Origin of the sequence: Mesorhizobium marinum (assembly GCF_040813675.1) — a bacterium.
Taxonomy (GTDB): domain Bacteria; phylum Pseudomonadota; class Alphaproteobacteria; order Rhizobiales; family Rhizobiaceae; genus Mesorhizobium_K; species Mesorhizobium_K marinum.
Window position 1 is genome coordinate 229844 of sequence record NZ_JBFOCI010000001.1, and the last position, 54283, is coordinate 284126.

Here is a 54283-nt window from a genome sequence, read left to right on the forward strand (position 1 = left end):
GGTCGTGGCGGGCGCCCGCCACCGTGACGTGGTACTCCTGCATCGACTGGAGCAGCGCAGACTGTGTACGCGGGCTGGCGCGGTTGATCTCGTCGGCCATCAGCAACTGGGCGAAGATCGGGCCGGGAATGAAGCGGAACGACCGCCTGCCGTGCTCGTCCTGTTCCATCACCTCGGACCCCAGGATGTCGGACGGCATCAGGTCCGGCGTGAACTGGATGCGGCGGGCGTCGAGGCCGAGCACGACGCCGAGCGTCTCGACCAGCTTGGTCTTGGCGAGGCCGGGCACGCCGACCAGCAGCGCATGGCCGCCGGCAAGCAGGGCGACCAGCGCGCGCTCGACAACGCTTTCCTGGCCGAAAATGACCTTTCCGACCCCCTGCCGGACGCGGGAGATGTCCGCCAGCGCCCGCTCGGCCTCGGCGATCATGTCCTGCTCGCTCAACGTGGTCTGCTTGATGATGACGCTCATGCGGAACTCCTAGGGCCGGACCGGGGTCATGTCCGGCATGCCGACGCCGCAGGACACCGCGACTCGCGCCCTGCGGCGCATCTTGACCGAACTTAAATCACCTGACCCGGCTGACAAGCAGAAGAACAGTGACTATTTCGTGACCATGGCCGATCACAAGGAACCCACAGAAGGCAGCGATTCCGCGCCCCTGGCGGCTGCGGCGGACGCGGCCGGGCTGTCCGCCCTGATTTCGCGCGCGGCGCATCCCGATAAGGGGCTGCCGCCGGTCGAAAAGTGGAATCCCGACTTCTGCGGCGACCTCGACATGGAGATCAGGGCCGACGGAACTTGGTTCTATCTCGGCACGCCGATCGGGCGCATGCCGCTGGTGCGGCTGTTCTCGACGGTGCTGCGCAAGGACGCGGACGGAAAGACCTATCTGGTGACGCCCGTCGAGAAGGTCGGGATCAGGGTGGTCGACGCGCCGTTCGTCGCCGTCGAGGCCGACGTGTCGGGCAGCGGCGAAGGCCAGGTCATCACCTTCCGCACGAATGTCGGCGACGTCGTCGAGGTCGGGCCGGCGCATCCGCTGCGTTTCGAGGACGAGGCCGGCACCGGCGGCCTGAAGCCCTATGTGCTGGTGCGCGGCCGCCTGGAGGCGCTGGTGGCGCGGCCGGTGATGTACGAGCTCGTCAACCATGGCGAGGAAATCGAGGTCGACGGGCAGGCAATGTTCGCGGTGCGCTCCAACGGGGCGGTCTATCCGGTGATGCCCTCCGCAACGCTGACGCGGCTCAGCACATGACGGCCGGCGCCAGCGTCTTGCCGTTCTCGGCCGAGGATTTTCGGCGCCGCGCGGCGATCGACCACGGCCCGCACGAGCGTTTCGACTACGGCGACCACAGCTTCAATCCCGGCCATCCACGGGTCACCGGGCCAAGGACGCTGCGCGACGCGGCGGTGCTGATCCCGGTCGTCGACCGCGGCGACGAGGCCAGCGTGATCCTGACCAAGAGGGCCGAGACGCTGTCGAGCCATTCCGGCCAGGTCGCCTTTCCGGGCGGGCGCATCGATCCGACCGACGCGTCGCCGGAGGACGCGGCGCTGCGCGAGGCGCAGGAAGAGATCGGGCTCGACCTGAGCCACGTCGAACTGGTCGGGCGGATGCCGGACTACGTGTCGGGCAGCGGCTATCGCATCGCGCCGGTCCTGTCCGTCGTGCGGCCAGGCTTCAGACTGGCGCTCAACCAGCACGAGGTGGACGCCGCCTTCGAGGTGCCGTTGCGCTTCCTGATGGATCCGGCCAACCACAAGCAGAGCAGTCGCGAGTTCAACAAGCAGATGTGGGTGTTTTACGACATGCCCTATGGCGAGCAGCGTATCTGGGGCGTGACGGCGGGCATTATCCGCACCCTCTACGAAAGGCTCTACCTGTGAGCGGCGCTTCGGTTGCAGGCTCTGCCTGGCTGGAGGACGCGGAGCTGCAGCGTTTGCTGCAGGTGCTCGGCGCCGGCGGCGAGGAGGCGAGGATCGCCGGCGGCGCGGTGCGCAACGCGCTGCTTGGCGAAGCCGTCGCCGACGTCGACATCGCCACCACTACGCACCCCGACGAGACCATGCGTCGCGCCGAACAGGCAGGGTTCAAGGCGGTGCCGACAGGAGCCGAGCACGGAACGATAACGGTGATCGCCGGCGGCAAGGGCCATGAGGTCACGACGCTCAGGGCCGACGTCGAGACGGATGGGCGGCGGGCCAAGGTAGCGTTCGGCCGCGACTGGAAAGCGGACGCCGAACGCCGCGACTTCACGATCAACGCGCTCTATGCCGAGGCGGACGGGTCGGTGATCGACCTGGTCGGCGGACTGGCCGACCTCGAGAGCCGCACGCTTCGCTTCATTGGCGACGCGGAGGCGCGCATCCGCGAAGACTACCTGCGCATCCTCCGCTTCTTCCGCTTCTTTGCCTACTACGGTTCCGGACGGCCGGACGCGGAGGGACTGAAAGCCTGCGCGCGCCTCAAGGACGGGCTGGAGCGGCTATCGGCCGAGCGCGTGTGGAGCGAACTGAAGAAGCTGCTGTCGGCTCCCGATCCGTCGCGCGCGCTCCTGTGGATGCGGCAGGCCGGCGTGCTGACCAAGGCGCTGCCGGAAAGCGAGAAGTGGGGCATCGACGCTATCCACGGCCTGGTGGCGGCGGAGCGTGACCTCGGCTGGCGCCCGGATGCGATGCTGAGGCTGGCGGCGATGGTTCCGCCCGACCCCGACAGGATGCGGGGGCTGGCCGAGCGGCTGAAACTGTCGAACGCCGACGCCGAACGTCTGACGGAATGGGCAATGGCGCCGGCGGCAGTTTCGGCGACGACCGAGCGCGAACTGGCGCGGACGCTCTATCGACGCGGACGCCAGCCAATCGTGGACAGGCTCAGGCTTTCGCTGGCATCGGCGCGGGTGCGGGCCGCCGAGAGCGATGTGGCGCTGATCGAGGCCGGCGGCTATGCGCGCCAGCTGAAGTTCGCCGAAAAATGGGCGGCGCCGGATTTTCCGCTGAAGGGCGCGGACCTCAAGGGGCTCGGCGTTCCGGCAGGCCCCGGAATGGGCAGGCTCCTGAAACAACTCGAGGAAGAGTGGATCGAGGCCGACTTCAGGCCCGGGCGCGACGCGCTGCTCGAGCGCGCCGCAAAGGTCGGTTCAAACGACTAGGCCGCGCTGCGGGCCTTCTCGATGCGCGAGCGGATCGCTTCGATCATGGTTTCGCGAATGATCGTCTCGCCATGCGTCTGGCGCATGTGCTCGGCGGCGCGGCGGATGATTTCGGCCTCGTCCTCATGCCGCGTATGCCAGTCGCAGCCGGGGACGAGCGAGCCACAGAAAAATTCCTTCACGGGTTCCTCCTTCTCTTCCTGTTGCCTGGCGCATCATCATAGCACGGAAGCGGCAAGATGGGGATGGCCGCGGTGGAAGGCCGCTCGCGGCCGCGCCTTCCACCGCAGACCCCGGCATGATCGCTGCAAGACCGGCTCCCGCCCTTCGCGATCATGCCCGGAGTGTCACTTGACGATCACGACCTGGTCGACGGTCCTCGTGGTGCCCTTCATCTCCCAGTTGATCGACACCTTTTCGCCGGCCTTCAGGCCGGGATCCTTGAAGACCTTCGGCAGCATGTAGACCGTGCCGTCGGTCAGAGTCAGCGACTGTGCCTTGGCGTCATAGGCCTTGATGGTGCCCGTCGCGTGCTGCTGGGTGGCGGCGAAGGACAGGGCGGAGGTGGCGAGAAGGGCAGCGGCGGCTGCCGGGACAAGAAGCTTGCGCATGGCAGGCTCTCCTGGATTGGCGGGACGCCGGTCCGATCGCTCGAAACCGGTTTGTGTCCCGCGTCGGTGCGGGCCGTCCGGACACGTCGCGTCGCGGTCTTGGGGGCAAGTCCGCCGGCGTGTTCCGGCCCGGGCCTAGAGATAGTCGTCCCGCAGCCGGTGGCCATTAGACGAAAAAGAAAGTCCGGGACGCGCCCGCCGACACAATCGCGATCGAATTCGCGGCTTTGCGGCACGAATTTGGCGGGCCGGATTGCGGCTATGCGCCGCAAGGCGGTCACTGCTTCTTGGGCTTCTTCGGCTTGAACTTCTTGGGCTTCTGTCCCGGCCGATCCTTCGGCGCTGCGGCGGGGCGCGCCGGGGCGTGCGCGTATGGACCCTTGCGATGCGGCTTCTTGGGACGGAAACCCGCCGGCCGTTCCGGCTGTCCGCCGTCTTCCGAACGCTGGATGACGACACCCTTTTCGACCGGCCCGCGGCCGACGGCGGCGGCGAAGGCGTCGGCCCGGTCGGCGGCGATCTCGAAGCGCGACTCCGTGTCGAGGATGCGGATCGAGCCGATCTCTCGCCGGGTGACGTTGCCCGCCTTGCAGATCAGCGGCAGGAGCCAGCGCGGCTCGGCGCGATGCTTGCGGCCGAGCGAGACGGTGAACCACGCGCCGTTCTCGAAGCGCGCGTCGGGGCGCTCGCCCTTCGACGCATCGAAGGCCGGGGGTGCGGCTTCCGACAGTTCCTCGGCCGCGGGCCGAGAGGCGAGCTGCTGGCGCAGATAGGCAAGCGCGACCTGTTCGGGGCCGTGCGCCGCCAGCAGGTCGCGGACGAACTCGGCTTCCTCCTCAACCGGCGCCTGGCTGAGCGCGGGGTCGGCCATGATGCGCTCGCGGTTGCGCGCGTCGATCTCGGCCGGTCCGGGGGCGGGCTGGGACACGGCCGCGAGCTTTGCCAGCTTCAGCAGGCGGGCGGCGCTGCCGCGCCGGTGGTAGGGCACGATCAGCGCGCAGACGCCCTTGCGCCCGGCGCGGCCGGTGCGGCCCGAGCGGTGCAGCAGCGTCTCGGGGTTCGACGGCAGGTCGGCATGGATGACGAGGTCGAGGCTCGGCAGGTCGATGCCGCGCGCGGCGACGTCGGTGGCGACGCAGACGCGGGCGCGCCCGTCGCGCATCGCCTGCAGCGCGTTCGAGCGTTCGGCCTGGCTGAGCTCGCCGGACAGCGCGACGACGGAAAAGCCGCGATTGCCGAGCCTTGCGGCAAGATGCTTCACGGCCTCCCGGGTTGCGCAGAACACCATCGTGCTGGTCGCATCGAAATAGAGCAGCGTGTTGATGATGGCATTCTCGCGCTCGGCCGGCGCGACAAGGATGGTGCGGTATTCGATGTCGTCGTGCTGGCGGCTTTCGCCGGCGGCGGTGATGCGCAGCGCGTCGCGCTGGAAACGCTTGGCGAGTTCCGCGATCTGCCGCGGTACGGTCGCCGAGAACATCAGCGTGCGGCGCTCCTGCGGTGCGGCGGCGAGGATGAACTCGAGATCCTCGCGAAACCCGAGGTCGAGCATCTCGTCGGCCTCGTCGAGGACGACGGCGCCGAGCTCCGAAATATCGAGTGAACCGCGCGTGATATGGTCGCGCAGGCGGCCGGGCGTGCCGACGACAATATGCGCGCCGTCGTCAAGCGCGCGCCGTTCCTTGCGCATGTCCATGCCGCCGACGCAGGAACCGATGCGGGCGCCGGCGTCGCGGTAGAGCCATTCCAGCTCGCGGCGCACCTGGATGGCCAGTTCGCGCGTCGGCGCGATGACGAGGCCGCGCGGCGCGCCGGGCGGACCGAAACGCTCCGCCTCGCCAAGCAGCGTCGGTGCGATGGCGATGCCGAAGGCGACCGTCTTGCCGGAGCCGGTCTGCGCGGAGACGAGGAGGTCGGCGCCATCGGCCTCCGGGGCCAGCACGGCCGCCTGCACGGCGGTCAGCGTGTCATAACCACGCGCCGCAAGCGCCCCGGCCAGCGCCGGAACCATGTTTGCTGAGATCGTCACGGGAGTTCTTTCTTTGGGTCGGTCGGGCGGCCGCAATGCATGGATGCCGCGCCTCGATGCTGCGCATCCCCTAGACGCTGGCGTCTGGCGCGTCAATGCAAGCGGCCTCCGTCAGGCCCCGCGTGCTTGCGGCGGCCTGGACGAGATCAGGGCCATTTCACCGTCGGGGGCAGGCTGGAGAGGATAGACAGGACATTGCCGCCGGTCTTCAGCCCGAAGATGGTGCCGCGGTCATAGAGCAGGTTGAACTCCGCGTAGCGGCCGCGCCGCACCAGTTGTTCTTCGCGATCGGCTTCGGTCCATGGCTGGTCGAAATTGCGGCGCACCAGGGCGTCGTAGATGTCGAGGAAGCTCAGCCCGGTGTCCTGCACGAAGGCGAAGTCGGCGTCCCAGCCGCCCTTTTCGTCGGCCGAGTGCTGCCAGTCGAAGAAAGTTCCGCCAATGCCGCGCGGTTCGTTGCGGTGCGGCAGGAAGAAGTACTCGTCGCACCAGGCCTTCAGCCGCGCATAGTCGGCGACGGCGGGGTGGCGCTCGCAGCTTGTGCGCATGGCCGCATGGAAGGCGACGCTGTCGGCATCCTCCTGGGTGCGGCGGCGATCGAGGACCGGCGTCAGGTCGGCGCCGCCGCCGAACCACCAGCGCGATGTCACCACCATGCGCGTGTTCATGTGCACGGCCGGCACGTTGGGATTCCAGGGATGCACGATCAGCGAGATGCCCGACGCCCAGAAGCGCGGATCTTCCTCGGCGCCGGGGATCTGCTTGCGGAACTCGGGCGAGAACTCGCCATGCACCGTCGAGGTGTGGACGCCGGCCTTCTCGAAGACGCGGCCGTGCAGGATCGACATGGTTCCGCCGCCGCCCTTGCCTTCGTCGCGCAGCCACGGGGTGCGCTCGAAGCGGCCGGCCGCGCCGGCGGACTGTCGGAGCGTCACGTCGTCCTCGATCTTCTCGAAACCGGTGCAGATGCGGTCGCGCAGCGTCTCGAACCAAAGGCGCGCGCGCTCCTTGCGCTCTTCGATGTCTGCCGGCAGTCCGGCGGCGATTTCGGGTCGGCGTTCCATGGGCGCTCCAGAAGGTTCTGACGAGGACCGGTCCTTTTCGGAGGATGCCTAGGGCGTTTTGGTCGGCCGGTCGATGCGCCACATCGACACTGCGACCAGCCTGCCGCCTGCCGCAGGGGAAATCCGGTGCTTCTCCTCGGCGTCGAAAGCCTCTAGTCTGGCCGATGGAAGGGTCAAGGAATCGGTGCATGCGCACACCCGCCAGACCGCCCCTGGACGGCCTGCGGAAGCGACTTGAACGCTCCCGCGCCGAAAACGGTTCGAAATCGCGCGACGGCTTCCTGCGCGAGACCTTCGTATTGCCGCGCAATGCCGCCCGCGACAAGGCGCGGGAATGGTTCGACCGCTGGCCGAAGCAGGCCTATTGGACCGAGATCGAGAGTTGGTTCGAGCGGCCGGGCGACGTGATCGAGTTCACGATCCGCAGGCTGCCGGTGGCGGACTAGCCTGCCCGCGGCGCCAGCCGCCTGGCGCCTGACCCCTGTTCGCCGAGCCTGTCGCCGGGGTTGCGCAGCGGGCACCTGTCGATCGACATGCAGCCGCAGCCGATGCAGTCGGTCAGGCCGTCGCGCAGGTCGGTCAGTTGCCGGATCCGGCGGTCGAGGTCGTCGCGCCAGGCGGTCGACAGCGCCGCCCAGTCTTGGCGCGTCGGCGTGCGCCCGTCGGGCAGCGAATCGAGCGCCGCGGCGATGGCGGCTAGCGGGATGCCGACCTCTTGCGCGATGCGGATCACGGCGATGCGGCGCAGCACGTCGCGGCCGTAGCGGCGCTGGTTGCCGACGGTGCGGTTCGAACGGATCAGGCCACGCCGCTCGTAAAAATGCAGCGTGGAGACCGCAACGCCCGCGCGCCGCGCGACTTCGCCGACCGTCAGTTCCTTTTGCATGGCCGCTTGACCTCAAGTTTGGTTGAGGTCGTAGCAGCTGTCTCCGGGACGTGCAAACCGGGAGAGAGCCATGCCGATATCCGACCGAGAATTCGCCATTCCGACGCCGAGGTCTGCCAGGCTCCAGGCCCTGTGCGACGTCGTCGCGGGCGCCGGCAGCCTAGCCGAGTTGGCGCGCTGCCTCGCCGGCGGCCATGGCGGCGGACAGTGCGAGGTTGAGGCTGCGGCCGCCGCCCGGCATCGGGATGAGCAGGCGCCGATCTGCCCGGTCGTGGACATGCGCCGGCACGCCGGCCGATTCGCGGCCGAAGAGGAGCACGTCACCGTCCGCATAGGCGAAATCCGTGTAGGGCAGGGCGGCCGTCGTCGAGAACAGAACCAGCCGCCGCGCCTCGCCGCGCCGCCATTGCTCGAAGCGGTCGAAGTCGAGATGCCGGGTGAGCGCCGCCATTTCGAGATAATCCATGCCGGCGCGCCTGAGGTTGCGGTCGGAGAGGTCGAAGCCGGCAGGCTCGATGATGTCGACGCCGACGCCGAGGCAGGCGGCCAGCCGCAGGATGGCACCGGTGTTGCCGGCGATGTCGGGCTGGTAGAGCGCGATGCGGAAGTTCGCCACGGGGCTCACCGGGTGCGAGTTGCATGATGGCCACAGTCGTCAGGAGAGCGATGCGGCGCGGCCATTCGGAGTGGCTTTCGCTGCGGAATGCGGCTATAGGGGCGGCGTTGTCAACTCGAACCAGCGGAGGCGGATATGGAATTCATGATGACCGTAGATATCCACCGCCCCATTCGATGGGGTTTCGCCTGAGGGCGGAATCGGTTCGACGCTTTAGACACTTCCAAAAAGCCGATCGCGGATTCCGCCGGAAACCTTTCCCGGTTCTCCAAGGATTCTTGCGATGTTTTTCAGGTCCCACCGCGGACGCCGTGATCCGCACTTCTTGCCGATAAGAGACTACGAAGACCCGATCAGGCTGGACGATACGCGTCTTGACGCGTGGGCGACGGCGCTCGGTGACCCGCGCACGCCGCGCTACCGCCCGCGGTCGCGGTCGCATCCGGGCAGGCTGCCGGATGTTGACTTCGCCCGCGCGGTGCAGCGCCCCGGGATGTTCGCACGGCTGGCCGGGCTGGTTGCCGAGCGCTTGCGCGGTGACGCCGGGCAGGCGGAGGCCGCCGTCCCGGCCAGCGAAAGCACGCCACTCGGCGAATCCGGTCGAAAGCCTTATGTATGGGTTCTCGACCAGGAAGCGGATCTGGCCAGACCCCGTGAGCCCGACGGCTCGCAAGACACGAGCCGCGCGGCCTGAGCGTCGCGCGGCGTATCGATACCGAATTCCTTGAAAGAGCATTGCATGTTCCGCTGGTTTGAAAATCGCCTCGATCCGTTCCCGGCCATGGAGCCGGTGGAGCCGCCGAAGACGCTGGTCGCATTCTGCATCCACTACACGCGGGGGACGTGGCCCTACATCGCGGCCGCCGGGCTGCTGATCTCGGCGATCGCCATCGCCGAGGTCTGGATGTTCGGCTTCCTGGGCTCGATCGTCGACTGGCTGTCGGCGCAGAACCGCGAGACGTTCCTCCAGACGGAGTTCTGGAAGCTGGCGGGCATGGCGCTGGTCGTCGTGGTGGTGCTGCCCGGCATGGCCCTGCTGCAGTCGCTGTTCCATCAGCAGACCCTGATGGGCAACTATCCCATGCGCATCCGCTGGGACGTGCATCGCTACCTGCTCAAGCAGTCGATGACCTTCTACCAGGACGAGTTCGCCGGCCGCATCGCCACCAAGCTGATGCAGACGGCGCTCGCCGTGCGCGAATGCGTGATCAAGCTGATCGACGTCCTGAACTACGTGATCGTCTACTTCATCGGCATGCTCTTCATCGTCGGTTCGTCGGACTGGCGGCTGGCCGCGCCGCTCGTCGCCTGGCTGATCTGCTACGTGCTCCTGCTCCGCTACTACATTCCCCGCCTCGGCAGGGTTGCCGAGCAGCAGGCTGACGCGCGTTCGATGATGACGGGCCGCGTCGTCGACAGCTACACCAACATCCAGACGGTCAAGCTGTTCAGCCATGCGCGGCGTGAGGCGACCTATGCGCGGGAAGGCATGGGCGAGTTCCTGCAGACGGTCCATCGCTCTATGCGACTGGTCACCACGCTCTACGGCCTGCTTTACCTGATGAACTCGCTGCTCCTGTTCGCGGTCAGCGCGATGTCGATCTGGCTGTGGCTCGGCGATGCGGTCAGCATCGGCGCGGTTGCCGTTGTCATCGGCCTGGTGCTCCGGCTCTGGGGCATGTCGCAGTGGATCATGTGGGAGATGTCGGCGCTGTTCGAGAACATCGGCACCGTGCAGGACGGCATCGGCTCGATCTCGCTGCCGCGACTGGTCGAGGACCGGCCGGACGCCAAGGAGATCGTCGTCGGCGACGGCGCGATCGAGTACCGCAACATCGGCTTCCACTACGGCAAGGGCAAGGGCGTCATAGAGGACCTCTCGCTGACCATCCGGCCGGGCGAGAAGGTCGGCATCGTCGGCCGCTCGGGCGCGGGAAAATCCACGCTGGTCAACCTGCTGCTGCGCTTCTATGACCTCGAGAAGGGGGCGATCCTGATCGACGGCCAGGATATCGGCTCGGTGACGCAGGACAGCCTGCGCGCGCATATCGGCATGGTGACCCAGGACACCTCGCTGCTCCACCGGTCGGTGCGCGAGAACATCCTCTACGGCCGGCCCGACGCGAGCGAGGAGATGATGCTCGAAGCCGCCAAGCGGGCCGAGGCGGTCGAGTTCATCGCGGGACTGACCGACCCCAAGGGCCGGAAGGGGTTCGACGCGCATGTCGGCGAACGCGGCGTGAAGCTGTCCGGCGGACAGCGCCAGCGGATCGCCATCGCGCGCGTCATGCTGAAGGACGCGCCCATCCTGATCCTCGACGAGGCGACCTCGGCGCTGGATTCCGAGGTCGAGGCGGCCATCCAGGAGAATCTCTACCGGCTGATGCAGGACAAGACCGTCATCGCCATCGCCCACCGCCTGTCGACCATCGCGGCGATGGACCGGCTGGTCGTCATGGACGGTGGCCGTGTCGTCGAGGACGGCACGCACGACGAATTGATCGCGCAGGGTGGCCTCTATGCGCAGCTCTGGAGCCGGCAGTCGGGCGGCTTCCTGCTCGACGATGCGGCGGCGGAACCGCAACCGGCCGAGGACATTGCCGCGGAATGACGCTAGGCTTTTGCCAAGTCACCCCCCTCTGCCCTGCCGGGCATCTCCCCCTCAAGGGGGGAGATTGGCAGCTTCGACGTCATCGCTCCTTCCGCAACATTGGCGATTGGCGAAAGTTAGCGCGACAGGAAATCTCCCCCCATGAGGGGGAGATGTCCGGTAGGCCAGAGGGAGGTATCAGACACGAAAACGCCGGCAGGCATCGCGCATGACCGAACGCGATTTCCGGGAAAGGCTGTGGGGCCGGTTCGAAGGCGCGATCGACGCCTTCCACGATACCGACCGCGAGGTGCTGCCGGATACCGCCTGGCAGTTCATCCTCTACTTCGCCCGGCAGGCGAAGGGGCCGTTCCTGCTGCTGTTGACGGTCGGCGGGCTCGCCGGCGCCGTCGATGCCGCGCTCTACTGGTCGGTCGGCTGGCTGATCGACCTGCTGGACTCGTCGAGCCCGCAGACGCTGTTCGCCGAGCACTGGCCGGAACTGCTCGGCCTGCTGGCGCTGCTTCTGGTCGTGCGCACGGCGGTGATGATCGGCTCGACCATTGTCGAGCAGCAGGTCATCGTCCCCGGCTTCTATTCGATGGTGCGCTGGCAATCCTTCCGGCGCGTCATCGAGCAGCCCTACGCCTTCTACCAGAACGATTTCGCCGGCCGGATCGCCACCAAGATCATGCAGGGCGGCGAAGCGGTCGGCGACTTCATCGTCAACGTGCTGCAGACGATGTGGGCGTTCCTGACCTTCATGGTGCTCGCCATCACCATCCTGGCGTCGGTCGATCCATGGATGGGACTGGTCGTGGCGGCGTGGTTCCTGGGCTATGTCGGCATCATCTGGTTCCTGCTGCCGGAAATGCGCAGGGCCGGCCGCGCCACCGCCGACGAACGGTCGGTGTTCAACGGACGGCTGGTCGACGCCTTCACCAACATCATGTCGGTAAAGCTTTTCGACAGCGGACGGCGCGAGCACGCCTATGTGCGCGACGGCCTGGAGAGCTTCCTGGCGGCCGTGGTGCGGCTGACGCGGGCAGTGTCGACGGTGCGCTCGGCGATCGCCTTGCTGAACGGCATCATGATGAGCGCCGTGGCGGCGATCTGCATCATGAAGTGGACCGGCGGCGGTATCTCCACCGGCGCGATCGCCGCGTCGCTCGCGCTGGTGTTCCGGCTCAACCAGATGTCCGGCTGGATGATGTTCAACATCAACGGCCTGGTGCGCAACTACGCCACCGTGCAGGACGCCACTCGAACCATCTCGGTCAGGCCGGCGATCCGCGACGCCGAGGGGGCCGAGGTGATGGCGCGCGCGTCCGGCGACATAAGGCTGGAGAACGTCGGCTTCCACTACGGCAAGGGCGAGGGGGTCATCGAAGGTCTCAACCTGCACATCCGGCCCGGCGAGCGGGTCGCGCTGATCGGGCCTTCGGGCGCCGGCAAGACGACCGTCGTCAACCTGATCCTCCGGCTGTTCGACGTCGAAAGCGGGCGAATCCTGATCGACGGGCAGGACGTGCGTTCGGTGACCCAGGCGTCGCTGCGGGCGCAGTTCGGCGTCGTCAGCCAGGATGCGGTGCTGATGCACCGGGCGATCAGCGAGAACATCGGCTACGGCAAGCCGGGCGCGACGCAGGCGGAGATCGAGGATGCCGCGCTGAGGGCGTCCGCACACGATTTCATCATGGACGTCGCCGATCCGCGGGGGCGCACCGGCTATGAGGCCCAGGTCGGCGAACGCGGCGTCAAGCTGTCGGGCGGCCAGCGGCAGCGAATCGCCATCGCGCGCATGATGCTGAAGGACGCGCCCATCCTGATCCTCGACGAAGCCACGTCGGCGCTGGATTCGGAGGTGGAGGCGGCGATCCAGGACAACCTCTACCGCCTGATGGAAGGAAAGACGGTGATCGCCATCGCGCACCGGCTGTCGACAATCGCCGCGCTCGACCGACTGATCGTGCTCGACGAGGGCCGGATCGTCGAGGAGGGCACGCATGAGACCCTGCTTGCCCGCGGCGGGCTTTATGCGCAATTGTGGAAAAGGCAGTCGGGCGGCTTCCTGGGCGACCGGCTGGCCGCCGAATAGAGCGGGAAAAGCGCTTGTCGCAACGCATGTCGTCCATGTGGCCCGGCCTGCCGGCCGATTCGGGGCTCGACCTGCTCGGCCACGAGATCATGGCCGAGAAGGCCGCGGCGCTCGGCAAGGCGGGAGAGAAGGCGAGGGCGGCGCTGGTCGCGCTCAAGGATGGGCCGGGCGAAGGCGATGACCAGGAAGCGCTCCTTTTGGCGGCGGCGGACGCGGTACAGGCCTACTTCATCCAGCGCGAACTCTGCGGCTTTCGGCGGCATGAAGCGATAATCCGCGAGTACGCGATTCCCAAAGCGGTGCTGGTCCGCCTCGGGGCCCGGCCCCGCGCCGGCGGCTGAGCGGCCGGAGACGGCCGCATTCCCTGGCCGGACGCGCCGACGGACCTTGCCGAAAGCGCCTGAATCGTCGGCTTTGGCGATGCTCCGCGACAATCTGCCCTGCCCCTTGGCAGCGACTGGACAAAAACGACCGTCACGCATAAACCAAACCACGAAATTGCCGGAGGATCTCGCTAGCTCGTTGCCATGCGCAGTCGGGCCGGCGTGTGGTGAGCGAGGGGAACTGCTCTACCGCCGGCGATCATGAGACGAAAGGACGGAGTCCCGTGAGCGCGACCGACACCCACGATCCCACACGCCGCGATTTCCTGTATGTCGCCACCGGCATGGCTGGCGCCGTCGGCGCCGCGGCCGTCGCGTGGCCGTTCATCGACCAGATGCGCCCCGACGCCTCGACGCTGGCGCTGGCCTCTGTCGAGGTGGACGTTTCGCAGGTCAGCCCCGGCATGTCGCTGACGGTCAAGTGGCGCGGCCGTCCCGTCTTCATCCGCAATCGCACGCCGGAGGAAATCGAGGCGGCCAAGAGCGTTCCGCTCGCCGAGCTGAAGGACCCGGTCGCCCGCAACGCGAACCTGCCTTCCGACGCGCCGGCGACCGACAGCGACCGCGCTGCCGGCGAGGGCAAGGAAAACTGGCTGGTGATGGTCGGCGTCTGCACCCATCTGGGCTGCGTGCCGCTCGGCCAGGCAGGCGATTTCGGCGGCTGGTTCTGCCCGTGCCACGGCTCACACTACGACACGGCCGGCCGCATCCGCAAAGGCCCGGCGCCGGAGAACCTTGCCGTGCCGAATTTCGCATTCATATCCGACACCCGCGTCAGGATCGGTTGAGGGGACAAATCCAATGAGCGGTGGACACTCGACCTATTCGCCCAAGACCGGCATCGAGCGCTGGTTCGACGCACGCATGCCGCTGCCGCGGCTGATGCATGATTCCTTCGTTTCCTACCCGGTTCCGCGCAACCTGAACTACGCCTACGCATTCGGCGGTATCCTCGCCCTCATGCTGGCGTCGCAGATCCTGACCGGAATCGTGCTGGCGATGCACTATGTCTCGGACACCGGGCTGGCGTTCCAGTCGGTCGAGAAGATCATGCGCGACGTCAACTCCGGCTGGCTGCTGCGCTACCTGCACTCCAACGGCGCGTCGATGTTCTTCATCGCGGTCTACATCCACATCTTCCGCGGCCTCTACTACGGCTCCTACAAGGCTCCGCGCGAGTTGCTGTGGATCCTCGGCTGCATCATCTACCTCCTGATGATGGCGACCGGCTTCATGGGTTACGTGCTGCCGTGGGGCCAGATGAGCTTCTGGGGCGCCACCGTCATCACCGGCTTCTTCACCGCCATTCCGCTGGTCGGCGACTGGATCCAGCAGCTGCTGCTCGGCGGCTTCGCGGTCGACAACCCGACCCTGAACCGCTTCTTCGCGCTGCACTACCTGCTGCCGTTCATGATCGCCGGCGTCGTCATCCTGCACATCTGGGCGCTGCACGTCGTCGGCCAGACCAACCCGACCGGCATCGAGGTCAAGTCGAAGACCGACACGCTCGCCTTCACGCCTTACGCCACGGTCAAGGACGGGCTGGCGATGGTGGTCTTCCTGATCATGTTCGCCTGGTTCGTGTTCTACATCCCGAACTATCTCGGCCACGCCGACAACTACATCGTCGCCGATCCGCTGAAGACGCCGGCCCACATCGTTCCGGAATGGTACTTCCTGCCGTTCTACGCGATCCTGCGCGCCGTGACCTTCAACATCGGGCCGATCGATTCCAAGCTCGGTGGCGTGCTGGCCATGTTCGGCGCGATCGTGATGCTGTTCCTCGTGCCCTGGCTCGACACCTCGAAGGTGCGCTCGGCGGTCTACCGCCCCTGGTACAGGATCTTCTTCTGGATATTCGCGGCGAACGCCATCTTCCTGGGCTGGCTCGGCTCCAAGCCGGCCGAGGGCTGGTACATCCCGGCGATGCAGATTTCGACGCTGATCTACTTTGCCTTCTTCATCGTTGTGATGCCGCTGCTCGGCCTGATCGAGAAGCCGCGTCGCCTGCCGAACTCGATCACCGAGGCCGTGCTGGCGAAGAGCAAGGGCGGGGCCGGGCATCCCGAAGGCGCGACCGCCGCGCCGGCGGACAAAGGCTGAGCGGACCGGAAAGCGTGAGAGGGATATTTCCGATGAACAGGATTCTCAGCGTTCTGGCCGCCGCGGGCCTGGTGATGAGTGGCGCGATCGGCATCGCAGCGGCAGCCGGCGAGGGCGGCCATAGCGAGGCCGAGCCGACACACTTCCCCATCCTGCCGCCGGTCGAGGAGGAATGGTCCTTCGCAGGCCCGTTCGGTACCTATGACCGCGCACAACTGCAGCGCGGCCTGAAGGTCTACAAGGAAGTCTGCTCGGCCTGCCACTCGATGCAGCTCGTTGCGTTCCGCACGCTCCATGACCTCGGCTATTCCGAGGCCCAGGTGAAGGCGTTCGCGGCCGAATACACGGTCCAGGACGGCCCCAATGCCGATGGCGAGATGTTCGAGCGCCCGGCCATCCCGTCGGACTACTTCCCGTCGCCGTTCGCCAACCACGAGGCAGCCGCCGCCGCCAACAACGGCGCCGCTCCGCCGGACTTCTCGCTGATCGCCAAGGCGCGCGGCGTAACCCGCGGCTTCCCGACCTTCGTGTACGACATCTTCACGCAGTACGCAGAGGGTGGCCCCGACTACATCCATTCGCTGCTGACCGGATACGGCAAGGAGCCGCCGGCCGGCATGCAGATCGCCGAGGGCACGCACTACAACCCCTACTTCATCGGTGGCAAGTCGCTGGCCATGGCCGCTCCGCTGTCCGACGACCAGGTGACCTACGACGACGGCAGCCCGCAGACCGTCGATCAGTATTCGCGCGACGTCTCCGCCTTCCTGATGTGGGCTGCCGAGCCGCACCTGGAGAGCCGCAAGAAGACCGGCTTCAGCGTCATGGTCTTCCTGATCCTCTTCGGCGGCCTGGTCTATGCGACCAAGCGCAAGGTCTGGTCGAACGTCGCTCACTGAGCGGGACGGCCATCGAATTGAGAAAGGGCGCGGCATGCGCCCTTTTCTTTTGCCGCCTGTGCCGGCAAAACTAGGGGGCGCTGGGGCCGATCCGATGAAAACCACCCTCGAAGACACGCTGCTCGCGTCGATCCGGACCATTCCGGACTACCCGAAGCCGGGCATCCTGTTCCGCGACATCACCACGCTGCTCGGCAATGCGCGCGCCTTCCGGCGGGCGATCGACGAGCTGGTGCATCCCTATGTCGGCCTGAAGGTCGACAAGATCGCCGGGATCGAGGCGCGGGGCTTCATCCTGGGAGGTGCGATCGCGCACCAGCTTTCGGCCGGCTTCGTTCCGATCCGCAAGAAGGGCAAGCTGCCGCACGAGACGGTGCGCGTCGCCTACAGCCTGGAATACGGGCTGGACGAGATGGAGATGCACAAGGACGCGGTGGCGCCGGGCGAGAAGGTCATCCTCGTCGACGACCTGATCGCCACCGGCGGCACGGCAGAAGGCGCCGTGAAGCTGCTCAGCCAGATGGGCGCGGACATCGTCGCGGCGTGCTTCGTGATCGACCTGCCGGATCTCGGCGGGCGCAGGAAGCTTGAAAATCTCGGCGTTGACGTGCGGACGCTGATCGCCTTCGAGGGGCACTGAGGGCCGCAGGACGCGGGTTCGGTTGCCGCGCCCCAGAGTGCGGCCGGCTGCCTCAATCCACCTTGACCAGCACTGCGCTGTCGAACTCGATGACCTTGTCGCCCTTGGAATCGATACCTTCGGCACGCACGGTAAGCACCCGCCAGCCCGGCCGGGAGGCGATGGCGCGGTGCGACAGGGCGGTCCGGCTGTAGGCGATGGTTTCGCCGGCGTAGACGGGCTTCAGCCATTTCAGGCCGGTGATCCCCGGCGACGGCCCGAACTCGGGGGCGGGGCCTTCGCCGGCCCATGCCTTGCCGGGCGTGGCCAGGTTGCGCTTCATCCACGCGGCGGCGGTATGCCAGCCGGAAGCGCAAAGGCCGCCAAAAACGCTGTTCTTGGCAGCCTGCTCGTCCAGGTGGAAGGGCTGCGGGTCGTATTTTCTGGCGAAGGCCTTGATGCCGTCGGCGTCGAAGGTGTGGGCGCCGAGCGGAACGGCGACGCCGATCTCGAAGAATGCGTCGAGCGCGGGATCGTGCGTCATGCCGCTGCCCCGCGCTTGAGGAACATGCCGGTGTTTTCCAGCTCGAGGACGGTCTCGCCGCGCTGGTTGATCAGTTCGGAGCGCATCGTCACGAGGCCGAGGGTCGGTCTCGACTTGGAAAGGCGGGTCGCGACGATGGTGGCCTGGCCGCTCAGCCGGTCGCCGGCGAGCACCGGCTTCTTCCACCGGATGTGATCGACGCCCGGTGCGCCCTGCGAGGTCGAGTCGAGCAGGATCGCGTCGCAGAGCAGCCGCATGAACATCGAGCAGGTGTGCCAGCCCGACGCCGACAGGCCGCCGAGGATGCTGGCCTGCCCGGCTGACTCGTCGAGGTGCATCGGCTGCGGATCGAACTCGCTTGCGAAATCGACGATCTCGGCTGCGGTGACGTCCTTGGCGCCGAGGTCGATCGTGACGCCTTCGGCGAAATCCTCGAAGGCCCATTTCCTGGCAATTGCCGGAGCGATCTTGTCCATCGGCATCCTGTTCAAGCTTGTACGATAATTTGAACCGGCTTCACGGGCGACGCAAGGGCGACAGCCGCCGCCGTCGCCTGTCAGGTGTTGAACTTGAACAGCATCACGTCGCCGTCCTGGACGATGTATTCCTTGCCTTCGTCGCGCGCCTTGCCGGCCTCCTTGGCCGCCACCTCGCCGCCGAGCGTGACGAAATCGTCATAGGCGATGGTCTGGGCGCGGATGAAGCCGCGCTCGAAGTCGGTGTGGATGACGCCGGCAGCACCCGGAGCCTTGGTGCCCTTGCTGATCGTCCAGGCCCGCGTCTCCTTAGGCCCGGCGGTGAAATAGGTGATCAGGTTGAGCAGTTCGTAGCCGGCGCGGATCAGCTTGTCCAAGCCCGGCTCGTCCAGACCCATGGATGCCAGGAACTCCAGTTCCTCGTCGTCCGGAAGCTGTGCGACCTCGGCCTCGATCGCCGCCGAGATGACGACGGTGCGCGCGCCCTGCGCCTCGGCCATCTTCTCGACGGCCTTCGTATGGTCGTTGCCGGTTGCGGCGTCCTTCTCTGCGACGTTGCAGACATAGAGGACGGGATGCGCGGTCAGCAGGTTGAGGCCCTGCAGGATGCGCAGGTCCTCGATTGCGATACCCTTCAGCATGACGCGCGCCGGCTTGCCGTCCTGCAGCAGCGCCAGCGCCTGCTCCATTACCGGCAGCACCGTCATGGACTCCTTGTCCTTCGCCTGCGCGCGCTTGCGCACGTTGACGATGCGGCGCTCCAGGCTCTCGAGGTCGGACAGCATCAGCTCGGTCTCGACCGTATCGGCGTCGGCGACCGGGTCGATGCGGCCCTCGACATGGGTGATGTCGTCATCCTCGAAGCAGCGCAGCACATGCACGATGGCGTCGACCTCGCGGATGTTGGCGAGGAACTGGTTGCCGAGCCCTTCGCCCTTGGAGGCGCCGCGCACGAGGCCGGCGATGTCGACGAAGGAGATGCGGGTCGGGATGATCTCCTTGGATCCGGCGATCCCGGCGATCTTCTTCAGGCGGGGGTCGGGCACCGCAACCTCGCCGGTGTTCGGCTCGATGGTGCAGAAGGGATAGTTGGCGGCCTGCGCGGCAGCCGTGCGCGTCAGCGCGTTGAAGAGGGTCGACTTGCCGACGTTCGGCAGGCCGACGATGCCGCATTTGAAGCCCATGGTGGTGCAGTCCTATCGGGAGATCAGAATTTGCTCAGGGCTATGGGCGAAAGGATCGACGATCGTCAAGGTGTCGATGCGCTGCCCGTCCTGCAAATCCTCGGAGAGGAAGTGCGTGCAGCCAAGCTGGATCGCGGATGCGAGCAGCAGGCAGTCCCACCAGGAATAGCCGTAGCGGAGGTGAATCGCCCGCGCCGCCGCAACTGTTTCGCTGTCGATCGGCGCCGATCCCCAAACCAGGATATCGTCAACCAGACTGAAGACGATGTCCGGGCTGATGTCGCGACGCTTCCGAAGGACGACGTCTGCAAATTCGTTGGCGACTTGCAGATTTGTCTTGCCAAGGCGCCGCGCGCCAAGAGCGACTAGCCATGACCGGCAAGCCGCCTGCTTCTCCGGCAGCCGGACGTCATGGGCGTAGAAGTAGATGTTGGTGTCAACGAATACCACTCTGCCAGCCCCGCAGGTTGCGTTCCTCGGCTCTGGGCATCCGGCCATCGCCAGAAATATTCAAGGGGGGACCTGCCAGAAAACGCTCGATAGCATCTAGTTGCACGTTGCGGTCGGGGGCATGGCCGCGAGCGTCACCCGCAATCTTCTCCCGCGCCGCTTCCGCCAGGAACTTGGAAACGCTCTTGCCAGCCTTTGCCGCTGCAACCCTGGTCAGGTGCGCCAGTTCATCGTCCATCGAGATCGTGACGTTTTTCATATCCAGCTCCACGAAAACACGAACTTCGTGTTTTCGTGATTTAACCCCCGAAGGTCGCAGTTTCAAGATTGCGATGGGGGTCGACGATATGCGCGCGACCTTTGCGCCGGCGGAGCCCTGCCGGCGACGTTTCCACTACCTTCGCGTTGGACGGGCCGGCCGTCAGTTCTTGTCGCCGCCGAGAAGCTTCTTCAGCATGGCGGCCATGGGGCCGGTTTCGGGGAGCTTGACCTGGGGCTTTTGCGGCCTGGCCTGGCGGATGTGGCTCTGCTGTGGCCTGGCCTTGGGCTGCTTCGGCGGCGGACGGTCGTCCTCGCCGGTCGGCTGCAGCCTGTCCCGCAAAGCAAGCGTCACCTTGTTCATGAAGCCGTTCTCGTCGCCCCCGGCTACCAGGGCGGCATGGTCCGCGATGCTGTCGAGCAGGACATCCAGCCATTCGCGGTCGGCCTTGGCGAAGTCGCCGAGCACATGCCCGTGCACCATTTCCCTGGCCCCGGGATGGCCGACGCCGATGCGCACGCGGCGGTAGTCCTTGCCGATATGCTGGTCGAGCGAGCGGATGCCGTTGTGGCCCGCAGAGCCGCCGCCAGTCTTGACCCTGACCTTGCCGGCCGGCAGTTCGATCTCGTCGTAGAAGACGGTCACAGCCGAGGGATCGAGCTTGTAAAAGCGCAGCGCCTCGCCGACCGACTGGCCGGACAGGTTCATGAAGGTCTGCGGCTTGACCAGCAGCACCTTCTCGCCGCCGATCCTGCCCTCGGCGATCTCGGCCTGGAACTTTCGCGTCCAGGGCGAAAAGGAATGGCGGCGGGCAATCGCGTCCGCCGCCATGAAACCGACATTGTGCCGGTTGTTCGCGTATTTCGCGCCAGGATTGCCGAGACCTGCAAAAAGCAGCATCGATCCGGTCCTCCGGGGCGCGAAATCCTTACTTCTCTTCGGCTTCCGCCTTGTCCTCGGCCTCTTCGGCCTCGGCCGTCTCGGTCGTTTCCGGCTTCATCGCCGCCGAACCGGCGATCGTCGCGATGGTGAAGTCGCGGTCGGCGATGACCGGCTTGACGCCGGCCGGCAGCTTGACTGCCGAGATGTGGATCGAATCGCCGATTTCGGCGCCGGCGAGATCGACGGTGATGAACTCCGGGATCGCATTGGCCGGGCAGTGGAACTCGACCTCGTGGCGCACGATGTTCAGGACACCGCCGCGCTTGATGCCGGGCGACTTCTCCTCGTTGATGAAGTGCACGGGAACGTCGACGTTCACCTCGGTGTTCTTGCCGACGCGCAGGAAGTCGACATGCATCGGGAAGTCGCGGACCGGGTCGAGCTGATAGTCCTTCGGCAGGACCTGGATCTTCTTGCCGCCGACGTCGATCGTGGCGACCGTGGTCAGGAACCCGCCGCCGTGGATCTTGTAGAAGATGTCCTTGTAGGACAGGGCGATGGCCAGGGGAGGCTGCTTGTCGCCGTAGATGACTGCAGGCACTTTACCGTCGCGGCGAACTGCACGGGCGGACCCCTTACCGACCTGTTCGCGCGCTTCGGCCTTGAGCTCGTACGTATCGTGGCTCATGGCTTTTCCTTTCGCGTTGCTGGAGCATTTCCGTCGCCGCCGGAGCGGTCTGCCGAAAATGTCGAAAGCCGCGAATTCGCGGCCCTCGTCCGCGTTGCCTCCAAGGGTGTCTACGCGGGTGGCGGTCCTATAGCGGAAGGTGGCGAACGGCGCAAGACGGGCGATTCGCGTCCTGGCAGCCTGCAAAAGCGGCTGTGGCCGCTCGCATCCGCCGCCAGCCTTGTCTATCACGCCGGAAGTCTTGAGGTCACGGTCCGGCGCAGCGGATGCACGAACTTGTTCCGGTCAATCTGTCGGCGGGCAGCCTCGCGGTGCTTGCGGTCACCGCGCTGGTGGCCGGATGCGCACGGGGATTCTCGGGATTTGGCGGCGCTCTCATCTTCGTGCCGATCGCCAGCTCGATCATCGGGCCGAAGCTGGCCGTGCCGCTGCTGCTGATCGTCGACCTCGTGCTGACGCCGGCCCTCATCCCCAAGGCATGGCGCAACGCGGACCGCGCCAATGTCGGTTTGATGGCGGCGGGCGCGGCGCTCGGCGTCCCGGTGGGCACCTACCTGCTGACCCATGTCGACGGCATCGTCATCCGCTGGGCGATCGTCGGTATCGTCGTCGCACTGCTTGCGCTCTTGATGTCGGGATGGCGCTATCACGGTCGCCCGCATGCCGGTCTGACCGGCGCGGTCGGGCTCCTGTCGGGCCTGTTCTCCGGTGCGGCCCAGGTCGGCGGCCCGCCGGTCGTCGCCTACTGGCTGGGCGCGGCCATCTCGCCGCAGACGGTCCGCGCCAACATCGTGCTCTATTTCGCGATTTCGAGCGTGCTGTCGGTCGCGGCCTACCTGACGGCGGGAATTATCACGCCGGAATCGGTAACGCTGTCTATGATCATCGGCCCCTCGTTCGGCTTCGGACTGTTCGCCGGGGCGCGCCTGTTCAGCCGCGCCAACGAGGCCGTTTTCAGGCGCACCTGCTACAGCCTGATCGCCGCGGCCGCCATCATCAGCCTGCCGGTCCTGGACGGCGTCCTTCGGTGATTGAAGCAGCGCGCGCTTTCAAATAGAATTCGCAAGTCGGGGGCATGGTGGACTCCCCGTGAGGCCGGATGGCCCAAGTTCCGCCTTCGCAGGACTGTGCGGAGGAAAGCCATGCCCAGGATGATCTCATCGCAAGAATTGATCCGCCTCGTCGGCGCCGAAAAATGCCCGCTGATCGTTGACGTGCGCCGAGACACGGTCTTCGCCGAGGCGCCGACACGAATCGCGGCCAGCCTCTGGCGCGACCACACGAAAGTCGATCAATGGCTGCCCCTGTTGCCCGGGGGACGCCGGATCGTCGTCTATTGCGCCCACGGGCACAAAGTCAGCGAGATCGCGCTGGCGAGGCTGCGCGCCGCCGGCGCGGATGCGCTGATGCTCGAAGGCGGGATCGATGCATGGGAGGAGGCGGGTGGTGCTGGCGCGAACCGCGCCCGGACTGGACCCGGCAACGCAGCGCCCGAGCGAATGGGTGACGCGGACGCGGCCGAAAATCGACCGCATCGCCTGCCCCTGGCTGATCCGGCGTTTCATCGATCCGCTCGCGGTCGTTCATTTCGTCGCGGCGGAATGGGTCGGGGACGTCGCAGACGAGATCGGCGCCATCCCCTTCGACATCGCGGGCGTTGACTATTCGCACCGCGCCGACGAATGCACCTTCGACACGCTGCTGTCGGAGTTCCGCCTGACGGATCCCGCTCTCCTGCACCTTGCCCGCATCGTGCGGGGAGCCGACACGGCGCGGCTTGATCTTGAGCCGCAGGCCGCGGGACTTCTTGCCCTGTCGCTTGGCCTTTCGGCCGTCGAGGACGACGATCACGCACAACTGGAGAAGGGGATGATCGTGTACGACGGGCTCTACGGCTGGTGTCGGCATGCGAGAGACGAGACGCACAACTGGCCGGCAAGGGCGGCGTGAGATGAACACCAACCTGGAGGGGCCGGCCCCCTCGTTCTCCGAAACGACGCGCGCCTTCGGCCGCATCGGCCTGCTGTCTTTCGGCGGGCCGGCCGGCCAGATCGCGCTGATGCACCGTATCCTGGTCGACGAGAAGCGGTGGCTGGACGAGAAGCGTTTCCTGCATGCGCTGAACTACTGCATGCTCCTGCCGGGGCCGGAAGCCATGCAACTCGCCACCTATGTCGGCTGGCTGCTGCATGGGGTGCGCGGTGGACTCGTGGCCGGGCTGCTTTTCGTTCTGCCGGGTGCGGCCATCATCGTGCTGCTGTCGGCTCTCTACGCCATGCTTGGCCACGTGCCGGTGATTCAGGGACTGCTGTTCGGCCTGAAGGCGGCGGTGCTGGCGGTGGTCCTGGAAGCGTTGATCCGGGTCGCCAGGCGGGCGATCGGCAGCCTGGCCATGGCGCTCATGGCGGTGGCCGCGTTCGTTGCGATCGCCTTCCTGAAGCTGCCGTTTCCCCTGGTGATCGGCGCGGCGGCCCTCGCCGGTGCGCTTGGCCATTTGTCCGGCGGGACCGGAGCAGGGGAGGCGAGACGAATAGACGATGTGGCGGCAATGCCCGAGTGGACCCAGCCGAGCGCGGTGCGTTTCGTGTCGACGCTCGCGGTCTGGCTGGCGATCTGGTTCGGCCCGCTGGTTGCGATCCTGCTGGTTTTTGGCAGGGGCCATGTGTTCGCCGCCGAGGCGGAGTTCTTCTCCAAGATGGCGACAGTCACTTTCGGCGGGGCCTATGCCGTGCTCGCCTATGTCGCCCAGCAGGCGGTCGAGATCCACGGCTGGTTGAAGCCGGACGAGATGCTGACGGGCCTCGGCCTCGCCGAGACGACCCCCGGTCCGCTGATCCTGGTGCTGGTGTTCGTCGGCTTTCTCGGTGGCGCGCGCCTGTCCGGCTGGGAGCCGCTGGCCGGTGGGATGATGGGCGCAGGGGTGACGCTATGGTTCACCTTCGTGCCGTGCTTCCTGTGGATTTTCGTCGGCGCGCCCTATGTCGAGACGCTGCGCGGCGTGCGCTGGCTGGCCGGCGCGCTGGCTGCGGTGACTGCCGCCGTCGTCGGCGTCATCGCAAGCCTGGGGCTCTGGTTTGCAATGCATGTGCTGTTCGCCGGCGTCGGCGATGTCGTGCTTGGTCCGCTGCATCTGCCGATGCCCCGGTTGGCGACGCTTGACGCCGCCGCGGCGCTGATCGCCTTCGGCGCGGGCGTCGCGCTGATCCGCTACAAGGCGAACATGATCGCGGTACTTGTCGTGGCGGCGCTCGCCGGTGTCGCGTGGACGCTGGTCTAGCGCTTCGCCGGCGCGGTCAGTCGAAGAGGCTGGAGACCGATTCTTCGGTCGCGGTCCGCGAGATCGCCTCGCCGATCAGGTCGGCGATGGACACGACGCGGATGTTGGCGGCGGCATCGACGCTGGAGGTCGGCTGGATCGAGTCGGTGATGACCAGTTCCTGCAGCTTGGAGCCGGCGATCCTGGCGACAGCGCCGCCCGACAGTACGCCGTGGGTGATGTAGGCGGTGACGCTGGTCGCGCCGTTGGCAAGCAGGGCGTCGGCCGCGTTGCACAGCGTGCCGCCCGAATCCACGATGTCGTCGATCAGCAGGCAGTCCTTGCCGCGCACGTCGCCGATGATGTTCATCACTTCGGACTCGCCGGGACGCTCGCGCCGCTTGTCGACGATGGAGAGCTGGGCGTCGATGCGCTTGGCGAGCGCGCGCGCCCGCACCACGCCGCCGACGTCGGGCGAGACCACCATGACGTTGGCCAGCTGCTTGTACTTCGCCTTCACGTCGCGGGCCATGACCGGGATCGAGAACAGGTTGTCGGTCGGGATGTCGAAGAAGCCCTGGATCTGGCCGGCGTGGAGATCGAGGGTGAGCACGCGGTCGGCTCCGGCCCGGGCGATCATATTGGCGACCAGCTTGGCCGAGATCGGCGTGCGGCCCGAGGCGCGACGGTCCTGCCGGGCATAGCCGAAATAGGGAATGACCGCCGTGATGCGCCGCGCCGAGGAGCGCATGAACGCATCGATCATGATCAAGAGTTCCATCAGGTGGTCGTTCGTCGGATAGGACGTGGACTGCAGGATGAAGACATCCTCGCCGCGCACGTTCTCCTGGATCTCGACGAAGATTTCCTGGTCCGCGAACCGTCTGACGCTTGCCTTTCCGATCGGGATATTGAGGTAGCGCGCTACTGCCTCGGCCAGCACCCGGTTGGAATTGCCCGCGAAAAGTTTCATGAAGCGTCTCGGCGGTGTTGCCTGGATGATGATCGGGCTTTTAGCGCCAAGCGCCGGCATTGCAAGCGCCAGACAGCAATTAACCCAAAGATTCGACGCCTGCCGCCGTCATCCGGTGCTGCTTGCGAGCCACGAAGTCAGTTGGTCGACCGTCGAATCCGCAATTGCCTGCATGGTTGCCGGCGGCACCGAGGCCCAGCCCTCGCCCTTGCCGGCCGGCGCTTTCTGCTGGCCGTTGATGCGATGGAGCCTGTTTCCGGCCGTGTCGTAGACGTCCCAGACGTAGATGACCGTGGTGCGGCCGCCCTCGGTCAGCGTCGAGAAGTAGCCCTTCAGAACATGGGTGGTCGACGGGTCGGCATTGCCGGCAAGCCTGATGCCGCGCGCCCGCGCGCGCTGGGCAAGCCGCTCGGTCAGCGGCGTGGCGGCGTCGACGGTGGCGCCGACGATCGGGTCGAAGCGCAAGCGGGTGCGCTGGGCGATGCCGGGGTTGAGCGGCGCGCCGGCGCCGGTCGACGCGGTCTGCACGGCCAGGCCGGCCTGCGTTTCCGACTGCAGATCACCCGGCGCGGGCGGCGAGGCAGCGATGGCCGAGGGTTCGAGCACGTCCTGGGTGCTCGAGCAGGCCGTTGCGGCAATCGCGGCAAGCAGCGATCCAGCCAGGAAAGGCAGTCGCTTCATGCCCCGGTCTCCCTCCAACGCGATACTAGACTTTGCTCAGTCAACGAGTTCCCCGAACCGCTCGGCGCTTTCGGGTCCGATGCTTAGCTGACAAATACGTGCAACATCGTCACCGCACGATCAAGTCGAGATCATGGCGCGACAGCGGTTTCGGCTGCGAATCGGTTGTCAGATAGGTGCGCCCCAGCGTCATCGCGGTCTCGGTTTCGGAGTCCATGATGATCATGTGGGCAAACAGCGTCATGCTGGGGGCGATCGGCTCGGGATTGCCCTGGTAGAACATCGGCATGTCCATCCACGCCGGCGCGAAGCGGGCGCCGAGCGAGTAGCCGCAGGCGTTCAGCCGGTGCTTGGTCAGCCCGTGCGCCTCCATGGTGCGGGCGTGGGCGTCGAAGACGTCGCCGAATGTGTTGCCCGGGGTCATCGCCTTCTCGACGGCGACGATGGCGTCCCTGGCCGCCTCGAACAGTTCGAGATGCCGCTTGGACGGCTTGCCGGTCAGGACCGTGCGCATCATGGCGGCATGGTAGTGGTGGAAGACGCCGGCCCATTCCAGCGTGAGCTGGTCGTTCTTGGTGAGCTTGCGGCGACCGGCCTTGTAGCGGCAGAGCAGGGCGTCCGGACCGGAGCCGATGATGAACTCGTTGGCGGGATAGTCGCCGCCGCCGGCGAAGATGGCGCCCTGCATGGCCGCCAGGATCGCCGCCTCGTCGCCGCCCTGCTTGATCAGCGGAAGGGCGGCGTCCAGCGCGTCGTCCGCCAGTTCGGCGGCCCGCTCCGCCTTCTTGACCTCGGCGGGGCTCTTGAACAGCCTGAGGCGGCCGACCATGCCGGACGCGTCGGCGATCTGCCCGAAGGTCTGGAGCTGTTCGTCGAGGCGGCGGCCGTTGAGCGCGGTCAGCCCATGCGTGTCGTACTCTATGCCGATGCGCTTGCCGAGCAGATCGAGGTCGTTGAGGAGGTTGCGCAGGTCGACGGCGGGGTTGGCGCCGTCGCGATCCGTCCAGACCACGATGTTCTCGATGATCGACGTGTGGCGGGCCTGGCGCAGGTCGGCCGAACGGGTGAGCAGAACCATCGAGCCGTCGGACTTCACCACCAACGACTGAAAAAAGCAGAAGCCGAACGTGTCGTAGCCGGTGAGCCAGTACATGCTATCCTGTGCGAACAGCAGAACGGCGTCGAGCTTCTTCTCGGCCATCTCGATCAGCAGCCGGTCGCGCCGGGCGTCGAATTCGGATCGTTCAAAATGCAGGGCCATCAAATCTGCTCCAGGACAATCGCGGAGATGTGCCGGCCATAATCCGATTCGGAGCGATGCGTGGCCCGGCGGTATGAATAGAAGAGATCTTCGTCGGCGTAGGTGCATCGGCCGAGCATGGCGGCCGCCACGCCCGCCGCGGCCAGGCGGTCGACCGTGTAGGCGTTCAGGTTGAACATGGCATGGCCGGGGTTTCTGGACGGCGTGAAGTAGCCGCTGTTGGCGGGATTGGCGGCGACGAAGCGGTCGACGAACTCGGGGCCGACCTCGTAGTTGACGGCGCTGATCGAGGGGCCGAGCACAGCGATAATATTGTCGCGGCGCGCGCCGAGCGTCACCATCGTCGCGATGGTGTTCTCGAGAACGCCGGTGAACGCGCCCTTCCAGCCGGCATGCGCCGCGCCGACGACGCGCGCCTCGGGGTCGGCGAACAGCACGGGGCCGCAATCGGCCGAGGAGGCGCCGACGGCGATGCCCGGCCGGTCGGTGACGATGGCGTCGACCTTCGGCCGGTCGCCCGGGAACGGCTCGCGCGCCACGATGACGTCAGGTGAATGCACCTGGTGGGCCGTCAGCAGGCGGTCGGCGGAGACGCCCATCCACTCGGCGATGCGGCGACGATTCTCGCGCACCAGTTCCTGGTCGTCGGCCGATCCGGAGCCCGTGTTCAGCCCGCGGTACAGGCCCTCCGACACGCCACCCACCCTGGTGAAGAAGCCGTGCCTGATGCCCGCCGGGGCGATCGCGTCGAGCAGCGGGGAACGGAGCGGATCCGGTCGTGTTCTCGTCAGCATGGCCGTCTTGTGCGTTTCGGAAAGGGGTTTCGTCAATACAGGAGCCACCTCCGCGAAACCGGGCGGAGAGTGGGCCAGCGGTCTGGCCAAGTCAACTCGCGCCGGGGAAGGGCGGGGCGTCGACCCCGGTCGGAAGCACGGCGAGCACCTTGAACAAATCCCCCATCTGGTCCGGTCCGGCGAGGCGCTCGACCTCGGATGCGATCTTTTCGCGCGCGGTTTCATCTGCGGCCTGTCCGAGCCGCCCGGCGCGCTCCAGCAGGCCCATGCCGAGCAGGAACTCCGCCTGTGTAGACATCTCGGCCTGCAACCCATGCGCTTGCGCGACGCGGGCCAGTGCCGCGAAGTCGACATGCGAGGTGAGGTCGGCCTGCCCGGGATCGCCGAACACGTCGGCCCCACGATGCCGGCGGACGGCCTGGAAGGTGTCGCCGAAACCGGGCGCGAGATGCCCGTAGTCGAAGAAGATGCCGGCGCCGCCCCGCCGCGCGATGCGGGCCCCGATCATCGCCATCATCGCCTCGCGCACGGGCGCGATCTCGAAGACGGTTCCGTCCGGCTTGCTCGCAGCCCCCGGCGGCAACGCGTCGGCGGCGAGTGTCGCCGTGCCGATCCCGAAGATGAACCCGCCATTGTCGCCGAGCCCGATCGCGCGCTCCAGCCATCTGCCGTCGCGCTTGACGAACTGGCGCAGCGGCAGAGCGTCGAAGATCTCGTTGCCGACGATGAACAGGGGGGCGTCGGGCAGGCTGTCGAGCGTATCGTGCCAGGTGAAGTCGGGGCCGGCGCCGGCAAGCGTCGCGCGCTGCACGGCCGCAAGACGCGGGCTGGCCTCGACCAGCGCAAAGCCCGCTCCCGCGCAGAGGTCGGGCGCGATGCGGCGCAGCGTGCGGGCCATGTCCTTCATCAGGGTGCCGCGCCCCGGCCCGACCTCGGCGACCGTCGCCTCGGGCGGACAGCCGGCGGCGCGCCAGGCTTCGCTAAGCCACACGGCGACCAGTTCGCCGAACATCTGGCTGACTTCCGGCGCCGTGACGAAATCGCCGGCGGCGCCGAAGGGTTCGCGATTCGTGTAGTAGCCGTCCTCGGGATCGAACAGGCAGATCGCCATGTAGTCCGCGACCGAGAGTGGCCCGGCAGCGCGGATCTGTCCGGCGATCCGCTCGGCTAGGCTGTTCATGCCCTGGCGGACTGCGCCGTCTGCGACCTCGAGCGCAGGATGGCCCAGAGGCCGAACAGCACCATCGGCGCCGACAGCACCATGCCCATCGTCAGCCAGCCGCCGGCGAGATAGCCGATATGGGCGTCGGGCTCGCGGAAGAACTCGACGAAAATGCGCGACATGCCGTAGCCGGCAAGGAAGGTGCCGGAGACGCAGCCGGGATTCTTCAGCCTCAGGAAGGTGTGCGTCAGCAATCGCATCGCCAGGAACAGGACGAGCCCTTCGAGCGCGGCTTCATAGAGCTGGCTGGGGTGGCGGGCGAATTCACCAGCGATGCACTGGCCGCCTCCCAACTCTCGAAGACGATCGTTGCAGAAGATGACGCCTGACGGGGCGTCGGTAGGCCTTCCCCAAAGCTCGGCGTTGATGAAATTGGTGACACGGACAAGGCCCAGTCCCACCGGCACGCCGGCGGAGATGACGTCGAACAGCGTCCAGATGCCGATCCCGCGCGAACGGGCGAACAGGATCATGGCGATCGTCACGCCGGCGAAACCGCCATGGAACGACATGCCGCCCTGCCAGACGGCGAAGATGTCGAGTGGATTGGCGAGGTAGCGGGCGAAGTCGTAGAACAGGATGTAGCCGACGCGGCCGCCGAGCACGACGCCGATTGCGGCCCAGACGAGGAAGTCGTCGATGTCCTCCGGCCGCATCGGCTTGACGCCCTCGGGCCACAGCCGCGGGTTGGTGACGAGGCGCCGGCCGTACCACCAGGCAAACAGGATGCCGACGACGTAGCCGACGCCGTACCAGTGGATGGCGAGGGGGCCGATCTGGACGATGACCGGGTCGATGTCGGGGAACGGCAAAGCCGCAAGCGGCAGCATCATGAGGTCGATCACTGGAGGTACTCCGCTCGTCAGTCGGCGCGGACCATGCTGCAGGGGCATGGCGGGGTCAAGGCGGGCGGATCGCCGCGCCGCCAAGGCTTGCATTCCGGCCTTCGCGCCACTAGGTCAAGCGAAGGCGCCACGAGATCCGCCCAGGAGATTTGCGATGTCGACCGGACCCAACCGCATCCTCGACGAATTCGCCAAGCTGTTGACCGACACCGCCGGCGCGGCCCAGGGCGTGCGCCGGGAAGTCGAGACGGCGTTCAGGGCGCAGGCCGAAAAGATGCTGAACTCCATGGATGTCGTGCAGCGCGAGGAGTTCGAGGCGGCGCGTGACATGGCGGTGAAGGCGCGGGCCGAAAACAAGGCGCTTGCCGCAAGGGTAGCCGAGCTTGAGGCGAAAATCGCGGCTCTGACTGGCTCCGCCGGAGGCGATACCAGTCCGGAAACGGCGTCCAAGCCGCGCGCAAAAAAATAATTTCTTAAACTTTTCCACAAAGCCCGATCGGCGAAAAGCGATTGTTCCTGAATCGCTTACCGGGGGTGCGTGAATCTTTGCCGAGAGCGGTTTCCACACCCGCGTAGGGCCTTGCCTCAAAAAGGGGCTGGTCACGCGACTCTGCATCAATAGACTGAATTTGTTGCATGATTCGAAGCCGGGTCATGCAGTGGGGTGTGGGGTCCGGCAGAAGGCCCGTCGTGTGTCCTGCCGTCTGAGTTCGATTACGAAATTGTTCGTCGTGTGCCCTTTGCGCGGAGCGCGTCGGGTGCTCCCGGAACGACAGGAAGATTTACATGGAACTGATCGAACTCGATATCGCCCGCGAGATCCATCCGGTGGATGTGATCGAGCAGGTGGCGCACAGCAACGACTGGGCCTTCGAGCGAACCGGTGACGATGAAATCTCGATCTCGGTCGCCGGTGGCTGGACGGACTACCACGTCTCCTTTTCCTGGATGGAGGATTTCGAGGCGCTTCACCTCGCCTGCGCCTTCGACATCAAGGTGCCGGAGACCCGTACGCTCGAGGTGATGCGGCTGCTTTCGCTCATCAACGAGCAGATGCTGTTTGGCCATTTCGACCTCTGGGAGCAGGAAGGCGCGATAATGTTCCGCCAGTCGCTGCTGCTGGCGGGCGGAGCGGAGCCGACCAGCGCACAGGTCGAGGTGCTGCTGTCCTCGGCGCTGGAGGCCTGCGAATGCTACTTCCAGTCGTTCCAGTTCGTCGTGTGGTCCGGCACGTCGGCCAAGGACGCGCTTTCAAGCGTGCTCTTCGAAACGCACGGCAACGCCTGACGCGACGATGCGTGCAACTGGCGAGCGGAAGGCGGAGATCAGCTTCGCGGACTTCGACCGGGTCGACATCCGCGCCGGCACGATCATCGAGGCCGAGCCGTTTCCCGAGGCGCGCAAGCCGGCGCTCAAGCTGAAGATCGATTTTGGCGCGCCGATCGGCGTGAAGAAGTCCTCGGCGCAGATCACCAAATACTACACGCCCGAGACGCTGGTCGGCCGGCAGGTGTTCGCGGTGGTCAATTTCGCGCCGCGCCAGATCGGCCCGTTCATGTCGGAGGTGCTGACGCTGGGCTTCCCCGACGAGCAAGGCGACGTCGTGCTGGGCGCCATCGAGCGCAAGGTGCCGGACGGCGGCGGGCTGTTTTAGGCGGCTTTCGCTGCCACGGCGGACGCCCGCGCGGCGCAGATGTTGTCCATGTACATCTCCGCGCACGCAGTCCAGGTGTAGCGCAAGGCGCGCTCCCGGGCCGCGGCGCGGTCGACGTCGAGCGCAGTCAGCGCCGCCTGCCGCAAATCTTCCGAGACGATGCCGCCGAAACCGTCGCCGACGATGTCGATCGGGCCGGTCACCGGGAAGCCGGCGACCGGGGTGCCGCTCGCCAGCGCTTCGATGATGACGTTGCCGAATGTGTCGGTGCGGCTCGGAAACACGAAGACATCCGCCGACGCATAGAGGCGGGCAAGTTCGTTATTGGGCCTGTGGCCGAGGAAATGCGCGTCCGGATATTTTGCTTTGAGACGTTCGAGTTCAGGACCCTCGCCGACGACCAGCTTGCTTCCCGGAAGGTCCAGGTCGAGGAAGGCGGGCAGGTTCTTCTCCACCGCGACGCGGCCGACGCACAGGAAGATCGGGCGTGGAAAGTCGAGGTCGTCGCGCTTGTCGGGGCTGAAATGCTCGACATCGACGCCGCGCGTCCACGGCTGCAGCTTGTCGAAGCCGCGCGTCTCGAGGTCGCGCGCCATCGACGGCGTCGCCACCATCGTGCCGTTGCCGGAATTGTGGAAGTTCCGCAGCCAGCGGTAGGTCCAGTCCTGCGGGATGGGCAAGCGGGCGGCCACATATTCGGGAAAACGGGTGTGATAGCTCGTGGTGAACGGCAGGCCGCGCGCGCGGCAGTAGCGCCGCGCCATCATGCCGAGCGGACCCTCGGTCACGATGTGCACGTGGTCGGTCTTGCTTTCGTCGATCAGCCGGCACACCCGGCCGGGCGTCGTCAGCGCCAGCCTGATGTCCGGATAGGTCGGCATCGGCAGCGTCTTGAACCGGGCCGGCGTGAGGAACTCGACCGTGACGCCGAACGTCTGCAGCGTGGCGGTCAGTCGCTCGAGCGTATGGACGACGCCGTTGACCTGCGGCCGCCAGGCGTCGGTGACCATCAGGATGCGTTTCGGGCCATCGACCCAGCGCGCGACGGCGCGACCGTCCCGGGCCTTTTCGAACGAGCTCGGATCGGCGCTGATTCGAACCTGGTGCATGGCGCGCCTTTGAGCATCGTTTCATGACATGCGCATGAATCGGCCGAAGGCGCGGGAATGCCGGGTTCCGGTCAGTTCCGGTGATGGACCTCCTGCAGCCCGTAGACAGGTGTCGGGATGCCCTCCATGCGCGCCTTCAACTGCAGCGCCAGGAACAGCGAGTTGTGGCGCGACTGGTGCAGGTTTCCGCCGTGGAACCACAAGGCGGCCTGCTGGGTCGGCTTCCACATGTTGCGCGGCTCGCCTTCCCAGGGACCGGGATCCTTGGTCGTGTCCGAGCCTAACCCCCAGACCCTGCCGACGCGGTCGGCGACCTCCTGGCTCACCAGGTCGGCCACCCAGCCGTTCATCGACCCGAAGCCGGTGGCGTAGACCACGAGATCGGCGGGCAGGGCGGTGCCGTCCTCCAGGACCACCGACGTCTCCGTGAAGTGGTCGACCTGGCCGACCTTCAGCTTGATCTTGCCGTCGATGATCATCTGGCTGGCGCCGACGTCGATGTAGTAGCCCGAGCCGCGGCGCACATACTTCATGAAAAGGCCGGATTCGTCGTCGCCCCAGTCGAGCAGGAAGCCGCTGTCGGCGAGTGCCGCGTAGAAGTCGGCGTCCAATGCGCGGATGTTGTCGTAGATAGGCTTCTGGAACTCGGGCATCAGCCGGTAGGGAACCGAGGCCGAGATCAGGTCGGCCTTCTCGGTGGTGATGCCGTCGGCCAGCGCCTTTTCGGAATAGAGGAGGCCGGTGGCAAGCTCGGTCAGCGGTTCGGAGCGGACCACGTGGGTCGGCGAGCGCTGAACCATCGTGACGTCGGCGCCGGCCGACCAAAGTGCTGCGCAGATGTCGTGCGCCGACGTGTTGGAGCCGATCACCACCGCGCGCTTGCCTGCGTAGCCGTCAGGCCCGGGATGCCGCGAGGAATGGTGCAGGTCGCCCTTGAAGACGTCCTGGCCCGGAAGCTCGGGGACGATGGGCTTGCTGGCCATGCCGGTCGCGAAGACCAACTGCTTCGGCCGCAGTTCGATCGTCTCGCCGGCCCGGTCGACGATGACGGACCATTCGCCCTTCGCCTCGTCGTAGCTGGCGCTTTTTGCCTCGGTCGAGCCCCAATAGTTCAGTTCCATGACCCTGGCGTACATCTCGAGCCAATCGCCGATCTTGTCCTTCGGCGAAAAAACCGGCCAGTTCGCAGGAAACGGCAGATAGGGCATGTGATCGTACCAGACCGGGTCGTGCAGACAGAGCGACTTGTAGCGCTTGCGCCAGCTGTCGCCGGGACGTTCGTTCTTCTCGACGATGATCGTCGGCACGCCGAGCTGCTTCAGGCGTGCGCCGAGCCCAATGGCGCCCTGGCCGCCGCCGATGATGAGGCAATAGGGTTGGCGCGAACGGCCGAGTTCGGCGGTTTCCGCCTCGCGTTCCTCCTGCCAGCTCGCGGCATCCATGTCGGAACGGTGGGGGACGCCGAGCGGACGGGCGGAACCGAGCGGCTCCTCATGGCCCTTGAGCTCGACCATGCTGGTTAGCAGGGTCCAGACCAGGCCGTTCTTGAGCCTGACATGGCCAATGCCGCGAGCCACTCCCGTTTCGAAGGTGAACCAGCCTTCGAGCAGGCCGCCGGTTTCGCTGGCGTCCTCGCCGGGCGCTCTCGTCCAGCCGGACGGGGCGGTGGCGTCGAGCTGGTTCTCAAGCATGTCGCGGATCGCATCCTTGCCTTCGAGCGTCCTGATGTTCCAGGTGAACGTCACTAGGTCGCGCCAGTAGCAGTCGTCCCGGAACAGGGCTGTCGCGGCATCGATGTCGCGCGCCGCAAGCGCACCGCCGAAGCGGTCGAGGAACTCCGACAGTTTCGCATTCGCAGTCTTTTCGAGCATGTCTCCTCCGGGCCTTGGCTATCGTCCGCCTCCTGGCTCCTCCCAGGCAGCACGCCGCACAGTATCGGCAAGATCGCCGCTTGCGCCAGACCGATGTTGCCTGATGCAGGATCGTGGATGGATGAACTGCCGGCCGGGCTGAAGACGTGGCTCAGGCCGGAACGCGAATGATAACCCGCAACCCGCCGAGCGGACTGTTGTCGAGCGTGATGTCGCCGCCGTGGCTGCGCGCGATGTCGCGGGCGATCGGCAGGCCGAGCCCCGTGCCGCTGGAGTCGAGGTTGCGCGCTTCGTCGAGCCGCACGAAGGGCTTGAAGACATCCTCGCGGCGCTCCTCGGGCACGCCTGGACCGTCGTCGTCGACGATGACGGTCAGCGAGCCCCTGGTGTGCACGGCGTCGACGCGGATATTCTCCGCGTAGCGCAGCGCGTTGCCGACGACGTTCGCGAGCAGCCGCAAGAAGGCGTTGGGGCGCACATGGATCGTCGGGTCGCCGGCGAGCGATGTAGTCAGCCCCCGCTGCCTGAGCTCCGCTTCCTTGCCGAGCGTCTCGAAATAGCCGGCGAGGTCGAAGCGGCCAGGATCCTCGGCCGCTTCGCCGCGGGCAAATTCGAGATAGCCTTCCAGCATGGACTGCATGTCGTCAATGTCGCGGTTCAGCGCCGCGATGTCGGGCTTCGAACCGGACAGCGCAAGCTGCAGCTTGAAGCGCGTCAGGATGGTCCTGAGGTCATGGCTGACGCCCGACAGCATGGCCGTGCGCTGCTCGATCTGGCGTTCGATGCGTTCGCGCATCTGGATGAAGGCGAGACCGGCCCGGCGCACCTCCTCGGCGCCGCGCGGGCGGAAGTCCTGCGGCATCGGTCGCCCCTTGCCGAAACTCTCCGCGGCTTCTGCGAGCTTGAGGATCGGCTTGATCTGGTTGCGCAGGAAGGGGATCGCGATCATCAGCAGCACGAGCGACGTGCCGACCATCCAGACGAGGAAGATGTGGGTGTTGGACGCATAGGCCTGGTTGCGCCGGATGAAGGCGCGAAGGACCTTGCCCTCGAGCTGTATGCGCACCTCGAGGACGTCGGAATCGCCGACCGTGTCGATCCAGAAGGGGCGGTCGATGCGCCTGGTGATCTCGGCGGACAGGATCTGGTCGAGGATCGAGAAGAATGGCTTGCGCCCGGGCGGGGGCAACGGGTCCGGCGGCAGGATGTCGATCTTCATCGACAGCCGCTCCTGTGCGATGCGGATCGCATTGGAGTAGTCGGCATCGTGCGGATAGGTCTCGATCATGTCGATGATCGCGGCCAGATCGCGCGTCGTGGCGGTCGACAGGCGTTGCGTGACCGTCTGCCAGTGGCGCTCCATGAAGACCAGCGTGACGACCGACTGGAGCAGGATCATCGGCGTGATGACGATGATCAGCGATCGTGCGTAGAGCCTTTTCGGCATGTAGATGCCGACGCGGCGCCAGAACCGGTTCCAACTCGACGAGACGACGCCGGACGCGCGCTTGAAGCGCGCGAGCAAGCCGCCGCCTTCCTGCTTTCCCCGCGCCTCGATCTCGGTGGTCGCCATCGTGGTTCCATTCGCGCCGGCCTCGTCTTGAGACCGCGACGCTCATACTAGGCTACGCGGCTCGGTTCGGAAACCGTTCGGCCAGGCGCCAGGTTTCAAAGCGCATGTTGCGCGATCGCCGCGTTTCGGCAGGGCCGGCACCGCACCCGGTGTCTTTTCGGGCAATTCTATGCGCAAATGCGCCGTCGTTTGCACGTATTTCGTTTCATTCAGCCGAACATGCCATGACCGTCCTAGGCTACGATCTGCTCAGCATCTTTCCGCTCCTCAACCTCGTCCTGACGCTGGTCGTCATGGCGCGCATCGTGCTCCGACCCAATCGGACGCCGGCCTCGCGCGTCGCCTGGCTCGTGGTCGTCGGCGCGGTGCCGCTCGTCGGCATGGTGGCGTACCTGCTGCTGGGGGAGGTGAGCATCGGCCGACGCCGCGTCGCCAGGGTGCGCGAGGCGCTGGCCCGGATGCCGGCATACATCGAGGGTGACGACGAAATCGTCCCCTGGCGGTTCAGGAACCTGTTCCGGCTCGGCCATTCGATCAGCGGCTTCCGGCCGATCGGCGGCAACAAGGGAACGCTGCTCGCCGATTCCAACGCGACGATCGACGCGATGGTCGCCGACATCGACGCCGCGAAGAACCATGTACACCTGCTGTTCTACATCTGGCTTGCCGACAACAACGGACGCAAGGTGATCGAGGCGCTGGAGCGGGCGGCGGCGCGTGGTGTGACCTGCCGGGTGATGGTCGACGACATCGGCTCGCGCGCGCTGGTCCGTTCGCCGCACTGGCAGGCGATGCGCGACGCCGGCATCCGGACCGCAAGCGGCCTGGCGGTGGGCAATCCGCTTCTGCGGCTGATGACCAGCCGCATCGACCTGAGGAATCACCGCAAGATCGTGGTGATCGACGGATGGATCACCTATTGCGGCAGCCAGAACTGCGCGGATCCGGAATTCAGGGTGAAGGCGCGCTATGCGCCCTGGGTCGATGCCGTGGTCCGCTTCGAGGGGCCGATCGCGCACCAGAACCAGCTGCTGTTCGCGGGCGACTGGATGGCGGGCGTGAAGGAAGACATCGGGTATCTGCTGACGCCGTCGCCGCCGCCAGAGGACACGACATCGATGCCGGCCCAAGTGATCGGCACCGGGCCGACCGTGCGCTATTCGGCGATGCAGGAAATCTTCCAGTCGCTCCTGCTTTCGGCGCGACGCGAAGTCATCATCACGACGCCCTACTACGTTCCCGACGACGCGCTGCAGAACGCTATTTGCGCGACGGCATACCGCGGCGTCGACACGACCATAATCTTTCCGGCGCGCAACGATTCCATGATCGTGGCGTGGGCCAGCCACAGCTACTACGCCGACCTTCTGGCGGCAGGGGTCAAGATCCACGAATATGTCGGCGGGCTGCTGCACACGAAGTCGCTGACGGTCGACGGCGAACTCATGCTGATCGGATCGGCGAACATGGATCGCCGCAGCATGGACCTCAACTACGAGAACAACATCCTCGTCCACGACCGCGAACTGACGCAGGCGATGCGTGCGCGCCAGAAGGAGTACATCGCGCATTCGAGGGAGGTGACGCGCGGCCAGGTGGCGCGCTGGTCGCTGCCGCGCAGGCTGCTCAACAACACCATTGCCATTCTCGGCCCGCTGTTCTGACGGGCGGACTACTCGATGCTGAGCCGGTAGCCGACGCCGCGGACGGTCTGCAGCCAGACCGGGTTGGCCGGATCACGCTCGATCTTGCGGCGAAGGCGGTTGATCTGCACGTCGATCGTGCGTTCGCCGACATCGGCCTCTCCGGCCACGAGTTCGTGGCGGGGAATGGTCTCGCCGGCGCGACCGGCGAATATGGCGAGGATCTCTCGCTCGCGGTCGGTCAGCTTCAGCGGCTCGCCGCCGCGCTTCAGCTCGCGCCGGGCGATCTGGAACGTATAGGGGCCGAAGACGAGCTGCTCGACCTTGGGTGTCGCGGCCGGTCCGCCGCGTCTCAGGATGTTGCCGATGCGCAGGATGAGCTCGCGCGGGTCGAACGGCTTTGGCAGATAGTCGTCGGCGCCGGCCTCGAGCCCGGCGATGCGGCTGTCGGTCTCGGACAGCGCCGTCAGCATCAGGATGGGAACGTCCTTCTGCGCACGCAGCGACTTGGTCAGGTCGACGCCGTTCTCGCCCGGCATCATGACGTCGACGATCAGCAGGTCGAAATCGAGCCCTTCGAGCTTGCGGCGGGCCTCGGCGGCGTTGCCCGCGACCGTCACTCGAAAGCCGTTTTCGCTGAGATACTGCTTGAGCAGGTTGCGGATGCGGGTGTCGTCGTCGACGACGAGCAGATGCGGCGCGTCGTCTCCGGGGGGCGTGGCGCCTGCGGCCCTGTCACTGGTTTCCATCGGTCTTCCCCGCGCTTGGCCCGGCGCCGCCGGACGGCAGACTGTCGAACTGGGTCCTGAGTTCGGGATTGACCATGGCCTTCAGGAAGCGCTCGATGGCGCTCCGGTCGGCGGCATTCCCTCCCTGCAGCGCTTCATGGATGCGGCGCGACTGTGGCCTTGCTAGGGCGAGCGCCAGCGCGCGGCCCTTGGCTGTCGGGTAGAGCTCGCGCTGGCGGCGGTCGCGAGGACCCTGGACCTGGATGACATGGCCGGTGTCGATCAGCTGCTTGAGCACGCGCGCAAGGCTCTGCTTGGTGATCTTCAGCACGTCCAGGAGTTCGGCCACCGTCAGGCCGGGCATCCGGTTGACGAAATGCAGCACACGGTGATGCGCCCGGCCAAAGCCGTAGTCGGCAAGGATCTCGTCCGGGTCGGAGGTAAAGTCGCGGTAGGCGAAAAAGAACAGTTCGATGATTGCAAAATCGATGCCGTCGTCGCTGGTGATGGCGGTCCTGATCGGTTTCGAGGCGCTCTCGGCCATGTGTCATCCTAGCTCGATTCCAAAATACGTCAGCACCATTGACATATTTTTGGAGCTCTGGTAATTTTTGCCAAGGTATTCGGCCGATTGCGAACGAAAAGGCAAGCAGCTTCCGGTTTTTCCGGAATTTCCGCAAATTTGCCTTCGTGGTCGCGATCCGCCAAGCTTTGGCCGCGCAGTGATGCTATCTGCCCGGCCTGTATCGAGAGATCAACGATGGATCGGGCGCGGACCCGCGGGAGGAACTCCAAATGACAACGTCCTTCGACAAGCTCGACGGATTCATCTGGATGAACGGGGAGTTCGTCCAGTGGGCGGATGCGAAGATTCACGTGCTGACGCACGGCCTGCACTATGCCAGCGCCGTGTTCGAGGGCGAGCGCGCCTATGGCGGCGAGATCTTCAAGCTCACCGAGCATACCGAGCGGCTGCATGAATCGGCGCGCATTCTCGGCTTCAAGATTCCCTACAGCGTCGAAGAGATCGACGACGCCTGCCGGACGCTGCTCAAGAAGCAGGGCTTCAAGGACGCCTACGTTCGGCCGATCGCCTGGCGCGGCAGCGAGCAGATGGGCGTTTCGGCGCAGAACAACCGCATCAACTGCGCCATCGCGATCTGGCAGTGGCCGAGCTATTTCGACCCGGCCCAGAAACTGAAGGGCATCCGGCTCGACATCGCCGAATACCGCCGTCCCGACCCGCGTACGGCGCCATCGAAGTCGAAGGCGGCCGGCCTCTACATGATCTGCACGATCTCCAAGCACGCCGCCGAAGCCAAGGGTTATGCCGACGCGCTGATGTTCGACTGGCGCGGCCAGGTTGCCGAGGCGACCGGTGCCAACGTGTTCTTCGTCAAGGATGGCAAGATCCATACGCCGAAGCCCGACTGCTTCCTCGACGGCATCACGCGCCGCACGGTGATCGACCTTGCGAAGCGTCGCGGCATCGAGGTGATCGAGCGGATCATCATGCCCGAGGAAATGGAAGGTTTCGAGCAGTGCTTCCTGACCGGAACGGCCGCGGAGGTGACGCCGGTCTCCGAGATCGGGCCCTACAAATTCACGGTCGGCACGATCGCCGAGACACTGATGAACGACTATTCCGCCGAGGTGCAGCCGAAGCACGCCATCGCTGCGGAATAGTATTTCACCCGACCTGTCTCAAGGGGCGGCCGTTCGGCCGCCCCTTTTGCTTGTGCTCGGCCATGTTTGACTTTCGTAGCAGTCGGCGTCTGATTGTCGGGCCGATTCGTGCGAAATCGGCTTTCCTGGAGGACTGGCAATGGAAGCGCTTCTTCCAATCATCATACAGGTGGTCACGGGTATCATCGGCGGCCAGGCGGTCGGCGCGGCGTTGAAGCAGGCAGCAATGGGGCAATTGCCGAAGATCCTGGCCGGCGCGGTCGGCGGTCTCGGCGGCGGCGCCATTCTGGGAAGTCTACTCGGCGGCGGCGCCGGCATGGACCCGGCCACGACAGGCGCGATGGGCGGTCTGCTGGGCGACGTGGTCGGCGGCGCCGGCGGCGGCGCCATCCTGACGGCGATCGTCGGCGCCGTTATGGGCGCGATGAAGAAGTAGCCTCGCGGCGCTGCCCACAAAGATCTCTGCGGGCGGCCTCTGGGGCCGCCCGTTTCATTTGCGCTGGCGCGCCGATCGCACTATCCCGTCCCGAAACGTCCTGGACAATGCGCAAGCGAGGAACTCCGCATGGGTCAACTCAACGCCGGGGTGGTGCCGGTCACGCCGTTCCAGCAGAACTGCACGATCCTGTTCGACACCGACGACAAGACCGGCGTCGTCGTCGATCCCGGCGGAGACGTCGATACGATTCTCGGCGTCATCAAGGAGCACGGCATCAAGGTCGTGGCGATCTGGATCACGCACGGACACATCGACCATGCCGGCGGGGCGATGGACCTCAAGGAAGCGCTCGGGGTCGACATCATCGGCCCGCACGAGGCCGACACGCCGCTGCTCGACAACATCGAAGACCAGGCCAGGCGGTTCGGGTTGAGCGACGGCGCCCGCAACTGCCAGCCCGACCGGTTCCTGAACGAAGGCGAAACAGTCTCCTTCGGGAGCCACGTGTTCGAGGTCCTGCACTGCCCGGGGCACGCGCCGGGCCATGTGGTGTTCTACAATCGCGACGCCCGTTTCGCGCATGTCGGCGACGTGCTCTTTCGCGGCTCGATCGGGCGCACGGACCTGCCGGGCGGCGACCATGACGCGCTGATCCGCTCGATCAAGGAGAAGCTCCTGCCGCTCGGCGACGACGTCGGCTTCATCTGCGGGCACGGACCGGGCGGGCGGCTCGGCGAGGAGCGGCGCGGAAATCCCTTTCTGGTCTGAAACCCGGATCGCCCCCGGCGGGGGCGGCGGCCGGGGCGATCCCGGGCTGAACTTGTGTTACGGGCGTCAGTCGGCGACGCAGAAATGCTCGCGACCGTCATAGCCGGTGAAGGTGCCGCTGCGCGGCTTGAAGCTGCGGTAGCGGTCGGAGCAGTAGTCGTACCATGCGCGGCTCCACGGCTCGAGACCGCCTGCATAATCGTCGTAGACCGGTTCGGGGTAGTCGCGGACCGGGTAGCGCGGGACGTCGCGGTATGGCTCGACGTAGACCGGCGCCGGGCGCGACGCGAGCCCGACGGCGAGCGCGCCGGCCGCCAGCCCGAGGATGCCTGCCACGGCGAGATCGTTGCCGCCGGAATGATAGTGCCGGCCCGAATGCCGCCAGTATCGGTCGCCGGCGCTGGCCGCCGGCAAGGTGGCAAGCGTGGTGGCGCCGACCGCCAGGGACAGAACGACGGTCTTCAGTAGCCTGTTCATAGTCGTCTCCTTTGCACCGGCCCGAAGAAGGCCCGGTCATGGAACGCAGACTATGAAGACCAACGTGAATGCTGCCTGAACGATGTCCGACGGTCGGAAGAGGCGGCGTACGAAGCCACCGCCCGCCAAGATGCCGGCTAAAATCTCGGCAACGACTGCCCTTTGAGAGAGTTCGTGGCGGCTGTTGCCGCCACGAAGGTCAGATGACGGTCAGGTTGACCGCCTTGGGACCCTTGCCGCGCTTGTCCGGTTCGGTATCGAAACTGACCTTCTGGCCGTCCTCAAGCCCCGGCAAGCCGGACGCCTGTACTGCCGAAATATGGACGAAAACGTCTTTCTCTCCGCCTTCCGGCGTAATGAAGCCGAACCCCTTGGCGTGATTGAAGAACTTGACTGTGCCGGTCTGCGGCATGGGAAACTCCTCTATCCCAGTCTGCTTGCCGGCCGAACCCTCATCGACCGGCTCCGGCATCCGCCGGGGGATATGGGAAGGTTCTTCCGCATGGGACTTTTCGTCCTCTGTCTACGGTACGCCTGGACCCCTGTTTCCGGGCGCAGTCCACTTCCGTCTCCGGGCCGGCACATGCCCGAGCCCAAATTTTTCCTTCATTTTTGGTCCACGGGCAAGCGGAAACTTGACCCAGCCAGGTGACCCCACGTCCGCCTTTCGTTGCACGGCCGCGCCGAAACAGGTGCCGAACACGATCGCCGCAGCGAGAGGGGGCACCCCAAACGGAAACGGGGAACGGCGATATCGCGCCGTTCCCCGTTTTCATTCCGAAGCCGCCGGAAGCGGCGTCACACTTCAGTCGGCGCGCAGGTTGACCGCCTTCGGGCCTTTGCCCATGCGGTCGGGCTCAACGTCGAAGGTGACCTTCTGCCCGTCAACGAGCGTGTGCAGGCCGGACTTCTCGATTGCGGAAATGTGGACGAAGACGTCCTTGGCGCCGCCGTCCGGCGTGATGAAGCCGAAACCCTTGGTTGCATTGAAGAACTTCACGGTACCAGTCTGGGACATGGATAACTCCTTCGCCCGTTGCTCGTCTGGTCCCAGATCCGCCGCATCGCCCGGCGGTCAGGGCCCGGTTCTGTCTTGGCGGCCGTGCATTCACGCACAGATATACCCCCCGCCAAAGCGAGGCGTCAGAAATTCACATTTACGGGGAAAGGGCCGATCAAACGTTCCAGTCTCCGGGTCAGCAAACGCCCGAACGGCGGTTTTTATGGCATGGAACCAAAGCGCTGACAAGCCGATTGCCGTCACGGCATGGCCGAGGACCACCATGCACAGCCCGCCGGACGTGCCTTGCCTTGCCTCCGTTCATCGTGAAGGATCGCCTGTCTGTTGCCAGGCAACGAAGAGGAGAGCCGGCATTTATGGATAGTGTAATTTTTCTACGTGGCGTTGTAGCCGCGCTCGGCGCGCTGATCCTTCTTTCGGCCTGTACCGTCGTTGTCGAGGAGCCGGGACCCGGTCCCGGTCCCGGATATTGCACGCGCGACTACCGGCCGGTCTGTGCCCTGGCCGCTGGCGAGCGGCGGACCTTCGCCAACGCCTGCCTGGCCGATCGCGCGGGCTACCGCGTCGTCCATCGCGGCGAATGCCGGCGCGGGAACAATGAAGGCGAGCAGCGCTTCTGCACCCGGGAGTACCGGCCGGTCTGCGCACAGCGGCGCGGGCAATTGCGCACCTTCGGCAATGCCTGCGAGGCGGACGCCGCCGGATGGCGCGTCGTCGGCCGGGGCGAGTGCTGACGCGAAACGGTTCCCGGCGGCCGAGAGTCAGGGCTCGCCGCCGCCCGGCTGGACCTGGATGAACGCCTCGAAACCGCCGAAGATCAGGCGCTTGCCGTCGAAGGGCATCGTGTCCCTGTCGCCCTGCATGCGCTCGTCATCCATCACCAGCTTGAGGATGCGGTCGCGCTCGTTCCTGGATTCGTAGGTCACCCACGCGAAGACCACGACCTCGTCGTCCCTTGCCTGCACCGCGCGCGGGAACGAGGTCAGTTCGCCGTAGGGCACGTCGTCGCCAATCGCCTCGACGTAACTCAGTGCGCCGTGGTCCATCCAGACCGTGCCGGCCCTGCGGGCCATATCCTTGTATTCGTCCAACCGCGCTTTCGGCACGGCGAGCACGAAACCGTCTACATAGGCCATGATCGTCTCCATCGTTGTCCCTTCAAGGACGAACGAGCCGGCGTCGATCCGACACCGGCCCGTTCTGTCTGGAAGACTTCCTGGATCAGTAGACGCAGTAGCGGACAGGCCCGATGAAGGCGCATTCGCGTCCGCCGGGGCCGTCCCAGCGGCGCAGCACGCGAACGCGGCAGTCCGGGCCGACGTGGCGGTGCAGGACGCGGCCGTATCCCGGCACGAAATGCCGCCGCGCGTCCCGATGGCAGTCGCGCGATCCGTTGCCGTCGACGCGGACGGGCCGGCAGTCCCGGCGATGGCGATGCGTCACGGTGCGTCCGTATTCCGGCACATAATGCCGGCGGACGTCTGAATGGCAGCCGCGGACCGGCACCACGAGGGTCTGGCCCGAAGGCTGGGAGGCGGGCAGAGGCGCCGCGCCCGCGGGCGCGACGAAGGCGAAGCTGGCGGCCACAAAGGCCGCCCATGCAAGGCGTAGCAGATTCATGGAAGGTTCCTCGAAATGCGTCCCAATACCCCCAGAACGCATCTACGCGAAAAAGGTTCAGGCAGGGAAGGCCGGGCCGCGTCGATACGGGCTGCGAGGCGAACGGCTCCGGGCACCTACGCTGGTCAGCTGCCCGGCCTGCCGGTCTTGCCTGTGCGCTTCCTGCGCTCCTTCTCCTCGGCCGGGTCTTCGTAGGAACCGGCGCCGATCCTGGCGCGCTTCACCGGCTTCACGCTTTCCACAGGCTTCTCGGTACGGCGCACCGTCATCTCGTCGAGGCTGTTCTTCCGGAACAGCGACCTGCCGTCGTCGGGCACGCCATAGTCGGAACCATGCGCCTCGGCGGCGCTCTGCCTCTTGAACAGCGAACGCGACACGGCGCCCGCCGGCGTCGCCATGTCGGTGCCCGGGCCCATCTCGTCGATATCAGGCTTGCGGAACAGGTTGGGCCGGCTGGCCCTGGCCGCTTCTTCGGCGGCGCGCGCGGCGTCGAGCTTGCGGAAACGCTCCTGCTCCTCGGTCGTGCGGTGCCTGGCAACGCCCTTGTTGTGCTTGCCCTTCTCGCGGCCGGACGCCGGGCTCTGGCCCTCTACCTCGCGCGCCAGTGGATCGTCGGAGATCGAAAGCTCCAGCTCGGTCAGGCGCTTGATCTCGTCTCGCAGCCGCGCGGCCTCCTCGAAGTTGAGGTCGGCGGCGGCGTCGCGCATCTTTTTCTGCAGGAATTCCAGATGCGCCTTGAGATTGTTGCCGACCATCGCGCCTTCGTCGGCGAAGGCGGTGATCTCGGGCCGGACGTGATCCTTCTCGTAGACGGAATCGAGGATGTCGGCGATGCGCGACTTAACGCTTTCGGGCGTAATGCCGTTCGCCTCGTTCCAGGCGAGCTGCTTCTCGCGGCGGCGGTTGGTTTCGGCCATCGCCCGCTCCATCGAGCCGGTGACGGTGTCGGCGTAGAGGATGACCTTGCCGTCGACGTTGCGCGCAGCGCGTCCGATGGTCTGGATCAACGATGTCTCCGAGCGCAGGAACCCTTCCTTGTCGGCGTCGAGGATTGCGACGAAGCCGCATTCGGGGATGTCGAGGCCCTCGCGCAGCAGGTTGATGCCGACCAGCACGTCGAAGGCGCCGAGGCGAAGGTCGCGCAGGATCTCGATGCGCTCCAGGGTATCGATGTCGGAATGCATGTAGCGCACGCGCACGCCGTTCTCGTGCAAGTACTCCGTCAGGTCCTCGGCCATGCGCTTCGTCAGCACGGTGACCAGCGTGCGGTAGCCGGCCTGGGTGGTGGCGCGGATCTCGCCGACCACGTCGTCGACCTGGGTCTTGGCCGGGCGCACCTCGACGGGCGGGTCGATCAGCCCGGTCGGCCGGATGACCTGTTCTGCGAACACGCCGCCGGCCTCTTCCATCTCCCAGCCGCCGGGCGTCGCCGACACGGCGACCGAGAGCGGGCGCATCGCGTCCCACTCCTCGAAACGCAGCGGACGGTTGTCCATGCAGGAGGGCAGGCGGAAGCCGTACTCCGCCAGCGTCGCCTTGCGGCGGAAGTCGCCGCGATACATGCCGCCGATCTGCGGGATGGTGACGTGGCTCTCGTCGATGAAGATCAGCGCGTTGTCCGGCACGTATTCGAACAGCGTCGGCGGCGGCTCGCCGGGCCTTCGGCCGGTCAGGTAGCGCGAATAGTTCTCGATGCCGGCGCAGGAGCCGGTCGCCTCGAGCATCTCCAGGTCGAAGCGCGTGCGCTGCTCCAGCCGCTGCGCCTCGAGAAGACGTCCAGCCTTTTCAAGCTCTTGCAGGCGATGCTGCAGCTCTTCCTTGATCGACTTGATGGCTTGATTCAACGTCGGACGCGGTGTGACGTAGTGGGAGTTGGCGTAGATCTTCACGCTCTTCAGGTCGCCGGTCTTCTGGCCTGTGAGCGGGTCGAACTCGGTGATGCTCTCGATCTCGTCGCCGAACATGGAGATGCGCCAGGCCGAATCCTCGAGGTGGGCCGGGAAGATCTCGATGGTGTCGCCGCGCACGCGGAACGAGCCGCGCACGAAGTTGATGTCCTGGCGCTTGTATTGCTGGGCGACGAGGTCGGCGAGCAGCTGGCGCTGGTCGAGCCGGTCGCCGACCGACATCTGGAAGGTCATCGCGGTATAGGTCTCGACCGAGCCGATACCGTAGATGCAGGACACCGAGGCGACGATAATGACGTCGTCGCGCTCCAGGAGCGAGCGCGTCGCCGAGTGGCGCATGCGGTCGATCTGCTCGTTGATCGAGCTTTCCTTCTCGATGAAGGTGTCGGTGCGCGGGACGTAGGCCTCCGGCTGGTAGTAGTCGTAGTAGGAGACGAAATACTCGACAGCGTTGTCGGGGAAGAACTTCTTGAACTCGGCGTAGAGCTGGGCGGCCAGCGTCTTGTTGGGGGCGAGGATCAGCGCCGGGCGCTGCGTTTCCTCGATCACCTTCGCCATCGTGAAGGTCTTGCCAGAGCCGGTCACGCCGAGCAGCACCTGCGTGCGCTCCGCATCGTCCACGCCGGCGACGAGATCCTTGATCGCGGTCGGCTGGTCGCCGGCCGGCTCGAAGTCCGAGACCATCTTGATGGCGACGCCGCCTTCGGATTTTTCGGGCCGTGCTGGGCGGTGCGGCACCCAGAGTTCGCCGTTCTTGTGCAGCGGGTTGCCGCTCTCGATCAGGTCGGAAAGCGCCTTGACGGTGGCGGTGACGCCGGTCGAGGACAGCTTCTCGACGTCCTCCAGCGCAATGTCGAGGCCGGCGACCGGGTTGAGGCCGGCCGCCGCGCGCTCCTTCGGGGTGGCTGCCCCGCCCATCGAGGTGCCCCGGCCGGTCCGGGTCGGGGCGGAGGAGCGCTCGGGGATCTTCCTTGACGGTTTGGCGGGAGCCTGCTCCGCCTGCCTGGCGATGTCTTCGGCCCAGTCCGAAATCGAGCCCGACAGCGGCCGTCCGGCGAGATCGGGCTGCGGCGCCTCGCCGAGACCGCCGCGCTCAAACGGCTCGGCGGCGTCGAGATAGTCGGTCAGCGGACTGCCGCGCCGGCGGTATCCGCCATTGTCATCTGCCGCCCGAGGGCGCGCCTTCGTTCCTGGGGTTTTGGCCATGCCGCGAATATGGGGTGAGAACGCCCGAATGGAAAGTGGCAGTTGGCCTTGGGGAGCGCGCCAGGCGGCCATCCTGACAGCAGGTTGTCAGGAGCCGCGGCGGCCGCTTGCAAAACCGGCCGGAAAGCGATCAGGTCGCAGCCGTGTCCAATTTTCCGCTGTCCTACAGGCTGTCCTGGCTGCCGAGGCTCGTGAAGCCTTCGCTCGCCGCTGGGGGGCGTCGTTTCGGGCCGATCGAGGCGCGATGGCTGCAGCCGCGACAGGCAGTTCGGCTGCTGTTTGCCGGGGACATATCCGCCGTCGCCAGCCGCGAGCCGCCCGAGGTGGACCCTTCGTTGTGCGCGCTGTTCGAGGCCGCCGATCTCGTCGTCGCCAATTGCGAGAGCCCGGTGGTGGAGCGGCCGGCCTTTCCGGTCGCGACCCGGCTCGGCCTTCGCCATGCCATGACGCCGGCCTTCGTGGGCAAGGTGCTGGTCGCGGCCGGCATCGCGCCGGCGCGGCTCGTGCTGTCGCTGGCCAACAATCACGCGCTCGACCAGGGGCCGTTGGGGTTCGAGCGGACGGCCGAGGCGCTCGCCGACCTCGGGGCAAGGACGATCGGCGCGGCCGCGAAGGGGCAGGTGCAGCGCATCGACGCGGGTCCCCTGGCACTCGGTTTCCTTGCCTTCACGCAGTGGCGAAACGGCGGCGCGGCGGATTATGCCGGGCGCGTCGCCATGACCAAAGACGTTGCCGGAGGTTTCGCGGTTGCGCCTAGCGTCGATGTCCTCTGCGCCATGCCGCACTGGGATCGCGAGTTCCGACATTTCCCGCAAGCCACCACCCGAGCCCTGGCAGGTCGGCTGACGGGGCAGGGGGCAAACCTGATCGTGGGCGGCCATGCGCATGTCGTGCAGCCGGTGGAACGGATGGGCCAGACGCTGGTCGCCTACGGGCTTGGAGACCTGCTCGGAACGGTGATGGCGAGCCCGCCATGGCCGCTCAGGATCGGCGCGCTGCTCTCGGTCGAGATGAGCACCGACGCGGACACATGGGGCCGGGTGGCGGCGCACAGGGTCATTCCGTTCCTGCGCGAGAGACAAGGGCGGCGCGAGCGGCTGCGCCCGGTCAGGCCGGAAGATCGCGCGGCGGCGCTCGTTTCGCGCATCTTCGTGCCGAAAACCGGACAAACCGCGGCAAAACAGCTATAGGTCCGTGACCGGTCCCGAGACGGATGACGCCATGCATGCACAGGACATGATGCCGGACGCCGAGGCCATCGGGGAGATCAAGGCCGAACTCGAACGCTACCGCGCCGAAAGGGCGCGTACCCGCCGCTCGGCATGGTGGCGCGTGGCGGTTTTCGACGGACTGGTGCTGGCAGCGGTCGTGCTGCTGGCGCTTCTGTTCAACCGTTTCGCCGACCCAAGGGAACAATGGCTGTCGGCGCCCCACCTGTTCCTCTACCTGCTGGGCTTCGCGGTCCTTGTCGTGGGCCATGTCGTGTGGCGCCGCCGCCCCGCGCGGCACGAGCAGTCGTTGCGCGCCAGCATCATGCCGAAGATATTCAGTTTCATCGAGGATATCCGCTATCGCCGAGGCGTCACGCCGGCGTCATTCGCACGCCTGCCGCGGGAGGCGGTGGAGTCGTTCGACCGGGAACGCTTCGACGACGTGATATCGGGCCGCCACGAGGATTTTTCCTTCGAACTCTACGAGGCGGTCCTGAGCGAGGGGTCGGGCGACACCCGGTCGGAGGTCTTCAGGGGCGTCGTCGTGGCGTTCGGGACGATCACGCGCTTTCCAGGCCTGCTCGTCGCGGCGCACAGGACGGACAAGGCGTCCGTCGGCTTCTTGCGCGGGCTGTTCGGCGACAGGCTGGAGGAGTTGAAGAGCGGCGTCGCCGCGCTCGACGAGATCTACGAGTTCCGCTCGGACAATCCCGATGCGGCGCGTCCGCTGGTTACCGGCAAGCTTGCGCGGGCGCTGGAATGGCTCGCCGAAACCTGGCCGGAAAGTCCGGCGCGGCTGGCGCTGCGGGAGGGCGACGGGTTCCTGCTCATTCCTTTGGCACGGAACCTGTTCGAACTGCCGGCCGATGGTGAGCCGATCGACTACACGGCGCATGTCGAGCCGATGATCGCCGACTTGGCCGCCTTGCTGGCGACCGCAGCGCTGGTGCGCAAGGCCGGGTCGGCGGACCCGAAAACAGAGTAGGCGCCGGGATTTCTCCCAGCGCCTCCCTGTCAGACCAGAGCCTTTGCGCAGGCGCCGCCACCCGAAGAGCGACAGGCCGCGCCGGCCTTTGTCTTGACGGTCCGGCAAAGCGCTTCCCGAAAGATGCGGCATCTGTCCGAACCTACGCCTGCTTCTCCCGAAGGGTCCGCTGACGTGCCATCGAAAGTCTTTCCCGGACTTTCATGGCAGCATCGGTCCGCCGTTGGCGTTCGCACGCTTCCCGCGGTCCCCGTCCGTCAGACCGGCGCGTAACGGGCAAGCCCGCCGCCTTCCCGTCCCCGGTTTCGGGGTCCCCAGGTTGCTCCCTCCACTTCCGCTTCGCCTTGCGGCGCCGTTTCGGTTTCGGGCCTGAGATGGGTTGACCTTAGGTGACGATGCCGGCCGAGGGAATGCCCGCGCGCCTGTGGAAAACGGGATTATCGGGGACGAGCCGGCTAAAATCATGGCCGCTTGCCGGCTGTCGCGAACTGCCGCAGGGTGGCCGGCGGGAGGCAGGCGGATGAAGGTTGGCGTGATCCTGAATCCGGTCGCGGGAGGCGGCCGTCTCCGCAAAGACTGGCCGGAGATCGGCGCTGCCCTGAAGGGCGCGTTCGGCGACATCGACCTGCGCGAGACGCAGGCCGCGCGCGATGCGGTGACACTGGCGATGGACCTCGCCGCCGCCGGATGCGGCCTGGTGATCGCCGCGGGCGGCGACGGCACCGTGAACGAGGTCGCCGACGGGCTGGTCACCGCCGCCGCGGAGGGCAGCAAGTCGTCGCTCGGTATCCTGCCCTGCGGCACGGGAACCGATTTCGCCCGAGGCCTCGGCCTGCGCGACAGCCATGCGGTGGCGATCCGGCGCATGGCGCAATCGCGGGGCAGGGCGATCGATGCCGGCCGGGTCTCGTTCGTCGACGACCACGGCGCACTGGCGAGCCGCCATTTCATCAACGTTGCGAGCCTCGGCGTTTCCGGCGCCGTTGCCCGCGCGGTCAACGGCGACGAGCGGAAGGGCCGCGTCTCGGCTAGGGCGCTGTTCTACTGGCGCACCGTGACCGAGTTCATCCGCTACCGCTTCCGGGACGTCCGCATCACCGTCGACGACGGCGAGCCGACCGAGGCACGTGTCGCCCTCGTCGTCGCTGCGAACGGGCGCTTTTTCGGCGGCGGCATGATGGTCGCGCCCGACGCCCTGCTCGACGACGGGCTGTTCGACATCGTCATCCTGCGCGCCGCCGGCAAGCTCGGGCTGATCCGCGACATCAGGCTGCTCTATGGCGGTCTCCACCGCAACCACCGGGCAATCACCATCCTGCGCGGCCGGAAGCTGGTGGTGGAGCCGCTGGCCGACGCGGCCGCTCCGATGCTGATCGAGGCGGATGGGGAATCGCCCGGGCGCATCCCCGCGACGTTCGAGATCCTGCCAGGAGCGATCACGCTGCGGGATTGAATCAGTTTCCTGCCGGAAAGATTCACTGCGAAGGCGCAAGTCACTGACCGGAAAGCGAAATTTACTCAGGCTTCAAGTCTCGCGGGAAAGCCGGGCGCGCGCAGGTCGGTGCCGGTTGCGTCCTCCAGCAGCTTAACGATCATGGTCGACCACGCGTTGCCGCCATAGGCCGCCTTGCCTTCCTGGAAGATCGCATTGACGCGTGCAGCAAGATCGAGCGGCGCTCCGAATTCCCTGCCCATGGCGAGCGCGAAGCCGAGATCCTTCAGTGCGAGGTCCATGGTGAAGCCGATGTCGTAGGAGCCGTTGAGCACGAGTTGGCTCTCGGTCTCGTGCACAAAGCTGGTACCCGACGACGCGGCGATTGCATGGTAGGCCTGCGCGAGGTCGAGCCCGCCGCGTTTCGCCAGCATCAGCGCTTCGCCGGCGGCGACGAGGTGGATGAAGGCCAGCATGTTGGTGATGACCTTGATCACTGCGGCCGAACCGATCGGTCCCATCAGGAAGCTTTTCGCGCACATCGCCTCGATCGCGGCGCGGTGCCTTTCGAATAGGGCGGGATCGCCGCCGACCAGCGCGGTGATTTTTCCCGCCGCGGCGAGGTGAACGCCGCCGGTGACGGGACATTCGAGGGTCTCGACGCCCCGCGCTTCGGCCAGCCCGGCGAGGCGGACGATCTCGTCGCGGCCGTTGGTCGACATCTCGATCCAGGTCGCGCCGGCGGGGAGGCCGTCGAACAGGCCGTCCTTGCCGGTGAGCACCGCCTCGCTGACGGCGGGCGAGGGCAGGCAGGTGATGGCGTTGCCGGCGCGAGCGGCGGCTTCGGCCGGAGAGCCGGCGCCCGCAGCGCCCAGGGCGACGAGGCGGGCGACAGCGGCCGGGTCGCGATCGTGGACGGTGACGGCGAAGCCCGCGCGCAGCAGCGAAGCCGCGAGGTTGCCCCCGAGATGGCCGAGACCGATGAAGGCGTAGGCGGGCTTGTCCATCGGCGTCACGGGAACAGCGGCGACTGCGTCATCTCGAGATGCAGCGCCTTGCCGTCATAGGGATGCGCCTCGCAGACGGCTTCGTCCAACTCGACGCCGAGCCCCGGCTCCTTCGAGGGGATGACATGGCCGTCCTGCCATTCGATCTTCTTCTTCAGCAGCTTTTCGTGAAAGCCGTCCCACTGCTTCAAGGATTCGAGGATCAGGAAGTTAGGCAGGGTGGCCGCCAGTTGGATGTTGGCCGCGCCGACGATCGGGCCGCAATAGCAGTGCGGCGCGACCTGGATGTGATAGGCCTCGGCCATGGCGGCGATCTTCTTGGTCTCGAGGATGCCGCCCGAGCGGCCGAGGTCCGGCTGCAGGATGGTCGCTGCACGGGTCTCGATGACGCGGGCGAACTCGAACTTCGTCGTCAGCCGCTCGCCGGTGGCGATCGGGATTGACGTGCCGCGCGCCACCTGCGCCATCACTTCCGGCATGTCTGGCGGCACCGGCTCCTCGAACCACAGCGGGTCGTAGGGTTCTATCGCCCTGGCCATGCGCAGCGCACCGGACGCGGTGAACTGGCCGTGCGTGCCGAACAGGATGTCGGCGCGGTTGCCGATCGCCTCGCGGATCGCCTTCACCATGCGGGTGGAGAGGTCGATGTCGTAGAGCCTGGGCTGGTGGCCGTCATAGACGGTGTAGGGTCCGGCCGGATCGAGTTTTACGGCGTCGAACCCCTGCTCGACATAGTGCAGCGCGCATTCGGCTGCCATGTCGGGGTCGTTGTAGACGTTCTTCGGCGCAACATCTTCGGTGTGGACCGAGCCGGTGTGCGGGTAGAGATAGGTGTAGGAGCGCAGCGTCTCATGCACCTGGCCGCCGATGAGCTTGTAGACCGGCTTGTTCGCTTCCTTGCCGACGATGTCCCAGCAGGCCATTTCGAGCGCCGAGAAGCAGCCCATACCGGAGACGTCCGGCCGCTGGGTGAAGCCGGAGGAATAGCAGCGGCGAAAGAACACCTCGATGTCGTGCGGGTCGTGGCCGATGAAATAACGCTCGGCCATGTCCTCGATCATGCGGGCCGTGACATGCGCCGAAAAGGTCGCGTTGTAGGCCTCGCCGTAGCCGGTGACGCCGGAATCGGTCGTCACCCTGACGAAGATGAAATATTTGCCGCCGATCCCCGGCGGCGGATTGCCGACGACCCAGGTTTTTACGTCGGTGATCTTCATGTCTGCTCCTCCAGCACCATGCCCGCGCCTTTCCAGCCGGTCATGATGGCCGCCGCATTGGTGTTGCCCGAGATGTTATCCGGAAAAATGGAGGCGTCGATGACCCGCAGGCCGGAAATGCCGTGGACGCGCAGGCGCGGGTCGACCACGGCGTGGCCTGAGT

59 protein-coding genes and 1 pseudogene (1 of these 60 only partly in view) are annotated in these 54283 nt (G+C 66.4%); 26 read left to right on the forward strand and 34 right to left on the reverse strand.

Annotated elements, in window-relative coordinates; genetic code table 11:
- Positions 1-472 (reverse strand): AAA family ATPase (locus tag ABUE31_RS01140; protein ID WP_367721636.1); only part of this gene is annotated, 472 nt, incomplete at its 3' end.
- Between the two features lie 145 nt (positions 473-617).
- On the opposite strand from ABUE31_RS01140, the gene ABUE31_RS01145 reads away from it, so the two are divergent.
- From ABUE31_RS01145 to ABUE31_RS01155, 3 genes are read left to right on the forward strand one after another with little or no spacing between them, the layout of a single operon-like run.
- Positions 618-1259, forward strand: a complete 642-nt coding sequence (locus tag ABUE31_RS01145; RefSeq protein WP_367722493.1) for a DUF1285 domain-containing protein — start codon at positions 618-620, stop codon at positions 1257-1259.
- On the forward strand, positions 1256-1891 hold the full coding sequence (locus tag ABUE31_RS01150) for a CoA pyrophosphatase (RefSeq protein ID WP_367721637.1): 636 nt from the start codon (positions 1256-1258) through the stop codon (positions 1889-1891). Before ABUE31_RS01145 ends, ABUE31_RS01150 begins: the two co-directional genes overlap by 4 nt.
- Positions 1888-3153, forward strand: coding sequence for a CCA tRNA nucleotidyltransferase (locus ABUE31_RS01155; RefSeq protein WP_367721638.1), 1266 nt, complete (start codon positions 1888-1890; stop codon positions 3151-3153). The genes ABUE31_RS01150 and ABUE31_RS01155 overlap by 4 nt, the downstream gene beginning before the upstream one ends.
- Here the strand turns inward: ABUE31_RS01155 and ABUE31_RS01160 are convergent.
- The 4 genes from ABUE31_RS01160 to hemF all read right to left on the reverse strand — a co-directional run bounded on the left by ABUE31_RS01160 (position 3150) and on the right by hemF (position 6857).
- Positions 3150-3335 carry a DUF1059 domain-containing protein gene (locus tag ABUE31_RS01160; protein WP_367721639.1) on the reverse strand — a complete coding sequence of 62 codons (186 nt, stop codon included), beginning with the start codon at positions 3333-3335 and terminating at the stop codon, positions 3150-3152. The genes ABUE31_RS01155 and ABUE31_RS01160 overlap by 4 nt on opposite strands.
- 165 nt (positions 3336-3500) lie before the next feature.
- Positions 3501-3764 carry a DUF1344 domain-containing protein gene (locus ABUE31_RS01165; RefSeq protein WP_367721640.1) on the reverse strand — a complete coding sequence of 88 codons (264 nt, stop codon included), beginning with the start codon at positions 3762-3764 and terminating at the stop codon, positions 3501-3503.
- Positions 3765-4041: 277 nt separating this feature from the next.
- Positions 4042-5793 carry a DEAD/DEAH box helicase gene (locus tag ABUE31_RS01170; protein ID WP_367721641.1) on the reverse strand — a complete coding sequence of 584 codons (1752 nt, stop codon included), beginning with the start codon at positions 5791-5793 and terminating at the stop codon, positions 4042-4044.
- A 146-nt stretch (positions 5794-5939) separates the two neighbouring features.
- Positions 5940-6857, reverse strand: coding sequence for an oxygen-dependent coproporphyrinogen oxidase (gene hemF / locus ABUE31_RS01175; protein WP_367721642.1), 918 nt, complete (start codon positions 6855-6857; stop codon positions 5940-5942).
- A 188-nt stretch (positions 6858-7045) separates the two neighbouring features.
- Between hemF and ABUE31_RS01180 the strand changes: the two genes are divergently transcribed.
- Positions 7046-7303: a hypothetical protein gene (locus tag ABUE31_RS01180; RefSeq protein ID WP_367721643.1), complete on the forward strand. Its 258-nt coding sequence runs from the start codon at positions 7046-7048 to the stop codon at positions 7301-7303.
- Here the strand turns inward: ABUE31_RS01180 and soxR are convergent.
- Positions 7300-7743, reverse strand: coding sequence for a redox-sensitive transcriptional activator SoxR (gene soxR / locus ABUE31_RS01185; protein WP_367721644.1), 444 nt, complete (start codon positions 7741-7743; stop codon positions 7300-7302). The genes ABUE31_RS01180 and soxR overlap by 4 nt on opposite strands.
- A gap of 160 nt (positions 7744-7903) precedes the next feature.
- Positions 7904-8359, reverse strand: coding sequence for a tRNA (cytidine(34)-2'-O)-methyltransferase (locus tag ABUE31_RS01190; protein ID WP_367721645.1), 456 nt, complete (start codon positions 8357-8359; stop codon positions 7904-7906).
- 283 nt (positions 8360-8642) lie between these two features.
- Between ABUE31_RS01190 and ABUE31_RS01195 the strand changes: the two genes are divergently transcribed.
- The 8 genes from ABUE31_RS01195 to ABUE31_RS01230 all read left to right on the forward strand — a co-directional run bounded on the left by ABUE31_RS01195 (position 8643) and on the right by ABUE31_RS01230 (position 17072).
- A complete protein-coding gene (locus tag ABUE31_RS01195) occupies positions 8643-9053 on the forward strand; it encodes a hypothetical protein (protein ID WP_367721646.1) in 411 nt (136 codons plus the stop codon).
- A 45-nt stretch (positions 9054-9098) separates the two neighbouring features.
- Positions 9099-10970, forward strand: a complete 1872-nt coding sequence (locus ABUE31_RS01200; RefSeq protein WP_367721647.1) for an ABC transporter ATP-binding protein — start codon at positions 9099-9101, stop codon at positions 10968-10970.
- 208 nt (positions 10971-11178) lie between these two features.
- The gene (locus ABUE31_RS01205; RefSeq protein ID WP_367721648.1) at positions 11179-13047 is read left to right on the forward strand and encodes an ABC transporter ATP-binding protein; all 1869 of its coding nucleotides are present in this window, start codon (positions 11179-11181) and stop codon (positions 13045-13047) included.
- Between the two features lie 14 nt (positions 13048-13061).
- On the forward strand, positions 13062-13388 hold the full coding sequence (locus ABUE31_RS01210; RefSeq protein ID WP_437344053.1) for a DUF6665 family protein: 327 nt from the start codon (positions 13062-13064) through the stop codon (positions 13386-13388).
- A 266-nt stretch (positions 13389-13654) separates the two neighbouring features.
- Positions 13655-14218 (forward strand): ubiquinol-cytochrome c reductase iron-sulfur subunit, encoded by a 564-nt coding sequence (gene petA / locus ABUE31_RS01215; protein WP_367721649.1) that lies wholly within the window; start codon positions 13655-13657, stop codon positions 14216-14218.
- Between the two features lie 13 nt (positions 14219-14231).
- The gene (locus ABUE31_RS01220) at positions 14232-15533 is read left to right on the forward strand and encodes a cytochrome b (protein ID WP_367721650.1); all 1302 of its coding nucleotides are present in this window, start codon (positions 14232-14234) and stop codon (positions 15531-15533) included.
- A 32-nt stretch (positions 15534-15565) separates the two neighbouring features.
- Positions 15566-16432: a cytochrome c1 gene (locus ABUE31_RS01225; protein WP_367721651.1), complete on the forward strand. Its 867-nt coding sequence runs from the start codon at positions 15566-15568 to the stop codon at positions 16430-16432.
- A gap of 94 nt (positions 16433-16526) precedes the next feature.
- Entirely contained in the window at positions 16527-17072 is a 546-nt protein-coding gene (locus tag ABUE31_RS01230) for an adenine phosphoribosyltransferase (protein WP_367721652.1), read from the forward strand.
- A gap of 52 nt (positions 17073-17124) precedes the next feature.
- On the opposite strand, the gene ABUE31_RS01235 is transcribed toward ABUE31_RS01230, so the two are convergent.
- The 7 genes from ABUE31_RS01235 to ABUE31_RS01265 all read right to left on the reverse strand — a co-directional run bounded on the left by ABUE31_RS01235 (position 17125) and on the right by ABUE31_RS01265 (position 21534).
- On the reverse strand, positions 17125-17595 hold the full coding sequence (locus tag ABUE31_RS01235) for a MaoC family dehydratase (RefSeq protein ID WP_367721653.1): 471 nt from the start codon (positions 17593-17595) through the stop codon (positions 17125-17127).
- Positions 17592-18071 (reverse strand): MaoC family dehydratase, encoded by a 480-nt coding sequence (locus ABUE31_RS01240; RefSeq protein WP_367721654.1) that lies wholly within the window; start codon positions 18069-18071, stop codon positions 17592-17594. Before ABUE31_RS01240 ends, ABUE31_RS01235 begins: the two co-directional genes overlap by 4 nt.
- Before the next feature lie 80 nt (positions 18072-18151).
- Positions 18152-19255, reverse strand: coding sequence for a redox-regulated ATPase YchF (gene ychF, locus ABUE31_RS01245; RefSeq protein ID WP_367721655.1), 1104 nt, complete (start codon positions 19253-19255; stop codon positions 18152-18154).
- 12 nt (positions 19256-19267) lie between these two features.
- Positions 19268-19705, reverse strand: a complete 438-nt coding sequence (locus ABUE31_RS01250; protein ID WP_367721656.1) for a PIN domain-containing protein — start codon at positions 19703-19705, stop codon at positions 19268-19270.
- Positions 19692-19964: a ribbon-helix-helix domain-containing protein gene (locus tag ABUE31_RS01255; protein WP_367721657.1), complete on the reverse strand. Its 273-nt coding sequence runs from the start codon at positions 19962-19964 to the stop codon at positions 19692-19694. Before ABUE31_RS01255 ends, ABUE31_RS01250 begins: the two co-directional genes overlap by 14 nt.
- Positions 19965-20126: 162 nt before the next feature.
- Positions 20127-20864 carry an aminoacyl-tRNA hydrolase gene (pth, locus tag ABUE31_RS01260; protein WP_367721658.1) on the reverse strand — a complete coding sequence of 246 codons (738 nt, stop codon included), beginning with the start codon at positions 20862-20864 and terminating at the stop codon, positions 20127-20129.
- 28 nt (positions 20865-20892) lie between these two features.
- Entirely contained in the window at positions 20893-21534 is a 642-nt protein-coding gene (locus tag ABUE31_RS01265) for a 50S ribosomal protein L25/general stress protein Ctc (protein WP_367721659.1), read from the reverse strand.
- Between the two features lie 266 nt (positions 21535-21800).
- Between ABUE31_RS01265 and ABUE31_RS01270 the strand changes: the two genes are divergently transcribed.
- The 3 genes and pseudogenes from ABUE31_RS01270 (at position 21801) to chrA (ending at position 24811) form a co-directional block, all read left to right on the forward strand.
- Positions 21801-22565: a sulfite exporter TauE/SafE family protein gene (locus ABUE31_RS01270; RefSeq protein ID WP_367721660.1), complete on the forward strand. Its 765-nt coding sequence runs from the start codon at positions 21801-21803 to the stop codon at positions 22563-22565.
- A 120-nt stretch (positions 22566-22685) separates the two neighbouring features.
- Positions 22686-23484: pseudogene (locus ABUE31_RS01275) on the forward strand (chromate resistance protein ChrB domain-containing protein).
- Position 23485: 1 nt separating this feature from the next.
- Entirely contained in the window at positions 23486-24811 is a 1326-nt protein-coding gene (chrA, locus tag ABUE31_RS01280; RefSeq protein WP_367721661.1) for a chromate efflux transporter, read from the forward strand.
- Between the two features lie 16 nt (positions 24812-24827).
- Here the strand turns inward: chrA and ABUE31_RS01285 are convergent, their stop codons facing one another.
- The 6 genes from ABUE31_RS01285 to lgt all read right to left on the reverse strand — a co-directional run bounded on the left by ABUE31_RS01285 (position 24828) and on the right by lgt (position 30566).
- Positions 24828-25763, reverse strand: coding sequence for a ribose-phosphate pyrophosphokinase (locus tag ABUE31_RS01285; protein WP_367721662.1), 936 nt, complete (start codon positions 25761-25763; stop codon positions 24828-24830).
- A gap of 108 nt (positions 25764-25871) precedes the next feature.
- Complete coding sequence (locus ABUE31_RS01290) at positions 25872-26444, reverse strand: hypothetical protein (RefSeq protein WP_367721663.1); 573 nt, start codon at positions 26442-26444, stop codon at positions 25872-25874.
- Between the two features lie 109 nt (positions 26445-26553).
- Complete coding sequence (locus tag ABUE31_RS01295; RefSeq protein WP_367721664.1) at positions 26554-27705, reverse strand: M24 family metallopeptidase; 1152 nt, start codon at positions 27703-27705, stop codon at positions 26554-26556.
- A complete protein-coding gene (pgeF, locus tag ABUE31_RS01300; RefSeq protein WP_367722495.1) occupies positions 27705-28499 on the reverse strand; it encodes a peptidoglycan editing factor PgeF in 795 nt (264 codons plus the stop codon). Before pgeF ends, ABUE31_RS01295 begins: the two co-directional genes overlap by 1 nt.
- 91 nt (positions 28500-28590) lie before the next feature.
- Positions 28591-29679: a class I SAM-dependent methyltransferase gene (locus ABUE31_RS01305; protein WP_367721665.1), complete on the reverse strand. Its 1089-nt coding sequence runs from the start codon at positions 29677-29679 to the stop codon at positions 28591-28593.
- Positions 29676-30566 carry a prolipoprotein diacylglyceryl transferase gene (gene lgt / locus ABUE31_RS01310; RefSeq protein ID WP_367721666.1) on the reverse strand — a complete coding sequence of 297 codons (891 nt, stop codon included), beginning with the start codon at positions 30564-30566 and terminating at the stop codon, positions 29676-29678. The genes ABUE31_RS01305 and lgt overlap by 4 nt, the downstream gene beginning before the upstream one ends.
- A gap of 154 nt (positions 30567-30720) precedes the next feature.
- Between lgt and ABUE31_RS01315 the strand changes: the two genes are divergently transcribed.
- The 3 genes from ABUE31_RS01315 (at position 30721) to ABUE31_RS01325 (ending at position 32220) form a co-directional block, all read left to right on the forward strand.
- The gene (locus ABUE31_RS01315) at positions 30721-31035 is read left to right on the forward strand and encodes an accessory factor UbiK family protein (RefSeq protein ID WP_367721667.1); all 315 of its coding nucleotides are present in this window, start codon (positions 30721-30723) and stop codon (positions 31033-31035) included.
- 317 nt (positions 31036-31352) lie between these two features.
- Positions 31353-31853 carry a type III secretion system chaperone family protein gene (locus tag ABUE31_RS01320; RefSeq protein WP_367721668.1) on the forward strand — a complete coding sequence of 167 codons (501 nt, stop codon included), beginning with the start codon at positions 31353-31355 and terminating at the stop codon, positions 31851-31853.
- A 7-nt stretch (positions 31854-31860) separates the two neighbouring features.
- Positions 31861-32220: a tRNA-binding protein gene (locus ABUE31_RS01325; RefSeq protein ID WP_367721669.1), complete on the forward strand. Its 360-nt coding sequence runs from the start codon at positions 31861-31863 to the stop codon at positions 32218-32220.
- On the opposite strand, the gene ABUE31_RS01330 is transcribed toward ABUE31_RS01325, so the two are convergent.
- From ABUE31_RS01330 to ABUE31_RS01340, 3 genes are all read right to left on the reverse strand, one after another.
- The gene (locus ABUE31_RS01330) at positions 32217-33230 is read right to left on the reverse strand and encodes a glycosyltransferase family 4 protein (protein ID WP_367722496.1); all 1014 of its coding nucleotides are present in this window, start codon (positions 33228-33230) and stop codon (positions 32217-32219) included. The two genes, ABUE31_RS01325 and ABUE31_RS01330, sit on opposite strands and share 4 nt — an antisense overlap.
- A 170-nt stretch (positions 33231-33400) precedes the next feature.
- Complete coding sequence (locus ABUE31_RS01335; protein WP_367721670.1) at positions 33401-35200, reverse strand: NAD(P)-binding domain-containing protein; 1800 nt, start codon at positions 35198-35200, stop codon at positions 33401-33403.
- A gap of 151 nt (positions 35201-35351) precedes the next feature.
- Positions 35352-36647 (reverse strand): ATP-binding protein, encoded by a 1296-nt coding sequence (locus tag ABUE31_RS01340; protein WP_367722497.1) that lies wholly within the window; start codon positions 36645-36647, stop codon positions 35352-35354.
- A gap of 350 nt (positions 36648-36997) precedes the next feature.
- Here ABUE31_RS01340 and cls point away from each other — a divergent pair, with 350 nt between their 5' ends.
- Positions 36998-38437 (forward strand): cardiolipin synthase, encoded by a 1440-nt coding sequence (gene cls / locus ABUE31_RS01345; RefSeq protein WP_367721671.1) that lies wholly within the window; start codon positions 36998-37000, stop codon positions 38435-38437.
- 8 nt (positions 38438-38445) lie between these two features.
- On the opposite strand, the gene ABUE31_RS01350 is transcribed toward cls, so the two are convergent.
- Both ABUE31_RS01350 and ABUE31_RS01355 read right to left on the reverse strand, forming a co-directional pair.
- Positions 38446-39165 (reverse strand): response regulator, encoded by a 720-nt coding sequence (locus tag ABUE31_RS01350; protein WP_367721672.1) that lies wholly within the window; start codon positions 39163-39165, stop codon positions 38446-38448.
- Complete coding sequence (locus ABUE31_RS01355) at positions 39152-39688, reverse strand: MarR family winged helix-turn-helix transcriptional regulator (protein ID WP_367721673.1); 537 nt, start codon at positions 39686-39688, stop codon at positions 39152-39154. The genes ABUE31_RS01350 and ABUE31_RS01355 overlap by 14 nt, the downstream gene beginning before the upstream one ends.
- Positions 39689-39939: 251 nt before the next feature.
- Here ABUE31_RS01355 and ABUE31_RS01360 point away from each other — a divergent pair, with 251 nt between their 5' ends.
- The 3 genes from ABUE31_RS01360 (at position 39940) to ABUE31_RS01370 (ending at position 42037) form a co-directional block, all read left to right on the forward strand.
- Entirely contained in the window at positions 39940-40830 is an 891-nt protein-coding gene (locus ABUE31_RS01360) for a branched-chain amino acid aminotransferase (RefSeq protein ID WP_367721674.1), read from the forward strand.
- Positions 40831-40969: 139 nt separating this feature from the next.
- Entirely contained in the window at positions 40970-41266 is a 297-nt protein-coding gene (locus ABUE31_RS01365; protein ID WP_367721675.1) for a hypothetical protein, read from the forward strand.
- A gap of 129 nt (positions 41267-41395) precedes the next feature.
- A complete protein-coding gene (locus ABUE31_RS01370; RefSeq protein WP_367721676.1) occupies positions 41396-42037 on the forward strand; it encodes an MBL fold metallo-hydrolase in 642 nt (213 codons plus the stop codon).
- Between the two features lie 66 nt (positions 42038-42103).
- Here the strand turns inward: ABUE31_RS01370 and ABUE31_RS01375 are convergent, their stop codons facing one another.
- From ABUE31_RS01375 to ABUE31_RS01385, 3 genes are all read right to left on the reverse strand, one after another.
- Positions 42104-42514, reverse strand: coding sequence for a BA14K family protein (locus tag ABUE31_RS01375; RefSeq protein WP_367721677.1), 411 nt, complete (start codon positions 42512-42514; stop codon positions 42104-42106).
- A gap of 199 nt (positions 42515-42713) precedes the next feature.
- The gene (locus ABUE31_RS01380) at positions 42714-42926 is read right to left on the reverse strand and encodes a cold-shock protein (RefSeq protein ID WP_367721678.1); all 213 of its coding nucleotides are present in this window, start codon (positions 42924-42926) and stop codon (positions 42714-42716) included.
- 393 nt (positions 42927-43319) lie between these two features.
- A complete protein-coding gene (locus ABUE31_RS01385; protein WP_367721679.1) occupies positions 43320-43532 on the reverse strand; it encodes a cold-shock protein in 213 nt (70 codons plus the stop codon).
- A gap of 359 nt (positions 43533-43891) precedes the next feature.
- Here ABUE31_RS01385 and ABUE31_RS01390 point away from each other — a divergent pair, with 359 nt between their 5' ends.
- A complete protein-coding gene (locus tag ABUE31_RS01390; protein WP_367721680.1) occupies positions 43892-44269 on the forward strand; it encodes a peptidase in 378 nt (125 codons plus the stop codon).
- Positions 44270-44296: 27 nt separating this feature from the next.
- Here ABUE31_RS01390 and ABUE31_RS01395 read toward each other — a convergent pair whose 3' ends face one another.
- From ABUE31_RS01395 to uvrB, 3 genes are all read right to left on the reverse strand, one after another.
- Positions 44297-44671 carry a DUF1428 domain-containing protein gene (locus ABUE31_RS01395; RefSeq protein WP_367721681.1) on the reverse strand — a complete coding sequence of 125 codons (375 nt, stop codon included), beginning with the start codon at positions 44669-44671 and terminating at the stop codon, positions 44297-44299.
- An 85-nt stretch (positions 44672-44756) separates the two neighbouring features.
- Positions 44757-45155 carry a hypothetical protein gene (locus ABUE31_RS01400; protein WP_367721682.1) on the reverse strand — a complete coding sequence of 133 codons (399 nt, stop codon included), beginning with the start codon at positions 45153-45155 and terminating at the stop codon, positions 44757-44759.
- A gap of 125 nt (positions 45156-45280) precedes the next feature.
- Positions 45281-48268: an excinuclease ABC subunit UvrB gene (gene uvrB, locus ABUE31_RS01405; RefSeq protein WP_367721683.1), complete on the reverse strand. Its 2988-nt coding sequence runs from the start codon at positions 48266-48268 to the stop codon at positions 45281-45283.
- Positions 48269-48411: 143 nt separating this feature from the next.
- On the opposite strand from uvrB, the gene ABUE31_RS01410 reads away from it, so the two are divergent.
- From ABUE31_RS01410 to ABUE31_RS01420, 3 genes are all read left to right on the forward strand, one after another.
- A complete protein-coding gene (locus ABUE31_RS01410) occupies positions 48412-49458 on the forward strand; it encodes a CapA family protein (protein ID WP_367721684.1) in 1047 nt (348 codons plus the stop codon).
- 31 nt (positions 49459-49489) lie between these two features.
- Positions 49490-50464, forward strand: coding sequence for a hypothetical protein (locus ABUE31_RS01415; RefSeq protein ID WP_367721685.1), 975 nt, complete (start codon positions 49490-49492; stop codon positions 50462-50464).
- A 520-nt stretch (positions 50465-50984) separates the two neighbouring features.
- Positions 50985-51917 (forward strand): diacylglycerol/lipid kinase family protein, encoded by a 933-nt coding sequence (locus tag ABUE31_RS01420; RefSeq protein WP_367721686.1) that lies wholly within the window; start codon positions 50985-50987, stop codon positions 51915-51917.
- A gap of 65 nt (positions 51918-51982) precedes the next feature.
- On the opposite strand, the gene ABUE31_RS01425 is transcribed toward ABUE31_RS01420, so the two are convergent.
- The 3 genes in view from ABUE31_RS01425 to ABUE31_RS01435 are tightly spaced (at most 5 nt apart) and all read right to left on the reverse strand, a layout consistent with a single transcriptional unit that may run on beyond the window.
- Positions 51983-52903: an NAD(P)-dependent oxidoreductase gene (locus tag ABUE31_RS01425; RefSeq protein WP_367721687.1), complete on the reverse strand. Its 921-nt coding sequence runs from the start codon at positions 52901-52903 to the stop codon at positions 51983-51985.
- 5 nt (positions 52904-52908) lie between these two features.
- Positions 52909-54120, reverse strand: a complete 1212-nt coding sequence (locus ABUE31_RS01430; protein WP_367721688.1) for a mandelate racemase/muconate lactonizing enzyme family protein — start codon at positions 54118-54120, stop codon at positions 52909-52911.
- Positions 54117-54283: the 3' end of a GMC family oxidoreductase gene (locus tag ABUE31_RS01435; RefSeq protein WP_367721689.1), read on the reverse strand. It continues 1450 nt past the right edge of the window; the window shows 167 of its 1617 coding nt (coding positions 1451-1617); the start codon falls outside the window, past its right edge; its stop codon occupies positions 54117-54119. Before ABUE31_RS01435 ends, ABUE31_RS01430 begins: the two co-directional genes overlap by 4 nt.

Bases quoted from the DNA above. Each gene is read 5' to 3' on its own strand.
- ABUE31_RS01380 (WP_367721678.1), bottom strand. From the start codon at position 42,926: ATGCCGCAGACCGGCACAGTCAAGTTCTTCAATCACGCCAAGGGGTTC.
- cls (WP_367721671.1), top strand. From the start codon at position 36,998: ATGACCGTCCTAGGCTACGATCTGCTCAGCATCTTTCCGCTCCTCAAC.
- ABUE31_RS01365 (WP_367721675.1), top strand. From the start codon at position 40,970: ATGGAAGCGCTTCTTCCAATCATCATACAGGTGGTCACGGGTATCATC.
- ABUE31_RS01360 (WP_367721674.1), top strand. From the start codon at position 39,940: ATGACAACGTCCTTCGACAAGCTCGACGGATTCATCTGGATGAACGGG.
- ABUE31_RS01330 (WP_367722496.1), bottom strand. From the start codon at position 33,230: ATGGTCACCGACGCCTGGCGGCCGCAGGTCAACGGCGTCGTCCATACG.
- ABUE31_RS01165 (WP_367721640.1), bottom strand. From the start codon at position 3,764: ATGCGCAAGCTTCTTGTCCCGGCAGCCGCCGCTGCCCTTCTCGCCACC.
- ABUE31_RS01315 (WP_367721667.1), top strand. From the start codon at position 30,721: ATGTCGACCGGACCCAACCGCATCCTCGACGAATTCGCCAAGCTGTTG.
- ABUE31_RS01350 (WP_367721672.1), bottom strand. From the start codon at position 39,165: ATGGAAACCAGTGACAGGGCCGCAGGCGCCACGCCCCCCGGAGACGAC.
- ABUE31_RS01240 (WP_367721654.1), bottom strand. From the start codon at position 18,071: ATGGACAAGATCGCTCCGGCAATTGCCAGGAAATGGGCCTTCGAGGAT.
- ABUE31_RS01430 (WP_367721688.1), bottom strand. From the start codon at position 54,120: ATGAAGATCACCGACGTAAAAACCTGGGTCGTCGGCAATCCGCCGCCG.
- uvrB (WP_367721683.1), bottom strand. From the start codon at position 48,268: ATGGCCAAAACCCCAGGAACGAAGGCGCGCCCTCGGGCGGCAGATGAC.
- pgeF (WP_367722495.1), bottom strand. From the start codon at position 28,499: ATGCTGACGAGAACACGACCGGATCCGCTCCGTTCCCCGCTGCTCGAC.
- ABUE31_RS01355 (WP_367721673.1), bottom strand. From the start codon at position 39,688: ATGGCCGAGAGCGCCTCGAAACCGATCAGGACCGCCATCACCAGCGAC.
- ABUE31_RS01230 (WP_367721652.1), top strand. From the start codon at position 16,527: ATGAAAACCACCCTCGAAGACACGCTGCTCGCGTCGATCCGGACCATT.
- ABUE31_RS01270 (WP_367721660.1), top strand. From the start codon at position 21,801: ATGCACGAACTTGTTCCGGTCAATCTGTCGGCGGGCAGCCTCGCGGTG.
- ABUE31_RS01400 (WP_367721682.1), bottom strand. From the start codon at position 45,155: ATGAATCTGCTACGCCTTGCATGGGCGGCCTTTGTGGCCGCCAGCTTC.
- pth (WP_367721658.1), bottom strand. From the start codon at position 20,864: ATGCTGCTTTTTGCAGGTCTCGGCAATCCTGGCGCGAAATACGCGAAC.
- ABUE31_RS01320 (WP_367721668.1), top strand. From the start codon at position 31,353: ATGGAACTGATCGAACTCGATATCGCCCGCGAGATCCATCCGGTGGAT.
- ychF (WP_367721655.1), bottom strand. From the start codon at position 19,255: ATGGGCTTCAAATGCGGCATCGTCGGCCTGCCGAACGTCGGCAAGTCG.
- ABUE31_RS01385 (WP_367721679.1), bottom strand. From the start codon at position 43,532: ATGTCCCAGACTGGTACCGTGAAGTTCTTCAATGCAACCAAGGGTTTC.
- ABUE31_RS01195 (WP_367721646.1), top strand. From the start codon at position 8,643: ATGTTTTTCAGGTCCCACCGCGGACGCCGTGATCCGCACTTCTTGCCG.
- ABUE31_RS01180 (WP_367721643.1), top strand. From the start codon at position 7,046: ATGCGCACACCCGCCAGACCGCCCCTGGACGGCCTGCGGAAGCGACTT.
- ABUE31_RS01235 (WP_367721653.1), bottom strand. From the start codon at position 17,595: ATGACGCACGATCCCGCGCTCGACGCATTCTTCGAGATCGGCGTCGCC.
- ABUE31_RS01340 (WP_367722497.1), bottom strand. From the start codon at position 36,647: ATGCCGAAAAGGCTCTACGCACGATCGCTGATCATCGTCATCACGCCG.
- ABUE31_RS01420 (WP_367721686.1), top strand. From the start codon at position 50,985: ATGAAGGTTGGCGTGATCCTGAATCCGGTCGCGGGAGGCGGCCGTCTC.
- ABUE31_RS01295 (WP_367721664.1), bottom strand. From the start codon at position 27,705: ATGGCCCTGCATTTTGAACGATCCGAATTCGACGCCCGGCGCGACCGG.
- hemF (WP_367721642.1), bottom strand. From the start codon at position 6,857: ATGGAACGCCGACCCGAAATCGCCGCCGGACTGCCGGCAGACATCGAA.
- ABUE31_RS01375 (WP_367721677.1), bottom strand. From the start codon at position 42,514: ATGAACAGGCTACTGAAGACCGTCGTTCTGTCCCTGGCGGTCGGCGCC.
- ABUE31_RS01145 (WP_367722493.1), top strand. From the start codon at position 618: ATGGCCGATCACAAGGAACCCACAGAAGGCAGCGATTCCGCGCCCCTG.
- ABUE31_RS01265 (WP_367721659.1), bottom strand. From the start codon at position 21,534: ATGAGCCACGATACGTACGAGCTCAAGGCCGAAGCGCGCGAACAGGTC.
- ABUE31_RS01225 (WP_367721651.1), top strand. From the start codon at position 15,566: ATGAACAGGATTCTCAGCGTTCTGGCCGCCGCGGGCCTGGTGATGAGT.
- ABUE31_RS01285 (WP_367721662.1), bottom strand. From the start codon at position 25,763: ATGAAACTTTTCGCGGGCAATTCCAACCGGGTGCTGGCCGAGGCAGTA.
- ABUE31_RS01395 (WP_367721681.1), bottom strand. From the start codon at position 44,671: ATGGCCTATGTAGACGGTTTCGTGCTCGCCGTGCCGAAAGCGCGGTTG.
- ABUE31_RS01205 (WP_367721648.1), top strand. From the start codon at position 11,179: ATGACCGAACGCGATTTCCGGGAAAGGCTGTGGGGCCGGTTCGAAGGC.
- ABUE31_RS01325 (WP_367721669.1), top strand. From the start codon at position 31,861: ATGCGTGCAACTGGCGAGCGGAAGGCGGAGATCAGCTTCGCGGACTTC.
- ABUE31_RS01370 (WP_367721676.1), top strand. From the start codon at position 41,396: ATGGGTCAACTCAACGCCGGGGTGGTGCCGGTCACGCCGTTCCAGCAG.
- ABUE31_RS01290 (WP_367721663.1), bottom strand. From the start codon at position 26,444: ATGAAGCGACTGCCTTTCCTGGCTGGATCGCTGCTTGCCGCGATTGCC.
- ABUE31_RS01425 (WP_367721687.1), bottom strand. From the start codon at position 52,903: ATGGACAAGCCCGCCTACGCCTTCATCGGTCTCGGCCATCTCGGGGGC.
- ABUE31_RS01305 (WP_367721665.1), bottom strand. From the start codon at position 29,679: ATGAACAGCCTAGCCGAGCGGATCGCCGGACAGATCCGCGCTGCCGGG.
- ABUE31_RS01255 (WP_367721657.1), bottom strand. From the start codon at position 19,964: ATGAAAAACGTCACGATCTCGATGGACGATGAACTGGCGCACCTGACC.
- ABUE31_RS01150 (WP_367721637.1), top strand. From the start codon at position 1,256: ATGACGGCCGGCGCCAGCGTCTTGCCGTTCTCGGCCGAGGATTTTCGG.
- ABUE31_RS01200 (WP_367721647.1), top strand. From the start codon at position 9,099: ATGTTCCGCTGGTTTGAAAATCGCCTCGATCCGTTCCCGGCCATGGAG.
- ABUE31_RS01335 (WP_367721670.1), bottom strand. From the start codon at position 35,200: ATGCTCGAAAAGACTGCGAATGCGAAACTGTCGGAGTTCCTCGACCGC.
- soxR (WP_367721644.1), bottom strand. From the start codon at position 7,743: ATGCAAAAGGAACTGACGGTCGGCGAAGTCGCGCGGCGCGCGGGCGTT.
- ABUE31_RS01220 (WP_367721650.1), top strand. From the start codon at position 14,232: ATGAGCGGTGGACACTCGACCTATTCGCCCAAGACCGGCATCGAGCGC.
- ABUE31_RS01415 (WP_367721685.1), top strand. From the start codon at position 49,490: ATGCATGCACAGGACATGATGCCGGACGCCGAGGCCATCGGGGAGATC.
- ABUE31_RS01390 (WP_367721680.1), top strand. From the start codon at position 43,892: ATGGATAGTGTAATTTTTCTACGTGGCGTTGTAGCCGCGCTCGGCGCG.
- chrA (WP_367721661.1), top strand. From the start codon at position 23,486: ATGAACACCAACCTGGAGGGGCCGGCCCCCTCGTTCTCCGAAACGACG.